47 protein-coding genes are annotated in these 46756 nt (G+C 72.9%); 27 read left to right on the top strand and 20 right to left on the bottom strand.

From position 1 onward, the window contains the following. The first annotated feature begins 137 nt into the window (after positions 1–137). The 4 genes from ACLU3S_RS14600 (at position 138) to ACLU3S_RS14585 (ending at position 3210) form a co-directional block, all read left to right on the top strand. Positions 138–974, top strand: coding sequence for a fructosamine kinase family protein (locus ACLU3S_RS14600; RefSeq protein WP_413952252.1), 837 nt, complete (start codon positions 138–140; stop codon positions 972–974). 119 nt (positions 975–1093) lie between these two features. Then, the gene (gene tgmA, locus ACLU3S_RS14595) at positions 1094–1285 is read left to right on the top strand and encodes a putative ATP-grasp-modified RiPP (protein ID WP_020938095.1); all 192 of its coding nucleotides are present in this window, start codon (positions 1094–1096) and stop codon (positions 1283–1285) included. Between the two features lie 17 nt (positions 1286–1302). Then, positions 1303–2286: an ATP-grasp ribosomal peptide maturase gene (gene tgmB / locus ACLU3S_RS14590; protein WP_413952246.1), complete on the top strand. Its 984-nt coding sequence runs from the start codon at positions 1303–1305 to the stop codon at positions 2284–2286. Between the two features lie 36 nt (positions 2287–2322). After that, a complete protein-coding gene (locus ACLU3S_RS14585) occupies positions 2323–3210 on the top strand; it encodes a Gfo/Idh/MocA family protein (RefSeq protein WP_413952245.1) in 888 nt (295 codons plus the stop codon). A 224-nt stretch (positions 3211–3434) separates the two neighbouring features. Here the strand turns inward: ACLU3S_RS14585 and ACLU3S_RS14580 are convergent, their stop codons facing one another. Next, on the bottom strand, positions 3435–4343 hold the full coding sequence (locus ACLU3S_RS14580; RefSeq protein ID WP_413952244.1) for a GNAT family N-acetyltransferase: 909 nt from the start codon (positions 4341–4343) through the stop codon (positions 3435–3437). 251 nt (positions 4344–4594) lie between these two features. Between ACLU3S_RS14580 and ACLU3S_RS14575 the strand changes: the two genes are divergently transcribed. After that, positions 4595–5716, top strand: a complete 1122-nt coding sequence (locus ACLU3S_RS14575) for a PP2C family protein-serine/threonine phosphatase (protein WP_413952243.1) — start codon at positions 4595–4597, stop codon at positions 5714–5716. Between the two features lie 8 nt (positions 5717–5724). Here ACLU3S_RS14575 and ACLU3S_RS14570 read toward each other — a convergent pair whose 3' ends face one another. Next, complete coding sequence (locus ACLU3S_RS14570) at positions 5725–6165, bottom strand: Lrp/AsnC family transcriptional regulator (RefSeq protein ID WP_413952242.1); 441 nt, start codon at positions 6163–6165, stop codon at positions 5725–5727. A 37-nt stretch (positions 6166–6202) separates the two neighbouring features. After that, positions 6203–7552: a transaminase gene (locus ACLU3S_RS14565; RefSeq protein ID WP_413952241.1), complete on the bottom strand. Its 1350-nt coding sequence runs from the start codon at positions 7550–7552 to the stop codon at positions 6203–6205. Positions 7553–7848: 296 nt separating this feature from the next. Here ACLU3S_RS14565 and ACLU3S_RS14560 point away from each other — a divergent pair, with 296 nt between their 5' ends. Continuing rightward, the gene (locus ACLU3S_RS14560) at positions 7849–8316 is read left to right on the top strand and encodes a hypothetical protein (protein WP_413952240.1); all 468 of its coding nucleotides are present in this window, start codon (positions 7849–7851) and stop codon (positions 8314–8316) included. A gap of 4 nt (positions 8317–8320) precedes the next feature. Here the strand turns inward: ACLU3S_RS14560 and ACLU3S_RS14555 are convergent, their stop codons facing one another. Next, complete coding sequence (locus ACLU3S_RS14555; protein ID WP_413952239.1) at positions 8321–8611, bottom strand: hypothetical protein; 291 nt, start codon at positions 8609–8611, stop codon at positions 8321–8323. Between the two features lie 633 nt (positions 8612–9244). Here ACLU3S_RS14555 and ACLU3S_RS14550 point away from each other — a divergent pair. Together ACLU3S_RS14550 and ACLU3S_RS14545 are read left to right on the top strand one after the other, a co-directional pair. Next, positions 9245–9556 (top strand): hypothetical protein, encoded by a 312-nt coding sequence (locus ACLU3S_RS14550; RefSeq protein ID WP_413952238.1) that lies wholly within the window; start codon positions 9245–9247, stop codon positions 9554–9556. Between the two features lie 115 nt (positions 9557–9671). Beyond that, positions 9672–10904, top strand: a complete 1233-nt coding sequence (locus tag ACLU3S_RS14545; RefSeq protein WP_413952237.1) for a cytochrome P450 family protein — start codon at positions 9672–9674, stop codon at positions 10902–10904. 128 nt (positions 10905–11032) lie between these two features. On the opposite strand, the gene ACLU3S_RS14540 is transcribed toward ACLU3S_RS14545, so the two are convergent. Then, entirely contained in the window at positions 11033–12574 is a 1542-nt protein-coding gene (locus tag ACLU3S_RS14540; RefSeq protein WP_413952236.1) for a helix-turn-helix domain-containing protein, read from the bottom strand. Positions 12575–12890: 316 nt separating this feature from the next. Here ACLU3S_RS14540 and ACLU3S_RS14535 point away from each other — a divergent pair, with 316 nt between their 5' ends. The 3 genes from ACLU3S_RS14535 (at position 12891) to ACLU3S_RS14525 (ending at position 15736) form a co-directional block, all read left to right on the top strand. Then, positions 12891–13511, top strand: coding sequence for an L-threonylcarbamoyladenylate synthase (locus ACLU3S_RS14535; protein WP_413952235.1), 621 nt, complete (start codon positions 12891–12893; stop codon positions 13509–13511). 121 nt (positions 13512–13632) lie between these two features. Next, positions 13633–14388, top strand: coding sequence for a dienelactone hydrolase family protein (locus tag ACLU3S_RS14530; RefSeq protein WP_413952234.1), 756 nt, complete (start codon positions 13633–13635; stop codon positions 14386–14388). Positions 14389–14536: 148 nt separating this feature from the next. Then, positions 14537–15736, top strand: coding sequence for a glycoside hydrolase family 64 protein (locus ACLU3S_RS14525; RefSeq protein WP_413952233.1), 1200 nt, complete (start codon positions 14537–14539; stop codon positions 15734–15736). Between the two features lie 59 nt (positions 15737–15795). Here ACLU3S_RS14525 and ACLU3S_RS14520 read toward each other — a convergent pair whose 3' ends face one another. Then, on the bottom strand, positions 15796–18117 hold the full coding sequence (locus tag ACLU3S_RS14520; RefSeq protein WP_413952251.1) for a M4 family metallopeptidase: 2322 nt from the start codon (positions 18115–18117) through the stop codon (positions 15796–15798). A gap of 317 nt (positions 18118–18434) precedes the next feature. After that, entirely contained in the window at positions 18435–19157 is a 723-nt protein-coding gene (locus ACLU3S_RS14515; RefSeq protein ID WP_413952232.1) for an alpha/beta hydrolase family protein, read from the bottom strand. Between the two features lie 185 nt (positions 19158–19342). Between ACLU3S_RS14515 and ACLU3S_RS14510 the strand changes: the two genes are divergently transcribed. Continuing rightward, complete coding sequence (locus ACLU3S_RS14510) at positions 19343–20626, top strand: phosphatase PAP2 family protein (RefSeq protein WP_413952250.1); 1284 nt, start codon at positions 19343–19345, stop codon at positions 20624–20626. Between the two features lie 247 nt (positions 20627–20873). On the opposite strand, the gene trpS is transcribed toward ACLU3S_RS14510, so the two are convergent. Further along, positions 20874–21986, bottom strand: coding sequence for a tryptophan--tRNA ligase (trpS, locus tag ACLU3S_RS14505; RefSeq protein ID WP_413952231.1), 1113 nt, complete (start codon positions 21984–21986; stop codon positions 20874–20876). A 261-nt stretch (positions 21987–22247) separates the two neighbouring features. On the opposite strand from trpS, the gene ACLU3S_RS14500 reads away from it, so the two are divergent. Together ACLU3S_RS14500 and ACLU3S_RS14495 are read left to right on the top strand one after the other, a co-directional pair. Further along, entirely contained in the window at positions 22248–23750 is a 1503-nt protein-coding gene (locus ACLU3S_RS14500; RefSeq protein WP_413952230.1) for a metallophosphoesterase family protein, read from the top strand. A gap of 67 nt (positions 23751–23817) precedes the next feature. Beyond that, entirely contained in the window at positions 23818–24846 is a 1029-nt protein-coding gene (locus ACLU3S_RS14495) for an LLM class flavin-dependent oxidoreductase (RefSeq protein WP_413952229.1), read from the top strand. Between the two features lies 1 nt (position 24847). On the opposite strand, the gene ACLU3S_RS14490 is transcribed toward ACLU3S_RS14495, so the two are convergent. Then, entirely contained in the window at positions 24848–25819 is a 972-nt protein-coding gene (locus ACLU3S_RS14490; protein ID WP_413952228.1) for a TauD/TfdA dioxygenase family protein, read from the bottom strand. 147 nt (positions 25820–25966) lie between these two features. Between ACLU3S_RS14490 and ACLU3S_RS14485 the strand changes: the two genes are divergently transcribed. Next, positions 25967–26797, top strand: coding sequence for an aldo/keto reductase (locus ACLU3S_RS14485; protein ID WP_413952227.1), 831 nt, complete (start codon positions 25967–25969; stop codon positions 26795–26797). Between the two features lie 337 nt (positions 26798–27134). Here the strand turns inward: ACLU3S_RS14485 and ACLU3S_RS14480 are convergent, their stop codons facing one another. Continuing rightward, positions 27135–27602 (bottom strand): peroxiredoxin, encoded by a 468-nt coding sequence (locus ACLU3S_RS14480; protein WP_413952226.1) that lies wholly within the window; start codon positions 27600–27602, stop codon positions 27135–27137. Beyond that, positions 27599–27979, bottom strand: coding sequence for a hypothetical protein (locus tag ACLU3S_RS14475; protein ID WP_413952249.1), 381 nt, complete (start codon positions 27977–27979; stop codon positions 27599–27601). The genes ACLU3S_RS14480 and ACLU3S_RS14475 overlap by 4 nt, the downstream gene beginning before the upstream one ends. Before the next feature lie 436 nt (positions 27980–28415). On the opposite strand from ACLU3S_RS14475, the gene ACLU3S_RS14470 reads away from it, so the two are divergent. Both ACLU3S_RS14470 and ACLU3S_RS14465 read left to right on the top strand, forming a co-directional pair. Next, on the top strand, positions 28416–28928 hold the full coding sequence (locus tag ACLU3S_RS14470) for an SH3 domain-containing protein (RefSeq protein WP_413952225.1): 513 nt from the start codon (positions 28416–28418) through the stop codon (positions 28926–28928). A gap of 191 nt (positions 28929–29119) precedes the next feature. Continuing rightward, a complete protein-coding gene (locus ACLU3S_RS14465) occupies positions 29120–29899 on the top strand; it encodes a DUF2690 domain-containing protein (protein WP_413952224.1) in 780 nt (259 codons plus the stop codon). Here ACLU3S_RS14465 and ACLU3S_RS14460 read toward each other — a convergent pair. Then, positions 29807–30355, bottom strand: a complete 549-nt coding sequence (locus ACLU3S_RS14460) for an FCD domain-containing protein (protein WP_413952223.1) — start codon at positions 30353–30355, stop codon at positions 29807–29809. The genes ACLU3S_RS14465 and ACLU3S_RS14460 overlap by 93 nt on opposite strands. Here ACLU3S_RS14460 and ACLU3S_RS14455 point away from each other — a divergent pair. Next, positions 30278–31042, top strand: coding sequence for an IclR family transcriptional regulator (locus ACLU3S_RS14455; RefSeq protein WP_413952222.1), 765 nt, complete (start codon positions 30278–30280; stop codon positions 31040–31042). The genes ACLU3S_RS14460 and ACLU3S_RS14455 overlap by 78 nt on opposite strands. A gap of 98 nt (positions 31043–31140) precedes the next feature. Next, positions 31141–32322, top strand: a complete 1182-nt coding sequence (locus ACLU3S_RS14450; RefSeq protein ID WP_413952221.1) for a PP2C family protein-serine/threonine phosphatase — start codon at positions 31141–31143, stop codon at positions 32320–32322. A gap of 41 nt (positions 32323–32363) precedes the next feature. Here ACLU3S_RS14450 and ACLU3S_RS14445 read toward each other — a convergent pair whose 3' ends face one another. Beyond that, complete coding sequence (locus tag ACLU3S_RS14445; RefSeq protein ID WP_413952220.1) at positions 32364–32789, bottom strand: ATP-binding protein; 426 nt, start codon at positions 32787–32789, stop codon at positions 32364–32366. Positions 32790–32962: 173 nt separating this feature from the next. On the opposite strand from ACLU3S_RS14445, the gene ACLU3S_RS14440 reads away from it, so the two are divergent. From ACLU3S_RS14440 to hemC, 4 genes are all read left to right on the top strand, one after another. Further along, positions 32963–33730 carry an IclR family transcriptional regulator gene (locus ACLU3S_RS14440; protein WP_413952219.1) on the top strand — a complete coding sequence of 256 codons (768 nt, stop codon included), beginning with the start codon at positions 32963–32965 and terminating at the stop codon, positions 33728–33730. A 44-nt stretch (positions 33731–33774) separates the two neighbouring features. Further along, the gene (glpK, locus tag ACLU3S_RS14435; protein WP_413952218.1) at positions 33775–35289 is read left to right on the top strand and encodes a glycerol kinase GlpK; all 1515 of its coding nucleotides are present in this window, start codon (positions 33775–33777) and stop codon (positions 35287–35289) included. 229 nt (positions 35290–35518) lie between these two features. Beyond that, complete coding sequence (locus ACLU3S_RS14430) at positions 35519–36499, top strand: ATP-dependent DNA ligase (protein ID WP_413952248.1); 981 nt, start codon at positions 35519–35521, stop codon at positions 36497–36499. 18 nt (positions 36500–36517) lie between these two features. Further along, the gene (gene hemC / locus ACLU3S_RS14425; protein ID WP_413952217.1) at positions 36518–37459 is read left to right on the top strand and encodes a hydroxymethylbilane synthase; all 942 of its coding nucleotides are present in this window, start codon (positions 36518–36520) and stop codon (positions 37457–37459) included. A 20-nt stretch (positions 37460–37479) separates the two neighbouring features. On the opposite strand, the gene ACLU3S_RS14420 is transcribed toward hemC, so the two are convergent. From ACLU3S_RS14420 to ACLU3S_RS14405, 4 genes are all read right to left on the bottom strand, one after another. After that, positions 37480–38004, bottom strand: a complete 525-nt coding sequence (locus tag ACLU3S_RS14420; RefSeq protein ID WP_413952216.1) for a hypothetical protein — start codon at positions 38002–38004, stop codon at positions 37480–37482. A 201-nt stretch (positions 38005–38205) separates the two neighbouring features. Next, positions 38206–39051, bottom strand: a complete 846-nt coding sequence (locus ACLU3S_RS14415) for an ABC transporter permease (RefSeq protein ID WP_413952215.1) — start codon at positions 39049–39051, stop codon at positions 38206–38208. Next, positions 39011–39865: an ABC transporter ATP-binding protein gene (locus ACLU3S_RS14410; RefSeq protein ID WP_413952247.1), complete on the bottom strand. Its 855-nt coding sequence runs from the start codon at positions 39863–39865 to the stop codon at positions 39011–39013. Before ACLU3S_RS14410 ends, ACLU3S_RS14415 begins: the two co-directional genes overlap by 41 nt. 26 nt (positions 39866–39891) lie before the next feature. Continuing rightward, positions 39892–40419 (bottom strand): MarR family winged helix-turn-helix transcriptional regulator, encoded by a 528-nt coding sequence (locus ACLU3S_RS14405; RefSeq protein ID WP_413952214.1) that lies wholly within the window; start codon positions 40417–40419, stop codon positions 39892–39894. Between the two features lie 266 nt (positions 40420–40685). Between ACLU3S_RS14405 and ACLU3S_RS14400 the strand changes: the two genes are divergently transcribed. Then, positions 40686–41483, top strand: coding sequence for an RNA polymerase sigma factor SigF (locus ACLU3S_RS14400; RefSeq protein WP_413952213.1), 798 nt, complete (start codon positions 40686–40688; stop codon positions 41481–41483). Between the two features lie 19 nt (positions 41484–41502). On the opposite strand, the gene ACLU3S_RS14395 is transcribed toward ACLU3S_RS14400, so the two are convergent. Continuing rightward, the gene (locus ACLU3S_RS14395; protein WP_413952212.1) at positions 41503–41817 is read right to left on the bottom strand and encodes an ANTAR domain-containing protein; all 315 of its coding nucleotides are present in this window, start codon (positions 41815–41817) and stop codon (positions 41503–41505) included. Between the two features lie 129 nt (positions 41818–41946). Between ACLU3S_RS14395 and ACLU3S_RS14390 the strand changes: the two genes are divergently transcribed. Continuing rightward, a complete protein-coding gene (locus ACLU3S_RS14390; RefSeq protein ID WP_413952211.1) occupies positions 41947–42774 on the top strand; it encodes a VOC family protein in 828 nt (275 codons plus the stop codon). A 99-nt stretch (positions 42775–42873) separates the two neighbouring features. Here the strand turns inward: ACLU3S_RS14390 and glgX are convergent, their stop codons facing one another. Both glgX and ACLU3S_RS14380 read right to left on the bottom strand, forming a co-directional pair. After that, positions 42874–45018, bottom strand: a complete 2145-nt coding sequence (gene glgX, locus ACLU3S_RS14385) for a glycogen debranching protein GlgX (protein WP_413952210.1) — start codon at positions 45016–45018, stop codon at positions 42874–42876. Further along, positions 45015–45527 carry a pep a2 gene (locus tag ACLU3S_RS14380; RefSeq protein WP_413952209.1) on the bottom strand — a complete coding sequence of 171 codons (513 nt, stop codon included), beginning with the start codon at positions 45525–45527 and terminating at the stop codon, positions 45015–45017. Before ACLU3S_RS14380 ends, glgX begins: the two co-directional genes overlap by 4 nt. Before the next feature lie 303 nt (positions 45528–45830). Here ACLU3S_RS14380 and ACLU3S_RS14375 point away from each other — a divergent pair, with 303 nt between their 5' ends. Continuing rightward, a complete protein-coding gene (locus ACLU3S_RS14375; protein WP_413952208.1) occupies positions 45831–46130 on the top strand; it encodes a DUF5133 domain-containing protein in 300 nt (99 codons plus the stop codon). 110 nt (positions 46131–46240) lie between these two features. Continuing rightward, positions 46241–46756, top strand: a 516-nt coding sequence (locus tag ACLU3S_RS14370) for a maltotransferase domain-containing protein (RefSeq protein WP_413952207.1), incomplete at its 3' end; no start/stop codon positions are given.

The raw sequence follows: 46756 nt of genomic DNA, 5'->3' as shown, positions 1-46756 counted from the left end.
CGAGTCACCGAGTCACCGAGTCACCGAGTCACCGGCAGCTCGGCCGTGGGCGTCGGCGGCTGAAGTGGTCTCCGCCCGGCCGGTGTTGCGGACCGTACCCTGGGCCCGTGGTCAACCGAGACGAGGATCCAGGACAGGTGGCGGCCCGGCTCACCGGGCGCCCGGTGAGCGGAGGGCACCGGGCGCCGGGGTCGCCCGCCGAGGTGACGCTGGACGGCGGAACACCGGTGATGGTCAAGCGCGGCGACGCCCCCGGGGCGGTACGCGCCGAGGTCGCGGGGCTGCGCTGGCTCGCGGCGGCGGGCGCCGTGCGGGTGCCGGCGGTGCTCGGGCACGACGAGCGCTGGATGGTGACCGAGCGGGTGGCGACCGGGCGTCCCATCCCCGAGGCGGCGCTGCGTTTCGGCCGCGCGCTCGCGGCCCTGCACGCGGCCGGTGCGCCCGCCTTCGGGGCGCCGCCGCCGGGCGGCCCCGAGGACGCGTACATCGGCCTCGCCCCGATGCGCAACGCCCCGGGCGCCGACTGGCCCGCCTGGTACGCCGAGCAGCGCGTCCTGCCGTACCTGCGCGGCGCGGTCGACGGCGGCACGCTCCGGCCCGGCGAGGCGGACGTGTTCGAGCGAGTGTGCGCGCGGCTGCCGGAGCTCGCGGGGCCCGCCGAGCCGCCCGCCCGGCTGCACGGCGACCTGTGGAACGGCAATGTGCTGTGGGGCGCGGACGGCGAGGTCCGGCTCATCGACCCGGCCGCGCACGGCGGGCACCGGGAGACCGACCTGGCGATGCTGCAGTTGTTCGGCTGTCCGCACCTCGACCGCATTCTCGCCGGGTACCAGGAGTCGGCGCCGCTCGCCGACGGCTGGCAGTCACGGGTCGGGGTGCACCAGCTCTTCCCCTTGCTGGTGCACGCGGTGCTGTTCGGACGCGGGTACGCGGAACAGGCGTTGACGGTGGCGCGGACGGCGCTCGCGCACTGAGTGGGGCGCCGGTCCACGCGGGCGGAACGCCTCACTCCGGACGATGGTTACACAGTGTAAGGAAACCAATCACCCGTTCGATTCGTATAAGGACGTGAAAGCCGAAGCAGGGAGAGACCATGCAACCGTTCACGCTCAACTACGCGCGCCCGGCTGTGCAGTTGGACGTCACCACTCCGTACGCGTACGACTCCGGACTGCAGTTGAACGTCCTCCCGGACGGGCGGATCGCCGCCACCGACCACGCGACGCTGAGGGCCCTCGGAACCACGACGTCGACGGCCGGTTCCAAGACGCACTTCGACGACTGAACCGCGGGCTCTGGAAGATGACCGTGCTCATCCTGACCAGTGAGGAAGACGTGACGGCGGACATGGTGGTCCTGCGGCTGGGCGAGGCGGGGGTGCCCGTGGTCCGGCTGGACCCCGCCGATCTGACCCATGGGGTGGCGCTGTCGGGCGAGTACGTGCAGGGCGTGTGCCGAGGGCATCTGTCCGTCGGCGGGCGCCTGGTGAGCATGAACGGCGTGCGGTCCGTCTGGGTGCGCAGACCCGGTGCCGCGGCCGCCCGCGCCGCCCAGCCGTCCGCCTGGCTGACCGAGGAGTCGTCGCAGGCGCTGTACGGCATGCTGCGCTGCACCGACGCGCGCTGGATGAACCACCCGGACGCCGCCCGCCGCGCCCGCCACAAGCCCTGGCAGCTGCATCTGGCGCAGCGCAGCGGTCTCGCGGTGCCCGCCACGCTGATCACGACGTTCCCGCAGGCCGCACGGGAGTTCGCGGAGCGGTTCCCCGACCTGGTGGTCAAGCCGGTGTCGGGCGCGCATCCGCAGGAGCCGCCGCGGGCGGTGCCGACCAGCCGGGTGGCGCCCGACACCGACTTCGCGGCGGTCGCCTTCGGCCCGACGCTGCTGCAGCGGCGGGTCGCCAAGCGGGCCGACATCCGGCTCACCGCCGTCGGCGACACGCTCCTGGCGGCCCGCAAGCCCGTCGATCCCGGCGCCCATCCCGACGACGTGGACGTCCGGTTCGCTCCCTCGCTCTCGCCCTGGCTGCCCGCGGACGTGCCCCCGCGGGTCGCCGAGAGCGTGCTGCGCTATCTGCGGGACGCGGAACTCGCCTACGGCGCCTTCGACTTCGCGGAGGACGCCGACGGGATCTGGTGGTTCCTGGAGTGCAACCAGTCCGGCCAGTTCGGGTTCGTCGAGATGGACACCGGCCAGCCGATCGCCGCCACCATCGCCACGTGGCTGGCGGGCGAGGAAGGCCGGGGCCGCACGTGTGCGGACGGCGCCTGCAGTGCAGGCTGTTGAGAACGCGGGGAACGGTTCGGAGAAAGGAAACGCGACATGCGCATCGGACTGCTGGGAACGGGGCCGTGGGCCCAGGCGGCGTACGCGCCCGCCCTCGCCGGGCACCCCGGGCTCGAGTTCGCCGGAGTGTGGGGCCGCCGGCCCGAGGCGGCCACCGCACTGGCGCAGCAGTACGACGTCGCCGCGTACGCCGACGTGGACGCGCTACTGGCCGACGTGGACGCGGTGGCGGTCGCCCTGCCGCCCTCCGTGCAGGCCGAGTTGGCGGTGCGCGCGGCGGAGGCCGGCCGCCACCTGCTGCTGGACAAGCCGCTCGCGGTGTCGGTCGCGGACGGGCGGGCCGTCGTGGCGGCCGTGGAGCGGGCCGGGGTGGCGTCGGTGGTCTTCTTCACCGCGCGCTTCCAGAAGGAGCCGGACGCCTGGATCGAGGAACAGGCGTCCGTGGCGGGCTGGTTCACGGCGCGGGCGCAGTGGCTGGGGGCGGTGTTCACGACCGAGAGCCCGTTCGCGTCATCGCCGTGGCGGCGGGAGAAGGGCGCCCTGTGGGACGTGGGCCCGCACGCGCTGTCGGTGCTGCTGCCGGTCCTCGGTGACGTACGGCAGGTCGTGGCGGCGGCGCACGGCCCCGCGGACACCGTCCACCTGGTCCTCGACCACGCCACCGGCGCGTCGAGCACGCTCACGCTCAGCCTGACGGCGCCGCCCGCGGCGGCCGGGGCCGATGTGGAACTGCGGGGCGAGGCCGGCGTGACGGTCCTGCCGGGCAGCTCCGAGGGAGCGGTGCCCGCCCTGTCCCGCGCCGCCGACGCCCTCCTGGCAGCCGCCCGCACCGGCCGCCCCCACCCCTGCGACGCGGCCTTCGGCCTCCGCGTCACCGAGATCCTGTCCGCCGCTCAGGCCCGTCTGACGGGCGCCGGGGACTAGACGGAGGCCACGGCTCCCGAGGGGCGGACGGGAACCGCTCGCAACCGGGCTGCCGCGCAGCCGGGGGTGCAGGCAGGGGGCCCGTCGGAAACGGGCCCCCGCTCGGTGGGGAGGCGGGGGAACGGGGCCGATCGGGGACCGGGCTGTGCCCGCTCGGCCGGGGGTACGCGCGCGGGGCCCGCCGGAAACGGGCCCCGGCCGCCGGTCACCTCTGCGTCAGCGTGTCACCCGGCACTGGCGACGCGCTCGGCCCAGTAGTTGACGCGTTCCCGCACCACCGGGTAGCCGGCCCGGGAGAAGTGCGCGGCCATGGGGAAGTTGCCCTGGTCGGTGGCCCCGGCGACGAACTCGGCGCCCTGTCCGGCCAGGAAGAGGGTGCACTCGACGAGCAGATCGTAGGCGTACCCGTGCCCCCGGTGTTCCGGCACGACGCCGATGAAGCCGACGCACGGCCCGGAGGGATTGCGCCCGGGGATGTGGATGCCGACCGGCTCGCCCTCGCGGGTGCGGGCGATCTGCCACCAGGAGCGCGGTGACGGGAGCCAGTGGAAGAAATCGAGTTCCTCCTGTGCGGCCCGGTCGACGCCGCCCTGCGCCATGGCCCGGCGGGCGTGCGCGTCGAGGGTGGCGGAGTGGATGCGGCGCAGGAGGCCGAAGAAGACGGCGTCGTCCGGTTCTCCGGTGAAGACGAGCCGTCCGGGCCGCTCGGGCACGCCGCGGTCCGGAGTCCAGCGGTAGAGGTAGCGCTCGACCAGGGGCGTGTAGCCGGCCCTGCCCGCCGCGTCGGCGCGGGTGTCGGCGGCGGCGCTCAGGGCCGGATCGTCACGCCAGCCGGACGGCAGGTCGAGCTCCAGCTCATCGGTGTGCCAGGGCGCGGTCCGCAGCAGCTCGGCTCCGGCCTCCGCCTCGCCCTCGGCGACGTCGAACCAATTGATCACGAGCGGCTCGCGGTCCTCGGGCCGCCCCCACCAGGCGGCGCGGGCCACGGTCCGGCCGTCGCGTACGGCGATGCGCTGCCACTCGGGGCGGAAGCGGACGAGCCGGAGCCGCTCGGCGAGTCCCAGCGGGTCGGACATGGTGTCGAAAAGGTGCGCACTGCTGTCGTCGAGCGTGCGGATGACCAGCGCGGTCATGGGTTCCTCCGGGATGCGTGCTGCGTGCAGCGGGATGGGCGCTCCCGGTCAGGCGTGGCACACCCTGGTGACGGGGAGGGGGGAGCGCGGGGTGACAGTGGCCATGACGCTCGCCTCCTCTCCAACCGTCTCGGGCGTGCGGCCTCACGCTAGACGGGTCACGGGCACGGCGTCGACCGGTTTTCCGGTCCTGCCGATGTGCCCGTCGGCCACGGTGGGCCCTTGTCCCGGCCGCGGCGTAGCGTGGGCGTGTGGGATGGGTGCGCGGCTGGTCGTCGCGTGGGATTCAGGAGGACCGCGGCTGGTTGCGGGGCGCCCCGCCGCCGTGGTGGGTGCGGCTGCTGCCGGTGCTGCTGCTCGTCACGGTGACCGTGGCCGGTCTGGTCACACCGCACGCGAGCGATCTCGGATTCCTGCTGGGCGCCATTCCGCCGCTGTCCGTGCTGTCGTACGGGCCGATGTGGACGGCCGTGCTGGGCGGTCTGGTGGTCGTGGCGCTGAACCTGCCCGACACCCATCTGAACCGCCCCGGCAACACCGACCTGCTGACCATTGTGTTCGTCGCCCTGCTGAGCGTGTTCGTGTCGTTCGTACGCAGCCGGCGCGACGCACAGTTGCAGGTGGAGCGCACGATCGGGGAGGCGGTACAGCGTGCGGTGATGCCGCCGCTGCCGGAGCGGGTCGGGCGCATCGGGTGCGCGGGCTTCTACCGGGCGGCCGAGAACGGCACCCTGGTGGGCGGGGACTTCTTCGACGTGCGGCAGGGGCCGTACGGCGTGCGGGTGGTGATGGGCGACGTGCGGGGGCACGGCCTGTCGGCGGTCGCGACGGTGGTGTCGCTGCTGGGCGCGTTCCGGGAGGCGGTGCTGGACCAGCAGGACCTGCAGTCCGTGGCGGGCCGGATGGACCGCCGGCTGACAGCGGACTGCGCGGGCGTAGGGGACGGGGAGCTGTTCGCGACCGCCGTGCTGCTGGAGTTCGCCGACGACACGCGGTCGGTGCGTGTGGTGGCCCGCGGTCATCCGGCACCGGTGCTGCTGCACCGGGGAGCCGCGCGGGAGATCACCGTCACGCCGGGCACGCCGCTGGGGCTCGGGCTGGTCGGCGCGGAGTCGCCGAAGGAGGTCACGGTGCCGCTGGAGCCGGGCGACCGGCTGCTCCTCGCCTCGGACGGCGTCTGGGAGGCCCGGAACACCGCGGGCGCCTTCTATCCGCTGCCGGACCGGCTCCCCGCTCTCGCGGACACCGGCCACGACGAGCTGCCCGCCGCGGTCTGGGCGGACCTGGCCCGGCTGGGCTACGAGGTGCGCGACGACGCCACCATGCTGGTCCTGGCACCCGACCCCGCCGCTCGCCGCACCCGTGTGCCCTGAGCGTTCCGTCAGCCCACGTCCCACAGGAAGCGGTGGGTGTGGATGGCGAAGTAGGGGAAGGACTGGATCTCGCGGACGCCCTCGACGGGGCGCACCACGTCGTTGACGAAGTCCAGCAGCTCCTTGGGCCCCGGGGCGACCACCTCGGCGAACAGGTCGAACCCGCCCGAGGTGAGCACCGAGTAGACCACCTCGGGCCGCTCGGCGAGGGCATCGGCGACGGCGCGCGGATCGCCGTCGACGCCGATGCCGAGCAGGGCCATGGCCTGCCCGCCCATCGCCATCGGGTCGGTGACCCCGACCACCTGGACGGCCCTGGAGTCCAGCAGGCGCTGCAGGCGCTGGCGGGCCGCCGAGGCGGACAGGCCCACCCTCGGGCCGAGGTCGGCGTAGGCGATGCGGCCGTCGGTCTGCAGCTCGCGCAGGATGGCCCGGTCGATCTCGTCCACGGGTGTCCTTTCGTGGGTCGGGCGCCGGCCCCGCTGCTCAGCCGGCCAGCTCGCCGAGGGCGGCGGCGAACACCTCGGTGTGGGTGTCGACGTCCTGCTCGGTGGTGTCGGGGCACATCAGCGCCATGTTGTGGAACGGGGTCAGCAGGATGCCCCGGTTGGCGAGGTACAGGTGCAGGAAGTCCTCCAGCTCCGCGTCGGAGGCCGCCGCGGACTCGGTGCCGGTGCGCGGCGCCGGGGAGCTGAAACGGTACTCGGTGCGCGCGCCGAGCCGGCTGACGGACCAGGGCAGCGCGTGGGCCTCGATCACGGCGCGCACGCCCGCCTCGAAGCGCTCGGCGAGCTTCGCCATCCGCGCGAACGCCTCGTCGGTGAGCACGTGCTCCAGCGTGGCGCGGGTCGCCGCGACCGACAGGGCGTTGCCGGCCAGGGTGCCGCCGACGCCGCCCATGTCGACGAGGTCGAGGTCGGCCCGGGCCAGGAGCCGGTCGGCGAGGTCGGCGGACAGGCCGTAGGCGCCCGCCGGGATGCCGCCGCCGATCGCCTTGCCGATGGTGAGCAGGTCGGGCTCGAGGTCCCACTCGGCCGTGCAGCCGCCGGGGCCCGCGGAGAAGGTGTGGGTCTCGTCGTTGATGAGCAGAGTGCCGTAGCGCCTGGTCAGCTCGCGTACGCCCGCCAGGTAGCCGGGCTCGGGCAGGACGATGCCGATGTTGGTGAGGGCGGGCTCCATGAGGACGGCGGCGACGTCGCCGTGGGCCAGTTCGCGCTCCAGCCCGGCCAGGTCGTTGAACTCGGCGACCCTGCTGGTGAGCGTGACGTCGCAGGGCGCGCCGACGTTGCCGGGGCGGGCCGTACCGGTGCCGTCCCGGCCGACGACGATCAGCGATTCGTCCACGCTGCCGTGGTAGCAGTAGCTGTTGACCAGGATCTTCGGTCGGCCGGTGACGGCGCGGGCGAGCCGGATGGCCCAGCGGTTGGCGTCCGTCGCGGTCAGCGAGAAGCTCCAGCGCGCCAGACCGAAGCGGCGGGTCAGCTCGGCGCCGACCCACTCGGCGTCCTCCGTGGGCAGCATGGCGGTGGCCCCGCCCAGTCCGGCGAACCGCCGGTGCACCGCGTCGGTGACCGCCGCGGGTGAGTGGCCGGCCATGGCGCCGGTGTCGCCGAGGCAGAAGTCGATGTACTCGTGCCCGTCCACGTCCGTGACCCGGGCGCCGCGCGCCCCGGCGAGATAGCGCGGAAAGGCGCCGGCCGTCTTGTTCATCCAGGTCATCGGCACCCGGCCGAAGAGGTGCTCGGCCCCCGCGTAGGCCGCGCGCGAGCGCGGGTTGCGGCGTTCGGCCTCGGCGCTCTCCCGGGCCAGGAGGGCGTGCAGTCGCGTGCGGTCCATGGAAAACCTCGCTGGATGCGGTGACGGATGCGGTGAGCGTACGACCGGAACATGAGTACTTTCAAGACTTGCCGATCGAATCGAGTGTCCGAACAATCGAATCGCGCGTCGAGCCGATGCGCGCGCACCGCCGGGGTGACGCATCCTCCCTCGCTCGCCTGACGAACCGGCACGCGAAGTTCGAACGTGCCACCTCAAACGCCAGGCCGCGCCACCCCTTCCGCCACGTAGAAATATCTACGAGCATGCCTGTGCCGGGTTGCTGTGCAGGCAAGCGAGGACGTCCGGAGCAGTGCATGACGAACACGATGTGGATGCGGGGCGTGGAGTGGCTGGCGGCAGCGGCGGCCGATCCTCGCGCGTGCAAGTGGAGGTGGGACCACGGCGAGGGGATCGCACTGCTGGAGGCGGGGCGCTTCTGGGACGTGCTGAGCGTCCCCGAGCGGCTGGGGCTGCTCACACTGGACCTGTTGTGGCGGCCGGGGCTGCCGGTGCCGGGGCCGACCCTGGTGGACACCGCGGCGGGGCGGGTCGGCTTCTTCCTGCCGCCGGATCCGTCCGGGGGCTGGGTGGGCACCGGGCTGCGCTACGCCACCAAGGGCTCCTGGGTCGCCGTACCGCCGCCGTACCGGCCCGCCCGCTCCCTGGAGTGGCTCGTGCCGCCCGACGGCACCGGCACGCTGCACACGCCCGGCACCCTGGAGGAGTCACTGCGCCACGCCAACGGCAGGCTGGCCGTCCTCACGCCGCCGCGCGGGCAGTAGCGGATCAGCGGCGCTCGGCTCCGGGCCGGACCGCGCGGCCGGCCGCTCCCCGCGGCACGTCCGGTTCGGCGGGCACGGTGCGGCCCTGCGCGCGCCACTCGGCGACGAGCCGCGCGTAGATCGGCTCCCGGGTCGCCGGCACACGGGCGCCGTCCACACGAACACGCGCCGCCTCGCGCCGCTCCTGCCGACGCCTGAGCACCAGCGGCGGGTTCCGGTTGACCGGGCCGGGGTTCGCCTGATCCGGACGGTCGGCCGCCTGGTCCGTGCGCTCTCCTCGCGGCCTCTGATCCATCCGGTTCATCCCGTCCTCCGCTTCATCCGCCCCTCCGATGCATGCCGTCCTCGGATACGCCCCGTCCTCCGGTTCAACCCGCCCTCCGGCCGTCCGGCCCCTCCCGCCCCGGTTCACCCCGTCCTGCGACCCTCCGGCCCATCCGCTCCCCCGGGTTCATCCGGTCCCCGCTGCATCCGGCCCTCCGGCCCATCCGGTGGATCCGATCCAAGCCGTCGATCCGGCCCACCCGGCTGATCCGATCCAAGCCGTCGATCCGGCCCACCCGGCTGATCCGATCCAAGCCGTCGATCCGGCCCAAGCGGTTCATGCCGGGGCAACGCCCAGGGCGCGCCGGCGGTACGCCCGAGTCGTTCCGCTCACCGGGTCGGGTGAGGCCATCGCTCGAACGGGGCCTTCCGCCCGTCGGACAAGCATCCCGGGTCACCGTCCCGGAGGCGGACGTACGCACCCTGGCCGCGACCCCGGCCCTGACCCTGGGCCCGGCAGCTCGACGCGTCCGTGCGGCGGGCGATGCGCGAGGCGAACGTGCCCGGCGTGACCGTGGGGCATCTGGCCCCCCGGGCAAGGGAGTTGCGTACGCCCCTTCGGGGTGGCCGACAGGAGCACCGGCCGCCCGACGACATCGGACCTGTGGACGCGCATCGGCGGCGAGCCGGTCAGCGGCTCGGGTCGTGCATCGAGCAGCACATCCTCTTCCCGGGCGCCGGCCACGGGGTCGGCGTCTTCGACGTGCAGGGGTGGATCGGCCGCAACGGCTGCGTGTCCGGTGACGAGTCCCTGACCGAGTGCCTTCCGGCCACACGGACGAGCCTGGTGGTGCTGCCCGACACCGACGCCGGCCATGCCGGACAGGAGCCCTCCACCCTGCTCGCCCGGGCGATCACGCAGATCGTCTCCCCGCGCCACGTGTTCGACCTGCCCGTGCGGCCGGCGGCCGGCTGACCGGCGCAAGTCGGCCAGTTTCCCGGGCGAGCGGGATTTCACCCTGCGCGCCCGGCCGACGACACGGTGTACTTGGCGGTGACCCTCACCGGAGGCCGACCGTCTGGAGACCGTCGTGACCGTCACCGACCGCATCGCCCTCGACCCCTTCGGCACGGACATCGTGGCGGAGAGCGCCCGGCTGCGCGCCCTCGGCCCCGTCGTACCGGTCGAGTTGCCCGGCTCCATCCCCGCCTGGGCGCCCACCGGTTACGAGATCCTCAAGCAGCTGATCCTCGATCCCCGCGTCAGCAAGGACGCGCGCCTGCACTGGCGGCTCTGGCCCGAGCTGGCCGAGCGCCCGTCCTGGAGCTGGATGGCGAACTGGGCGGGCGTGGTCAACATGCTCTCCACCTACGGCGCCGACCACGCCCGCCTGCGCAAACTGGTGGCGCCGAGCTTCACGCACCGGCGCACCGAGGCGATGCGGCCGCGCGTGGCGGCCCTCACCCGCGAGCTGCTGGACGCGCTGGAGGCCGAGGGGGCCGACGGCCGCGTGGTCGACCTGCGCGCGGGGCTCGCGCACCCGCTGCCGATGCGCATGATCTGCGAACTGCTCGGCGTGCCCGAGGAGTTGCGGCCGGACGCCGCGCGGCTCATCGCCGACATCATGAACACCTCCGACACGAGCCACGCGTACGCCTCGTCCGTGCACGAGCGGATCGGCTCGGTGCTGGGCGCGCTGATCGCGCGCCGGCGGACGCACCCGGGCGACGACATCACCACGGAGCTGATCCGGGTCCGGGACGACGACGGCGACCGGCTCTCGGACGAGGAGCTGCTCCACACCCTGCTGCTGGTGGTGAGCGCCGGGTTGGAGACCACCGTGAACCTCATCGGCAACGCGGCCGTCGCGCTGCTGACCCGGCCGGCCCAGCTGGCGGCGGTGCGCTCGGGGGCGTTCGGCTGGGACGCGGTGGTCGACGAGACGCTGCGCGTGCATCCGTCCATCGCCGCGCTGCCGCTGCGGTTCGCGGTGGAGGACCTGAAGGTGGCGCACGTGACGATCCCCGCCGGGGACGCGATCATCACGACCTACGCGGCGGCCGGCCTGGACCCCGCGCACTTCGGGCCCGACGCGGCCGTCTTCGACGCCGCGCGCCGGGCCGAGGACCATCTGGCGTTCGGGGTCGGGGTGCACCGCTGCATCGGGGCCCCGCTGGCCCGGCTGGAGGCGCTGACGGCGCTGCCCGCGCTGTTCTCGCGCTTTCCAGGGCTGCGGCTGACGGCCGGCGCCGACGAGCTGCGGCAGGTGCCGTCGTGCATCGCGCACGGCTGGCAGGAGATCCCGGTCCGGCTGGCGCCCTGATCGCAGCGGGGGGCGGACCGCGGGGCCGACCGGTCCCCCGTTCCGGTCGGGCCCCGCCGAGTGCTGAACCTACGTGCGGCGGCCCGCCGGCGCCAGCGCACCCGTGCCCGGCAGCTCGTGCGGGGCACTCACCGGTGCACAGCCGAGTCCGGTTGGTCCTGGTTCGCCGGGCCGAGCGCGGGCACCGCGAGTTCGCCGATGACCAGGTGGGCGAGGACGACCTCGTACAGGTCGGTGCCGCCGGTCAGCAGCCGGCGTTCCAGGACGGGTTCGGCGGCCCGGACGTGTTCGCGCACGGTCTGGGCGTGCACGCCCCGCGCCTCGGCCGCGTGTTCGGCGTTCGCGCCGGCGGCCAGCCAGGCACGCAGGGTGCCGCGCAGGTCCCGGCCGTCCCCGTCGAGGCGGCCGAGCAGAGCCTCGGCCCAGGAGCGCAGCGCGCGCGTGCCGAGCAGGTCCGCGAACCGCACCGGGGCCGACGGATCGGGCGCCGTGCCGGTGGCGTCGTACGAGCCGTGCGCCGCCTCGGTGTTCAGCGCGACGTGTACCGCGGCGCGCACGGTCAGTGCGGAGAGGTCGGCGCCGAGCAGCGCGGCGACCCGGTCCATGCGGGCGCGGACCGTGTTGCGGCTGACGCCGAGCACCTTGGCCGCGCTCACCGCGGTGAACTCCAGGCCCAGCCGGGTGGTGGCGAGCAGTTCGGCACGCACGTGGTACGGCAGCGCGTCGAGCGGGCGCAGCACGGCGGTGGACCACGCGCGCAGGGCGGCGGGGTCCATGAGGCGGGCCGGGCGCGGGCGTTCGGCGTAGACGGCGGCACGGTCCGGCCGGAAGCGGGCGACGGCGAGCGCGGTGACCGCTTGTCCGTAGGCGGCGGCGGTCAGGGCCAGGCGCTGGCGGCGACTGCCGCCGAGGAAGGTGCCGGGCCGGTCGGCCACCAGGGAGCGTAGCCGCCCCTCCACCTCGGGCGACGGGCCGACGACGATGACGTGTTCGTCCACCGCGGGGCAGCGCACCACGAGCGCCGTGCCGTCGGTGGCCGACAGGCACGCGTCGGCGATCCGGTCGCGTTCGGTGGCCGCGCCCTCGATGACATAGACGTGCGCGCTGTCCTCCTCCAGCAGGCCCGGCCACAGCCCGGCGGCGACGCGGCGCGCCGAGACGGTGTCCTCCACCATGAGCAGTTGCAGGATCGCCAGCCGCAGATCGGCCGTGGCGCGCCGCAGCCGGCGGCCGGCGTCGGCCAGCTCACGTTCCCTCAGGAGCAGTTCGAGCACGGAGGCGGTGTGGCCGAGGATCTCCGTGGTGTGCCGGTCGAAGGGGGCCGGGCGGGCCGCCGCCAGCACGGCCCGCGCGGCCGGGTCCGGTCCCGGCTGCCGTATCCCCACCAGGCGTACGTGCCGGGCACCGTCCTGCAGCGCCGCCGCGGCGACCCGGCCGGCGGCGACGTCGGCGACCACCTCGGCGTCGAGCGGCAGCGGTTCCCCGGCGAGGAGGGTGCCGCGGGCATCCCGCAGGCACACCGACGCACGCGTGCTGCGGGCGAGCCAGGCCACGAGCCGGCCGAGGTCGCGGCCGGCGGGCCGCAGCTGGTCGAGCAGATCCCGGGCCCAGGCGTCGTCGGCGCCGTTCGGCGGCCGGGACGCCGGAGCCTCGTCCGGGCAGCCGGCCATGTTCCCCACTCCTTGCCGTCAAGTTGTCGTCAAGTCGACTTGACATTCGCACCGGGACATTACCCGACCGCCCGCGCGCCCGACCTCCGCGCCGGGACACGGCTCCGCCGGCGGTCCGGGGGGGGGACGGGCCGCCGGCTCGGACGCCGCGTCCGGGGCGGGGGAAGGCCCTGGACGGCTCGACCGGTCGCCTGCCCCGCGGTCCGGGGAGTGCGCCCGCGGGTGACGAGGCACTCCGGGCGGATGCCCCCGGCGCCTGGACGACAGGCCTCCGTATCGGCTCGTGCCCCACCCGGCGACGGCATAAGCTCGGTGAATGGCGAAGTACTTCGACGTGCATCCCGAGAACCCGCAGGCGCGCAGTATCGCGCAGATCGCCGACGCCGTGCGCTCGGGAGCGCTCATCGCATACCCGACCGACTCCTGCTACGCGCTGGGCTGCCGCCTGGGCAGCCGCGACGGGATGGACCGGATCCGCTCCATCCGCCACCTGGACGACCGGCATCACTTCACGCTGATGTGCCGGGACTTCGCGCAGCTCGGCCAGTTCGTACGGGTGGACAACGACGTGTTCCGGGCGGTGAAGGCGTCGACGCCCGGCAGCTACACCTTCATCCTCCCGGCCACCCGTGAGGTGCCGCGCAAGCTGCTGCACCCGAAGAAGAAGACCGTGGGGGTGCGCATCCCGGACCATGTGGTCGCCCAGGCGCTGCTGGCGGAGCTGGGCGAGCCGCTGCTGTCCAGCACGCTGCTGCTGCCGGACGAGGAGGAGCCGATGACCCAGGGCTGGGAGATCAAGGACCGGCTGGACCACGCGGTGGACGCGGTGGTCGACTCCGGCGACTGCGGCACCGAGCCGACGACGGTGGTGGACTTCTCCGGCGGCGAGGCGGAGATCGTCCGGCGGGGCGCCGGGGACACCTCGCGGTTCGAGTGAGGGCGGCGCGGGGCCGGCCGCGGAGGGCATGGATCTTGCGTGGCAGCATGGAACGTACGGCGCACCCGCAGCACACAGGGGCATCCGCCGCACGTCACCCGCTCTCAGGAGGCTGCCCGGCATGACCGACGTACAGGGAACATCCGTCGACATCGCGACCGGCGACGGCACCGCCGACGCGTACCTCGCCCGTCCCGCGGACGGCGAGCCGCACCCGGGCGTCCTGTTCTACCAGGACGCCTACGGGCTGCGCCCGCAGCTGCGGGCGATGGCCGACCGGCTGGCGAGCGCCGGGTACACGGTCCTGGTGCCGAACGTCTTCTACCGGCACGGCCGCACGCCGATCGGCGAGGTGCCGGAGTTCATCGACCCCGCGGCCGACCCGACCATCTGGCGGCGGATCGGCCCGGTGATGGCGTCGCTCACCTCCGAACGGGCCGAGCGGGACGCGGACGCCTATCTGCGATACCTGGCGGACAGCCCGTTCGTGGCCGACGGGCCCGTCGCGCTGACCGGTTACTGCATGGGCGCCCGGCTGGCCCTGCGTACCGCGGCCACCCACCCCGACCGGGTGGCGGCAGCGGCCGGTTTCCACGGCGGGCGGCTGGTCACCGACGACCCGGACAGCCCGCACCGCCGCGTCGAGGGCATCACGGCGGAGCTGTACTTCGGCTTCGCCGACCAGGACGCCTCCATGCCCGAGGAGCAGATCCGGCAGCTGGAGGACGCGCTGGCCGCGGCCGGTGTGCGGTACACGTCCGAGGTCTACCGGGGGGCGCGGCACGGCTACACGCAGGCCGACACCCCCGCGTACGACCGCCAGGCCGACGACCGCCACTGGGCGGCGCTGCTCGACCTGCTGAAGCGGACCTTCTGACAGCGGCCCACGGCGCCCGCCGTGCGGTGGGCGCCGGGTGGTCCGGTCCAGATGATTGACATGGACGCGACTGCGCCGCACTCTGAGAGCGCTCTCAAACTGGTACGGACCAAGTCCGTACGACCCCGACCCCACACGGAGGTGGAGAGTGCTGCACAGACTCACACGCCCCGCGCTGCCCCTCGCGGCCGCGGCCGCCCTGGTCGGCGGGCTCCTCGCACTCGGCGCCCAGGACCGTGCCGGAGCCGCCGTGCCGGACACCCTCGCGCTGACGATCACCAACGACTCCGGCCGTTCCGACCCCGTCTACCTCTACGACCTCGGCACCCAGCTGTCCTCCGGGCAGCAGGGCTGGGCCGACGCGAACGGCACCTTCCACGCCTGGCCGACGGGCGGCAATCCGCCGACTCCCGCGCCGGACGCGGCGATTCCCGGCCCGGCCGCCGGGCAGTCGCTCACGATCCGGATCCCGAAGTTCTCGGGCCGGATCTACTTCTCCTACGGCCAGAAGCTGGTCTTCAAGCTCACCACCGGCGGACTGGTGCAGCCGGCCGTGCAGAACCCGTCCGACCCCAACCGGAACATCCTCTTCAACTGGTCCGAGTACACGCTGAACGACTCCGGGCTGTGGCTCAACAGCACGCAGGTGGACATGTTCTCGGCGCCGTACGCGGTCGGGGTGCAGCGCTCCGACGGCAGCGTGAGCAGCACCGGGCACCTGAAGCCCGGCGGCTGGAGCGGCTTCTTCGGCGCCCTGCGCGCACAGCAGGGCGGCTGGGCCGGCCTGGTGCAGACCCGCTCCGACGGCACCTTCCTGCGGGCGCTGTCCCCGCTGTACGGCGTGGAGACCGGCGCGCTGCCGGCCGGCGTGATGGACGACTACGTCAACCGGGTCTGGCAGAAGTACTCGACGCAGACGCTGACCGTGACCCCGTTCGCCGACCGGCCGGACACCAAGTACTACGGCCGGGTCTCGGGCAACGTCATGAACTTCACCGACTCCTCCGGCACGGTCGTCACCAGCTTCCAGAAGCCCGACGCGGACAGTGTCTTCGGCTGCCACAAGCTGCTGGACGCGCCCAACGACCAGGTGCGCGGGCCCATCTCCCGCACGCTGTGCGCCGGCTTCAACCGCTCGACGCTGCTGGTCGACGCGAATCAGCCGGACACCAGGACGGCGGACTTCTACCAGGACTCGGTGACCAACCAGTACGCGCGCGCTGTCCACGCGCAGATGGCCGACGGCAAAGCCTATGCCTTCGCCTTCGACGACGTCGGCGACCAGGAGTCGCTCGTCCAGGACGGCAACCCCCGCCAGGCGTATCTGACGCTGGATCCACTCGGCTGACAGCGGACGGTCCCGTACCCCCGGCCTCAGCCGGGGGTACGGGACCGCGGTCGTGCGGGTCAGCTGGTCGTCAGGGCGGTGTCGTCCACGACGAAGCTGGTCTGGAGCGAGTAGTCCTCCACGCCGTTGAACTTCAGGGTGACCGTCTGGCCCGCCAGCGAGGACAGGTCGAAGGTCTTCTGGCTGTAGCCCGAGGCCTTGTCGAGGTTCGAGTACGTCGCCAGCGTCTTCGAGCCGGCGGTCACCGTCAGCTTGTCGTACGCCGTGCTGGTGGTGCCCTCCGAGCTGTCGATGTGCAGGTAGAAGGTCAGCGTCGCCCTGCAGCCCGCCGGGATCGTCACCGACTGGGACAGCGTGTCGGTGTGCGAGGTGCCGTAGCCGTCCAGCCAGGCCTTGTACGAGCCGCTGTGCGCCGCCTCACCGCTGTCGGTGGTGATGACGCCGCTGCTCGCGCTCCAGCCGGTGGCGCCGGACTCGAAGCCGGGGTTCTTCAGCAGCTGCGTCGAGGTGCAGCCGCCCCCGCCACCGGAGTTGACCGTCCAGCTGAAGCTCGCGGTGCCGGACGCGCCGGTGGAGTCGGTCACCGTGACGGTGGTGTTGTACGTACCCGCCGTGGTCGGCGTGCCGCTGATCAGGCCGCTGGAGCTGTTGATGGACAGGCCCGCCGGCAGGCCGGAGGCGCTGTACGTCAGGGCGCCGGCGTTGGTGCTGCTCGCCTGCACCTGGAGGCTGACGGCGGTGCCGACGGTGGAGGTCTGGCTGCCCGGGTTGGTCACCGTGACCCCGTTGCCCGGCGGGGTGACATGGCTGCCGACGTTGATCCCGGCGAAGGCGTTGGCGACCCCGGCGTACTGGGCGGAGTTGGCGCCGTACAGGGCGGTGGCCGCGTTCAGCGCGGCGGTGCGGGCGCCGGCGTAGTTGGTGCTCGACGTCATGTACGACGTGAGCGCCTTGTACCAGATCTGGAGCGCGGCGGCCCGGCCGATGCCGGTGACGGCCACGCCGTCGGAGGTCGGGCTGTTGTAGGTCACGCCGTTGATGACCTTGGTGCCGCTGCCCTCGGACAGCAGGTAGAACATGTGGTTCGCCGGACCCGAGGAGTAGTGGACGTCGAGGTTGCCGACGCCGGAGTACCAGGAGTCGGCGGAGCCGCCGTCCTTGCTGGGCTTGTCCATGTAGCGCAGCGGGGTGCCGTCGCCGTTGATGTTGATCTTCTCACCGATGAGGTAGTCACCGGGGTCGGAGGAGTTGTTGGCGTAGAACTCCACGCCGGTGCCGAAGATGTCGCTGGTGGCCTCGTTCAGGCCGCCGGACTCGCCGGTGTAGTTGAGGCCCGCGGTGTTGGAGGTGACGCCGTGGCTCATCTCGTGCCCGGCCACGTCCAGCGCGGTCAGCGGGTCGTTGTTCCCCGAGCCGTCGCCGTAGGTCATGCAGAAGCAGCTGTCGTCCCAGAACGCGTTCACGTACGAGTTGCCGTAGTGGACGCGGGAGTAGGCGCCGACGCCGTCGTTGCGGATGCCGTTGCGGCCGAAGGTGTTCTTGTAGAAGTCCCAGGTCTCCTGCGCGCCGTAGTGGGCGTCCGCGCCCGCGGTGGCCGCGTTGGAGTTGGTGCCGTCGCCCCAGGTGTCGTTCGACTGCGAGAACAGCGTCCCGGTGCCCGAGGAGCCGTGGTTGAGGTTGTACGTCTTGTGACCGCCGCGCGCCCCGTCGGTCAGCGTGTACGTCGAACCCGACTGGGTCGTGGTGAGCGTCACCTGGCCGCTGTACCGGGTGTTGCCGATGCCGGTCCTGACCGCCTGGTACCGGTACAGCTCCTTGCCGGTGGTGGCGTCGGTGATGACGTGCAGCTGGCTCGGCGTGCCGTCGTCCTGCAAGCCGCCGACCACCGTCTCCCAGGCGAGCTTCGGGGTGCCGTTGCCGGCCCAGATCACCTTGCGGGCGCTGTCGGTGGTGGCCTTCTCGGCGTCGAGCGCCCGGGCGGCCTTCAGGGCCTTGGTCTCGGCGGCGGACTTGGTGAAGGTCGCGGTGGTGGAGGCGACCTTGATCCGGTTCTTGTTGTTGTAGGTGGTACTCACGGTCCCGGCGGCCAGCGAGGCGGGCGGGGTGTGCACGATGAGGTCGCCGCCGAGCACGGGCAGGCCGGCGAAGGTGCGCTCGTAGCGCGTGTGCACCGTGCCGTCGTTGTCCTTGACGACGTCCTTGACGACCAGTTTCTCCTGGGCGCCGAGGCCGAGGGTGCGTGCGGTGGCGGCGGCGTTCTCCCGGGCGCTCTGCATCAGCGCGTCGTGCTGGGCCGGGCTGAGCCTGGCCTCCAGGGCGCCGGTGCGCAGCGGGCTGGGGTGGGCGGCGGCCGGCGCGGCGGCCGCCGGGACCGCCTGCATGCCGAGGGCCAGGAAGGCCGCGGTGGAGACCAGGGCGGCTCCGACCGTGGCCCGCTTGCGGGACGGACGTCCCTGGGGAAGACGTCCTTGAGTCAGTGATCTGTGGGGTCTCACTCGTACTCCTCCTGCTGCGGCCGCCGGGTCGCGGCCGGTGACAGACCGGACAGACGGGTCTGCTGCCCGGGCGAGCTGAGCTGTGCGGGACCGTGATCCGCGAAGACAACGTGGGGGATCAGCGTGCGGGGGGAGAATGACAGGATTGACCCGTCCATGTCACTCAAAGGCGCCTCAATCGAGGGTTTTCCCTATGACGTGGCTCACCTCGGTGCGACGCCCAGATGCCGCTGGAGAGACCGCACTTGATGCAGCAGGTTCTCCGTGCGGGCCGAGCCGACCGGCTGGTGGCCCTCGCCCGGCAGGAGCAGCACGTCGTGCGGGCGGCCCGCGGCGAGCAGCGCCTCGGACAGCCGGAGGGTGTGCGCGGGCAGCACCTTGGGGTCGGCGAGGCCGTGGACGAGCAGCAGTGGCCGGGTGAGCCGGGGCACCTCCCGCAGCAGGGAGCAGGCGTCGTACCGCTCGGGGTGGCGGTCCCGGTGGCCGAGGAACCGCTCGCGCCAGTGGCCCGGGTAGCGCCGCTGGTCGGTCACGCCGGCGCCGGCGCCGGCGCCGGCGGCATGGAAGACGTCCGGGCGGCGCAGCACGGCCGGCGCGGCGAGCGAGCCGCCGAACGACCAGCGGCGGATGCCGACCCGGCCGGTGTCGAGAACGGGATGGGCGCGCGCGGCCTCCCGGAGCGCGGCCTGATCGTCCAGGACCGGCCCGAACAGGTCGCCGTGCACCGCGCGTTCCCAGTCGGGCCCGCGTCCCGGGGTGTCCCGGCCGTCCGCCACCAGCACCGCGAACCCCTGCTCGGCGAACCACTGCGACACCAGCGTCCTCCAGTCGTGCGCGGCGGTGACCCGCCGACTGCCCGCGCCGCCGTAAGGGTCGAGCAGGACCGGGAGCCGGCCGTCGCTGCGACACGGCTCCCACTTGAACATTCCGCTAACATGTTCGAACTCGCGATGATCACCGATCGCTAGCGGCAAAATGCTCTTTTCATCAGCAAGTGAACCAATCAACCAACGTCTGACAAGCCGGCCCACAATTGATATCTATAGCGTCGCGGGTGTTTTCGCGAATACGACTCAGAACCTTCTTCTCCGCGGGGTGTCGACCACGGGCAATACTGTGGACCGCGGCGGGTACGGCGACTCTCGCATTCCTCGCCGCACTGGAAATCACCGCACGTCACTGCGGTTTGCCCGGTCCGATCACCCAGCAGGCACAAGAGGTGATAGTTCCGCCCAAGTCAGGCTTCCTGCTGTACGCCAGTCTTGCCTTGACGATGGTGGTGCTCCCCCGGCGGCAACGTCTCCTCGCCGCGGGTGCCGCGATCGGCATCGACGTCGTCTTCATTCTCGTGCGGTGGGCAGCCCACATCAGGGTGACCCAGGGCCACCCCTTCGGCAACGGCGCGTTGTGGGTGATCCTGGGCTGCGCCGTCCTTGCCGTGACCCGGCGCACCGGCCAGGAACGCGTGTTGCTCTTGAAAGGGGTCGGGCTCGCCCTGTTGCTGGTGGCCGGCCGCAAGACCGGTGACACCTGGCTGCTCATCACGTCGAAGACCCGATCGATGGTGCTCGACCAGTACGTGGCGACCGCCGATCACGCGCTGGGCAATCCCTCGTGGTTGGTGGGCCGGATAGTCAGGTCCACCGGCCCGATCGGCGCCGGCGCTCTCAACATCGTCTACGGTCAGCTTGCGGTCGCCGCGGTCGTCGTGGCCTTTTACCAACTGCGCAACGTGGCGGCCGAACGCCGCTTCCCGGACCACCATCTGGTGCGCACATTCCTGGCCATCGGCCTCCTCGGTCCCATCATCTACATGCTGTTCCCGGTGGTCGGACCGGTCTTCGCCTTCGGTGCCGACGGCGGGAGTTGGGCGATCGCACACCTGTGGCCGGACACCCCCACGCCGGTCAACACACCGCACCCGATGCCCTTCGACGGAATCACTCCGCGCAACTGCATGCCCAGTCTGCACACCGCGTGGGCCACCACGATTTTCATCCATACCCGCCGGAGCCCACGGGCGCTGCGCATCGCCGGCACGTTCTGGCTGGTCGCCACGCTCGGCGCAACGCTCGGATTCGGCTTCCACTACGGCGCGGACATCGTTGCCGGCGTGGTATTCGCCTACACGATCGAGGCGGGGCTGCGCTCGCTCGCACATGGCTGGGACCGGTCCGCAATCCAACTGGTCGCTCACGGCACAGCGGTCTTCGCCGCACTGCTGCTGTCATATCGCTATCTGCCGGTGCAGATGGCCACCCGTCCATGGCTGTTCGGACCGCTCCTCATTCTGGCGATGGCCTCCGTGGTGCACGGCTATCTGCGGACAACCAGACGGTGGGAACCGAAAGCCGCACCGGCACGCCGGCCGGAACCACAGCCCGGGCTGGTCTGACCTCGCCCTCTGGAGTCCGTCTCCCGCGCCGCCCGGCTCGGCCGCCAAGCTGATGAGCCCGCTTCTGCCCGCCCTCCACCGCTCCCTGAACCGACCGACCGACGGCACCGGGCAAGCAGCATCCCTCCCTCAGTCGCATCGACGGCTCGTCGGATCACCCTTGCGGGGCTTCTCGGCGACGCCCGGGTGCGGGACGGTCAAGAGCCCCTGTCAGCCGTACACCGCCGCGGGCCGTCGTGACGTGCCGTCAGTAGAGGCTGTTCATGGCCCGGCGCACCTCCTCGAGCGTGGCGTCGGCGAGGGCGTTCGCGCGGGCGTTGCCCTCCCGCAACACCCGGCGCAGCTGACCGCGGTCCTGGGCGTAGTGCGCGCGGCGGGCGCGCAGGGGAGCGAAGTACTCGTTGACCGCTTCGGTGACGTGCCGCTTCAGCGCGCCGGCCCCTCCGGAGCCGATCTCCTCGGCGACCTGCTCGGGTGCGCGGTCCTGGCAGAGGGCGGCCAGCAGGACGAGGGAGGACACCTCCGGGCGGCCGGCCGGGTCGTAGGTGATGTGCCGCTCGGAGTCGGTCCTGGCGCGCCGGATCAGCCGGGCGGTCTCGTCCGCGTCCGCGGCCAGCGCGATCGCGTTGCCGCGGCTCTTGCTCATCTTGGTGCCGTCGGTGCCGAGCAGGAGCGGTGCGGGCGACAGCAGGGCCTCGGGCTCGGGCAGGACGGCGGTTCCCCTGCCGTAGCGGTCGTTGAAGCGGCGGGCGACGGTCCGGGTGATCTCCAGGTGCGGGAGCTGGTCCTGGCCCACAGGGACGAGGTTGGCCTTGCAGAACAGGATGTCGGCGGCCTGGTGCACGGGATAGGTGAACATCAGGCCGCTGACGGAGGGCTGCCGCGAGTGGGCGATCTCGTCCTTCACGGTGGGATTGCGGTTCAGCTCGGCGACGGACACGAGGCTGAGGAACGGCAGCAGCAGCTGGTTCAGGGCGGGAACTGCGCTGTGCGTGAAGATCGTGGCCCGCCCCGGATCGAGGCCGATCGCGAGGTAGTCCAGCACCAGCTCCTCGACGTGCCCGGACAGGTCGTCGGCGACGTCCCGGTCGGTGAGCACCTGGTAGTCCGCGACGAGCACGAACGTCTCCACCCCGAGGTGCTGCAGCCGGACCCGGTTGTGCAGCGTGCCGAAGTAGTGCCCGAGGTGCAGCCGGCCGGTGGGACGGTCCCCGGTCAGCACCCGGAATCGTCCCGGGTCCTCGTGGATCAGCCTCTCCAGCTCCGCGCTGCGGGCCCGTGCAGCCGAGGTCCCGAGTCCGTCGGCCGGGGCGGCCGAGGCCCGGATGGTGCCTGACACGGCGTGCGGCATGGCATTCATGAGTTCTCCTGGTGGGTGAGTGCCGCCGTCGGGACGGCAGCCGCACCCCGGGCCAGGGAACGCACACGGGCCGTCCGTCCGAACGGCCCGGTCGTGTCCGAGGGTGGCCGCTCCTTACGAGGAGCGCCACCAGTCGAGACACGAGAGACGATGCATGCCCCGATCATAGCGTCTCCCGGTGCGAAAACCCCGGTCACGCACGGGGATTGAGCCCGGCCCCGGCCTCCCGGCCCCGGCCGGTACGTTGTTACGGTGCACCGCGTGTCTGACTCCTCACGCGATACCGCACAGGGCGCCGGCTGGGGCTCGGCCGAACCGGGCGCCTACAAGCAGCTGATGCCGGACCACGTCGAGAAGCTGTCGTGGCTGAACCCCAGGACGCTGTGGGCCGCCCGCAACGGCGTGCTGGCGTCCTGGTTCGGGGACCCGACCGGCCGTACCCGCAGCCGGTGGGTGGCCCGGCGGGAGGCGGCTGGGGCGTCGGCCGACAAGGTGATCCGGCGGGACGTCCCGGACCGGTTCTCCTTCATGGTCGTCGGGGACACGGGCGAGGGCGACGACGCCCAGTACGCCGTCGTGCCGGGCTTTCTGAAGGTGGGTCGGGACACCGAGTTCGCGGTGATCGCGAGCGACGTCATCTACCCGGTGGGCAGCATCGACGACTACGGCGAGAAGTTCTTCCGGCCGTACCGGGACTACCCGGCGCCGATCTACGCGGTACCGGGCAACCACGACTGGTACGAGGACCTCGGCGCGTTCATGCGCGTGTTCTGCGCCGACACCCCGCCGCCGGCGCCGGAGCCCCGGCCCCGCCCGCTCACCCGCGCCTGGTGGCGCGCGCTGCTGTGGCACAGGCCGCGGCCGGCCGACGAGCAGCGGTTCGCCGCCGCGTGGCGGCTGCGCGCGGCGCCGGGACAGCGGGCCGAGCAGCCGGGGCCGTACTGGGCGATCGACGCGGGCCCGGTGCGGATCGTCGGCATCGACACCGGCCTGCTGGGCACGATCGACGCCGAACAGGGCGCCTGGCTGCGCGAGGTGTCCCGCGGTCCCCGACCGAAGATCCTGATCACCGGCTCGCCGCTGTACGTCGACGGCGAGCACCACCCGTGCCCCATCGAGGGCGGCGGCACGGTGGACGACATCGTCCGGGACCCGGAGCACCACTACGTGGCCGCGATCGGCGGCGACATCCACAACTACCAGCGGTACCCGGTGAACGTGGACGGTCGCACCATCCAGTACGTCGTCTCGGGCGGCGGAGGGGCGTTCATGCACGCGACCCACACCATCCCGAGGGTGTCGGTCGGGGGCGTCACCGAGCGCGAGTTCCGCTGCTATCCGCTGCGCGGCGACTCGCTGGCGTTCTACAGCCACCTGTACGGCCGCCGGCTGCGGCTGCGGCGGTTCTTCACGCTGAGCGAGGCCGAGGCGTCGGCCGTGGTCGCCGACTACCTGGGCATCGAGCCGGGCCGCGCGCCGGGACCGGACGGCCGGGTCACCCGGCGCACCCGCCTGGTGGCGGCGCTCCTCGGGGCCGGCGGCCGCCCCGACCGCACCTCCCGGGTCCGGCTGCCGGTGCGGAAGATGTACACCCAGCTGTTCTCGCCGTCCTCCGCGACCTACAGCCCGCCCTTCTTCAAGTCGTTCCTGCGCCTGGACGTGTCCGCCGAGGAGGTGCGGCTGCGCTGTTTCGCGGCGACGGGCAACCGCGCGCAGGAGATCGACCCGCCGGTCGAGGACGAGGTCACCATCCCGCTGACCTGATCACACGGTTGTCACACTCGCCTGCCAGAATCGGGGCGGAGCCGACGTACGACCGCTGGAGGAACCCGTGCCGCCCGACCCTCGCCCGCTGCGCAAGCTGGGCTTCCTCACGATCGGCCTGTTCGACCCGGCGGATCCGGCCCGGGGCCACGCGTCCACGCTGGAGATCATCGAGCTGGGCGAGCGGCTCGGCTTCGACAGCGCCTGGGTCCGCCACCGGCACCTCCAGTACGGCATCTCGTCGCCGGTCGCCGTGCTCGCCGCCGCCTCGCAGCGCACCCGCCGCATCGAGTTGGGCACCGCCGTGACACCGCTCGGCTGGGAGAATCCGCTGCGGCTGGCCGAGGACCTGGCGACCGTCGACATCCTGTCCGGCGGCCGGCTGAACCCGGGGGTGAGCGTCGGGCCGCCGATGCACTTCGAGCAGGTCCGGCACGCCCTGTACCCGGACACCGCGGACGCCGAGGACTTCGGTTACGAGCGGGTGCGGCGGCTGCTGGACCTCGTGCGGGGCAAGCCCGCCACCGACTTCAGCGGCACCGAGGGCTTCGAGACGTTCTCGGACGTCGTCCAGCCGCACTCCCCCGGGCTCGGCCGCCGGATGTGGTACGGCGGCGGCAGCCTCCGTTCGGCGCGCTGGGCCGGTGAGCACGGCATGAACCTCCTGACCAGCAGCGTGGTCAAGGCCGAGGATCCGCAGGGGCCGCCGGACTTCGCCGAGATCCAGCGAGCGCACATCCGCGAGTTCCGGGACCACCACCCCGACGGCGCGGCGGCCCGCGTCTCGCAGGGCCTGGTGGTGATACCGACCGACTCCGCCACCGCGGAGCAGCGCGCCAGGTACAGGGAGTACGCGGCGGCGCGGCTGCCCCGCACGGCCGCCCCGCAGGGCCCGGCGCGGCTGCTGTTCGCGCCGGACCTGGTCGGCACCTCGGACGAGATCGCCGAACGGCTGCACGCGCACGCCGCGTTCCGCGAGGTCGACGAGGTGGCCTTCGCGCTGCCCTTCACCTTCGGGCACGAGGACTACGTGCAGATCCTGACCGACATGGCGACGAGACTGGGGCCGGCGCTGGGATGGCGGCCCGCCGGCTGACTCACCACCGGCCCGCTTCCGTGCCGGTGACCGGTTCGGACGGCCTGCCGTCCACCCCGACCGGGACGTCGCCCCGGAGCATCACCCGGTGCATGATCCGGGGAGCGTCGAGGTGGGCGTGATCGCCGGGGGCCAGGTGGATGGTGGCCCGGTTGTCCCAGAAGGCGACGCTTCCGGGTTCCCAGCGGAAGCGGACCGTGTACTCGGGGCGCACCGCCTGCTCCAGCAGCATCTGCAGCAGGGCCGCGCTCTCGGGGCGGGAGACACCGGCGATCTGCTCCACGTAGTAGCCGTTGACGAACAGCACCCGCTCCCCCGTCTCCGGGTGCACCCGCACCAGCGGGTGCACGGAGGCCACCTGATGGTCCAGGAGGTGGTGCAGGTACGCGTCGTCACCCGGCCGGGGCTGGTAGCCGACGCCGAGCCGGTGCTCGGCGCGCAGCCCGTCCACGAAGGCGCGGACCGGCGCCGACAGCCCGGCGTAGGCGGCGGCCAGATTGGCCCAGGTGGTGTCGCCGCCGTAGGGCGGGACGCGCTCGGCGCGCAGGACGGTCGCGGCCGGCGGGTCGATCCGGGCGCCGTGGTCGCAGTGCCAGCCCCGCAGCAGGGTGTGCCGGCGGCGCTGCAGCCACTCCTCGTGCTCCATGCCGAACCGGCCGCCCAGCTCCAGCCGGTCCGCCGTGGTCTCCACCTCGGGGAAGTCCGCCGGTGAGGCGCTGCCCCGCCGGCCGAGGACGACCGGCTCCCCGAAGCGGCGCGCGAAGGCGACGTGCCCGGCGTGGTCGAGGCGCTGGTCCCGGAAGAACACCACCTTCCAGCGCAGCACCGCCTGCCGGATCAGCGCGACCACGGCCTGGTCGAGCGGTCCGGCGAGGTCGACACCGGTGATCTCCGCCCCGACGTGCCCGGCGACCGGTCTCACCTCGACGCCCTCGACCCGCTCCGGCTCGTCCACGGCCCTGTCCGTCGTCATGCGCGCTCCCGTGCTCGTCGGTGCCGGCTCCCTGAAGATCGTGACACCCGGGGGCCGCGGACCGCGAGCCTCCGTGTGCCCGTCGGCTTGATCACCGCGGCCCGTGTCCGTGAGGCTGGAGGGACAACACGCTCGAGGAGGTTCCCCGTGAACGGCGTTCCGGCGCACACGCTCAACGACGGCGCCACGCTCCCCGCCATCGGCCTCGGCACCTGGCCGCTGGACGACACGGCGGCCGAGCAGGCGGTGCGCGGCGCGCTCGGCCTGGGCTACCGGCTGGTGGACACCGCGGCGAACTACCGCAACGAGACCGGCGTCGGCCGGGGCATCGCCGGCAGCGGGGTGCCCCGCGAGGAGGTGGTGGTGACGACCAAACTCCCGGGCCGCCACCACGGGTACGAGGAGACCCTGGCCTCCTTCGAGGAGTCACGGCGGCGGCTGGGCCTGGAGTACGTGGACCTGTATCTGATCCACTGGCCCAATCCCCGGGTCGGCAGGTACGTCGACGCCTGGAGGGCGATGATCAGGCTGCGCGAGGACGGCCTGGTCCGCTCCATCGGCGTCTCCAACTTCACCCCGGAGCACATCGCCCGGCTGGAGAAGGAGACGGGAGTGGTTCCGTCGGTGAACCAGATCGAGCTGCACCCGCTCTTCCCGCAGGAGGAGCTGCGCGCCTTCCACGCGGACCGGGGCATCGTCACCGAGAGCTGGAGCCCGCTGGGCCGCGGCAGCCGTCTGCTGGACGACCCCGCTGCCGCCCGGATCGCGGCGGCGCACGGCGTGACGCCCGCTCAGGTGCTGCTGCGCTGGCACATCCAGCTCGGTGCGCTGCCCGTGCCGAAGTCGGCCGACCGCGAGCGGCAGCGCGCCAACCTGGACGTGTTCGGCTTCGAGCTGGACTCGGACGAGATGGCGGCGATCGCCGGGCACGCCCCGCGCCGGCTCGGCGGGAACCCGGAGACGCACGAGGAGTTCTGAGCGGCCGCGCCTCGGCGGCCCGGTCGTGGGTACCCGGAGCCCGCGGGGCGGACACGGAAGGAGGCGCGCGTGGCAGCGGAGGACCGGCGCGCTGAGTCACGTCATCTGCGCGGCGGACGTCGTGTTCCGGGTGGGCCCGGTGATCCGGGGCGCGGCCGGTTGCGGCCACGCGGGCAGGTCGCACTCTCGGCGACGTCCCGCCGATCCACGGCGTGCCGCAGGTGCTGCCGCACGCCTCCCGTTCCCGGAGGACGCCCCGCATCCGGGCTGCCCGTTCCAGCGATCGGCCGCCGGGCGCCCCGGACGGTCCGGGGCGCCGGGCGCGGGCGGGCCGCGCTCAGCCGCGGTGGGCGCGCAGGGCGTCGAGGGCCCGGTCGGCGTGGGTGTTCATGCGCAGTTCGCTGCGGACGATCTCCAGCACGGTGCGGTCCTGGCCGATGACGAAGGTGACGCGCTTGGTGGGGGCGAGGGAGAAGCCGCGTTTGACCCCGAACCGCTCACGGACCGTGCCGTCGGCGTCCGACAGCAGCGGCATGCCCAGCGCGTGCCGGCCGGCGAACTCCTGCTGCCGGTCGACGCCGTCGCCGCTGATGCCGACGGGCCGGGCGCCGACGGCGGCGAACTCGGCGGCGAGGTCGCGGAAGTGGCAGGCCTCGGCGGTGCAGCCCGGCGTGAGGGCGGCGGGGTAGAAGAAGAGGACCACCGGCCCGTCGGCCAGCAGTCCGGTGAGCCGGCGGACGGTTCCGGTCTCGTCGCGCAGGGCGAAGTCCTCGACCCTGTCCCCGATCTCGATCCGCTCGCTCACGACCGTCCCTCCTCGCTCCGGGCGACACCGCGGGCCCACAGCACCAGGGGCAGTTGGAGCGGCAGCCGCGCGAGGGCGGCCGTCTTCAGCGGCGCGGACCGCTGCCTGCAGTCCACGGCCGTCTGCACGTTCGCCGGGAACACCCCGACGAAGAACGCGGCGGCCGCCTTCGCGGCCACCGCGCGGGTGCGCGGGGCGGCGATCCCGGCCGCCAGGGCCAGTTCGACGGCTCCGCTGCCGTACGTCCAGGCGCGGGGCGAGCCGGGCAGCGCGCGGGGCACGGTCGCGTCGAACCGGCGCGGCGCGGCGAAGTGGGCGGCCCCGGCCGCGGCCAGCAGGCCGGCGAGCAGCAGGGGTGAGCGTTCGGACCGGGGCACGGTTCCTCCTCTGGTGACCTGCCGCCGGATATTACTGGACGGTAGACGGCCGTGCGGCCGGTTCGCACGGCTTGTCGCCGTCACCGCCCGGCCCGTCTCCCGGCCGGTGCCGTCCTCGGCGGAACGGGCGAGGGGGTCGTCGGTCATGCGGTGCGTTGCGTAGGTCACGTCATGGACGCGAGAGGGCCGCTGCGTCCGCTCGCGGCCGCGCTCGCCCCTCGCGGCTCGGCAGCGGACGTCCACGGGGACGGGCCGGACCGCGGAACACCCCACCCCCTGCGGGCCGGACGGGCCGGGCGACGGCCCCTGCGCCCGTCCCCGGGGACGCGCCGGGCGTCCCGCGGGACGCGGGAACGGCATTCCGACGGCCCGTCACGGCAAGCCTGCCTGTCGTGATCACGGCTCGTGGTCACGAGATCGACAGCCGGAGGCTTCCATGATCCGACGGACCCTCAAGAGCGGGCTGCTGGCCACGGTCGCGCTGCTCGCGTTCATGCCCGCGGCGGCCGGCGTCGCCGCCGCGAGCACCACCGCCCCGCGCTCGGTGCCCGCCGTCGCCGCCCAGCACCTCGTGCACCGCACGCACCACGTCCGGCACCACGTCCACTACCGTCTGCACGCCCGCCACGGGCACCGTCTGTTCCGCTTCACCCCGCAGGGGTCGGTGTACCGCTACGGCGCGCAGGGCATGGGCTACCGCACCGGCGTGCGCAGCACACCCCTCACCGGCCGGGTCGCCACCCGCCACGCCCGGCTGAACGTCCGCTCCGGCCCGGGCACCGGCTACCGGGTGGTCGGGAACCGGCGTACGCACCGGCTCGTCTCCCTGTCCTGCAAGGTCTACGGGTCGAACGTGCGCGGCAACCACATCTGGTACCGGCTCCGGCACCACCGGGGCTATGTCGCCGCCCACTACGTACGGACCGGCCGGGCCGTCCCCTGGTGCTGACCCGCACCCGCCGTACGCGCTGACGTCGAAGGCCTGTCCGGGAGCCCGTGTCCCGAACAGGCCTTCGACATGGGCGCATTGTTCACCCTCCCCATCACACGTCACGTGTTGCAGCGGCCGTCCAGCAGGGAAGCCATTCCGGCAACAGGGGCGAAACCGCCCATAGTGGAATGGGAGTCGAGGAACGTACGATGCGGCACCCCCAAGGATCGACCACGCCGGACGAGCCACTGGTGCTGAGACTGCGTGAACTGAAGGACCGCACCGGGCTGAGCCTGGCGGCGCTGGCCGCGCGCACCCCCTACAGCAAGTCCGCCTGGCACCGCTATCTGTCCGGCGGCAAGCGCCCGCCCCGGCCCGCTGTGGAGGCCCTGTGCCGGCTCGCCGGCGCCGACCCCGGCGTCGTACTGGCCCTGTGGGACACGGCCGAGGCCGCCGCTCCCCCGGGGCCGAGGCAGGAGCCCGCCCCCGCCAGGCGCCGGTGGCGGCTTCCCGCGTGGCTCCCCGTCTCGGCTCTCGCGCTGTTCGGCGCGGCGACGGCGGTGGCCGCCGCCGTCGCCCTGTCCGGGCGCCCGGGAAGCGCGCCGGCCGCCGGGACGCCGGCCGCGGTGCCGCGCTGTCACGGCGCCTCCTGCCAGGGCGAGTTGCCCGACGCGTCCGCGTGCGCCCGGGACGCACAGACCAGGAGCACGGTCGCCGACGCGTCCTACGCCGTCCGGCTGCGCTACTCGCCGTCCTGCGGCACCGCCTGGTCCGAGGTGAAGGTGCGCTCCCCGAGGGCGCGGGAGGTGTCGGTGCGAGCGGGCGGGAACGTCCTCACCGCGAGCTATCCGGCGGACGACACCGCCGGAGTCAGCAGCCCGATGGTCTCGGTGTCCTCACCCCGGGGCGTGGAGGCGTGCGCCGAGGTCGACGGGAAGCTGGCGTGCACGGGCCTGGACGCGGACGGACCGCCCGACGCGCAGGACTGACGCCGCGCCCACCGGCTCGGGCGCATCACGCGTTCCAGGGGCCGCACACGGCGTGTGCGGCCCCTGGAACGCGTGATGTCTGCCCACGGGCGGAGTGCCGTGGGTGAGCTGGAACCGGTGGCGGACCAGCCGGGCGTTCAGCCGCTCCAGCAGCCCGACCGCGGTCCGCTGGCCGGAGATCTCCTGGATCCGGTCGTGGAGCCGGTGGTCGAGGTCGGAGTACGTCACCGGTTCGCCGTCGGCGACGGCCTTCTCCATCGCCGCGCCGAGGTCGGACAGCTCGCTCAGCTGCTCGTCACTGGCCGCGACGGCAGCCTTCGCCGCGCAGAGCCCCTCCAGGGTCTTGCCCGGGTCGGCCGCCCGGCGCAGTCTGGACCTATGGGCGGTGAGAACGGGCCCACGCTCATCACGTCCGTGCAGCGGGCCTTCCGCTTGCTGGAGGCGGTGAGCGCGCACGAGAACGGCGCGCCGGCGAAACAGCTGGCACGCGAGACGGGCCTGCCGCTGGCCACCGCCTACCACCTGCTGCGGACCCTCGTGCACGACGGATACGTGCGGAAGCTCGACGACGGCGGCTTCGTCCTGGGCGACAAGCTGAACTCGCTGCACACCGCCGGCGCGGGCCGCGCCCAGGCGCTGCTCAGCCGGGTGCGCCCGACGCTGGCCGCCCTGCGGGACGAGCTGTCCAGCCCCGCCTACCTCACGTTCTACGAGGACGGTGAGATCAGGGTGGCCGAGATCGTGGACGGCCCCCGCGCTCCTCGCGTCGACCTCTGGGTGGGCTTCGAGGACGCGGGGCATGCCACCGCGCTGGGCAAGTCCGTGCTGCGCGAGCTGGACGAGGGCGCCCGCCGCGACTATCTGTCCAGGCACCAGCTCGCCGAGCTCACACCGCGGACGATCACCAGCCTTCCGGAGCTGCTCCGCAGGATCGCCGCACCCCCGTTGGCGCCGGCCGTCACGGACCTGGAGGAGTACGCGCTCGGCACCGTGTGCGTGGCCGTACCCGTGCGCTGCGGAAGCACGCTCGGCTCCCTCGGCGTCTCCCTGCCGGCGGAGCGGCAGGCCCGGCTCCAGGAGATCCGCGCACGCCTGCTTCCGGTCGCGACACGGGTGACCAGGAGCCTCTCGCTCACTATCTGAAAATCCGCTCCTTGTGGCGGCCGTCACCCGGCCCGTTTCATTGCGTGAACGGACATTCAGGCGAATATCCCCCCACAAGCGAGGATTGCGGACGACATATGAGCCAGGCCGGACACCATGGCGGCGCCCACACGCTCACGCGGCTGTTCACCGAGCACATGGACGACATCTGGCGATCGGTTCGCCGGTGTCTCGCCGGGCCGCTGAGCGCGGGGATGTGCCTGCTGCCGGTTCTGGTGGTCGTCGTCGTCGCGCTCCTGGACGTTGCCGTCGGCGCGGGGATGCCGTGGTTGCCGCTGCTGGCGGCCGGGCCCGCGCTCGCGGCGTCCACCAACGGGCCGCGCGGCGTGCTCTGCGTCGGTGTCCTCGCCGTGTCGATGGGTGTGGCCCTGGCCGTCAGGCACGCGGCCCCCGCGCGGGAGCCGGCGGCCGTGGTGTCCGCCCTGCTGGCGGTCACCGCGGCCAGCGGACTGGCCAGCGCGCTGCGCGGCCGGCGCGAGCGGGTCCTCGCTGCCGTCCGCTCGGTCGCCGAGGCCGCCCAGCACGCCCTGCTCCAACCCGTCCCGGACACCGTCGGCCCGTTCCGGGTGGCCGTCCGGTACAGCGCCGCGGCGGCGGAGGCGCGCATCGGCGGCGACCTGTACGCGCTGGTGTCCACGCCCTACGGCATCAGGCTGATCGTCGGCGACGTGCGCGGCAAGGGGCTGCCCGCCGTGGGGACGGCCGCACTCGTGCTCGGGGTGTTCCGCGAGGCCGCCTGCGACGAGCCCGATCTGCTCTCCGTCGTCGCGCGGATCGAGCGGAGTCTGGCGCGCAACCTCGGCCCCGACGACTTCGTCACCGCCGTGGTCGCCGGATACACCCGGACGGGACACCTGGAGATCGTCAACTGCGGGCACGCGCCGCCGCTGCTGATATCCGCCTCCGGCGCGGTCCGGGCCGTGGATCCCGACCATCCCGCTCCGCCGCTCGGGCTGCGCGCCCTCTCGGGCCAGGCGCCCCACCTGCAGCGCCTGCCGTTCGCGGTCGGAGACCAGTTGCTCCTCTACACCGACGGGGTCACCGAGGCCCGGGATCACACGCGCGCGTTCTATCCGCTGGCCGAAGGAGTGGCCCGGCACGTGTGCAACGATCCGGCGCGCACGGTCTGCGCGCTCCACGACGAACTGCTGGAGCATGTGGGCGGCCGGCTGCACGACGACGCCGCGCTGCTCCTGCTCCGCAAGCAGACCGAGGACGCGCCGGAGCCCGTGCCGTCATACTGCGAGGCGGCGCTCTAGGGTGTGTGTGCTGTTCGGGCAGGTTGGTGATCGGCCGGCTGCTAGGGCGCGACGAGATCGGCCCACCGGGAGACCTGGCCGAGGTGGGCGCGCATGCCGTGGCGGGTCGCCAGGGCCCGGACGATCGCCTCACCCCTGCCGTGCTCGTCGGGGTCGACGCCGCCGAGGGAGCGAGGCGCCGGAACCTTGGGCCCGGTGTCGGTGACCTCGATGCGGAGGGTGCCGCCGCTCTCGTCGCCGAGCCAGGACAGCCGCAGCACGGCCGGAGGCCGGGCGTGCACGATCGCGTTGGTGACGAGCTCCGACACCACGAGCAGTGCGTCCTCGACGAGGTGGGGACACACACGCCAGTCGGCGAGGACCCCCGCCGCACGGCGGCGAACGGCCGAGACGGCGCCGGCGACCGGCGGCACCGGGCACACCTGTTCGTAGGCCGCCTCGAGCAGCGTCTTCAGCTGTGCCGCCATGATGACTCCCGCAGTGGTACGGCCGGACCGGCCTCGTCGGTCGGCGCGTTCCGGACTCCCCATGACGGTATGGAGACAAAACGGGCCGGTCAATGAATGGCGGTCGGCATTACCGAACGCCCGCCGCCCTCGCCCCACGCGCACGGCGTCCGTGCCGGTAATACGCTCGGTTCATGACGGGCCCGGTCCAGTCGATCGAACGGGCGGCGGCGATTCTGCGTCTGCTGGCCGGCGGGCCCCGCCGACTCGGTCTGGGCGAGGTGGCGGCCTCGCTCGGGCTGGCGAAGGGCACCGCGCACGGCATTCTGCGCACGCTCCAGCACGTGGACTTCGTCGAGCAGGACGCGACGACCGGAAAGTACCAGCTCGGCGCCGCCCTGCTGCATCTCGGCACCAGCTACCTCGACGTCAACGAGCTGCGCTCGCGCTCCCTCAACTGGGCCGACGCCCTCGCCGCCCGCAGCGGGGAGTCGGTACGCCTGGGCACCCCCCTGGAGGGCAGCGTCCTCATCGTCCACCACGTGTTCCGGCCGGACGACTCCTTCCAGACCCTGGACGTCGGCTCGCTCCTGCCCCTGCACGCCTCCTCGCTCGGAAAGGTGCTCCTGGCGTACGGCACGGCCTGCGTCGAGCCCGGATGGGAGAAAGGGCTGGAGGCGTACACCCGGCACACCCTGGTCGATCCCGAGCGGCTCGCCCGGGCGCTCGCGGAGGTCAGGGAACGCGGATGGGCCGCCGAGACACAGGAGATGAGCATGGGCGAGGCCGGGATCGCCGCGCCGATCCGCGGGCACGGCGGTCTCGTCGTCGGCGCCATCGGGCTGTCCGGGCCGATCGAGCGCATCTGCGACAGCCAGGGCGGGCCCCGTCCGAGTCTGGTCACGCTGATCCGGGAGGCCGCGCGGGCGATCTCCAGAGACCTGGGGGCCGCCCGCTGGTAGGCCTGGGCAGCCGCCCCTCGATCCGTCGGAAGGCAGACCCGATCATGGCTGAACGGTACGTAATGTCCATCGATCAGGGCACCAACTCGACCCGATGCATCCTGTTCGACCACCGTGGGCGGCTGGTCTCGGTCGCGCAGAAGGAGCACCAGCAGCACTTCCCCAGGCCCGGCTGGGTGGAGCACGACGCCCTGGAGATATGGCAGAACCTGCGGCACATCGTGCCCGAGGCGCTCACCGAAGCCGGACTCGACAGGGGGCAGGTCACCGCCATCGGCCTCGCCAACCAGCGCGAGACGACCGTGCTCTGGGACCGGCGGACCGGCGCCCCCATCGGGCGGGCGATCGTCTGGCAGGACACCCGCACGGCGCCGCTCGTCGAGGACCTCAGGCAGGACCCCGGGGAGGAGTTCTTCCTCGACCGGTGCGGGCTGCCGCCCTCCACCTACTTCTCCGCGCTGCGGATCCGATGGCTGTTCGACCACGTCAAGAGGGTCGAGCAGCGGGCCAAGGACGGCGAGGTCCTGTTCGGGACGATGGAGAGCTGGCTGATCTGGAATCTCACGGGAGGCGCCGACAGCGGGCTGCACGTCACCGACGCCACCAACGCCAGCCGCACCATGCTGATGAACATCCGCACCCTGGACTGGGACGACGAGCTGCTGGCCTTCTTCGGGGTGCCCCGCGCGATGCTGCCGGAGATCCGGTCCTCCGCGGAGACGTACGGCGAGGCCGGCGCGCTGCTCCCCGGCGTCTCGATCACGGCCGCCCTCGGCGACCAGCAGGCCGCCCTCTTCGGCCAGACCTGCTTCTCCCCGGGCGAGGCCAAGTGCACCTACGGCACGGGCAGCTTCCTGCTGCTCAACACCGGCAGCGAGCTGGTGCGCTCGCGGCACGGGCTGCTCACCACCGTCGCGTACAGGATCAGGGACCAGCAGCCCGCCTACGCCCTGGAAGGGTCCATCGCCGTCACCGGGGCGCTCGTCCAGTGGTTCCGGGACCGCGTGGGGCTGATCCACAGCGCCGCGGAGATCGAGACCCTCGCCCGCACGGTCGAGGACAACGGCGGCTGCTACATCGTGCCCGCGTTCTCCGGCCTGTTCGCACCCCGCTGGCGCAGCGACGCGCGCGGGGTCATCGTCGGCCTCACCTCGTACATCACCAAAGGGCATCTGGCGCGTGCCGTCCTGGAGGCGACCGGATGGCAGACCCGGGAGGTCGTCGACGCGATGAACGCCGACTCCTCGGTCTCCCTGCGCCAGCTCAAGGTGGACGGCGGCATGACCGCGGACAACCTGCTCATGCAGTTCGTCGCCGACGTGCTCGACGTCCCCGTGGTGCGGCCCATGGTCGCCGAGACGGTCTCCCTGGGGGCCGCCTACGCGGCCGGGCTCGCCGCCGGCTACTGGCCCGATCTGGAAGTGCTGCGCCGCAACTGGCACCGGGCCGCGCAGTGGCTGCCCGACATGGATCCCGAGCTGCGGGAGTCGGAGTACGACAACTGGCAGCGGGCCGTGGAACGGTCGCTGGGCTGGGTCCGGCCGCCGCGGTCCCCCTGAGCCGGCCCGCCCGGGCAGGAGCCGTACGGATGCGCCGCACTCCCCGGGCCGGACACGCCCGCCGCCGGGCCCGCCCGGGCGGCTTGCCGAACGTCACCGGAGGCGGTGGGCTCGAAACCGGGGCCCGGCGGGACGGGCGCCGCAGCGGGACGGGGCCCGTTCAGGGGAACCCGCGGCGCAGGGCGCGTGAGGGCGCCGGGAGCGGTCGAGACCTTCAGCCGTGACCGCCGTGACCCTGCCGCTCATCGCGCCCATGCTCGCCACCCCGGGCACCCTGCCACCCGCCGCCCAGGACGAGCGATGGGCGTACGAGACGAAGCAGGACGGCCAGCGGGTGATGGTCTACCTCCCCGGCGACGGCAGCGTGCTGCTGCGCGCCCGCTCGGGCGAGGACATCACCGCGGCCTATCCCGAACTGCGGCCCCTGGGCGCGGCGCTGGGCACCGCGCCCGCCGTGCTGGACGGCGAGGTGCTGGCCCTCGACGCGCGGGGCCGGGCCGACTTCCAGCTGCTGCAGTCCCGGATGGGCCTCGCCCACGCGCCCGCGCGCGCCGCGCGCCGCGCCGCTCAGGTCCCGGTGCACCTGGTGCTGTTCGACGTGCCGTACCTGGCGGAGCCGCTGCTGCGGCTGCCGTACGTGCGCCGGCGGGCCCGGCTGGTGGATCTGGGCCTCGCCGGACCGCACTGGTCGACGCCGGCCGCGGTGACCGGGCACGGGGCCGAGGCGCTCGCGGCCACCCGGGAGCACGGGCTGGAGGGCCTGGTGTGCAAGCGGCTGGACTCGGTGTACGAGCCCGGGGTGCGCTCCCGCGCGTGGATCAAGATCCGCAACATGCGGGCCGAGGACGTCGTGGTCGGCGGCTGGCTGCCCGGCAGGGGCCGGCTCACCGGGCTGCCCGGCGCGGTGCTGGTCGGCCAGCGCGACACGCGCGGCCGGCTGCGGTACGTCGGCGGGGTGGGCACCGGCTGGAGCGAGGCGGAGCGGACGGAGCTGGCGGCGCGGCTGCGGGACGCGGCGAGCGACCGGTGCCCCTTCGACCCGGTGCCCCGCATCGCGGAGGCCCGGTGGGTGCTGCCCCGGCTGGTGGGAGAGGTCGGCTACAGCACCCGCACCCGGGCGGGGATGCTGCGTCAGCCGTCCTGGCTGCGGCTGCGGCCGGACCTGACGCCCGAGGAGTCGGCCGCGGACCTGCCCGAGGGCCTCGGCTGAGCCGGCAAGGTCTATCGTGTGCGCATGCCGGTTCCCGAACTGATCCGTATCGTCTCCCGCGACTCGCCCATGGCGCTGGCTCAGGTCGAGCGGGTCCGCGCCGAGTTGGCCGCGCTCCACCCGGGTGTGCGCACCGAGGTCGTCCCGGTGAAGACCACCGGCGACAAGTGGCTCGGCGACCTGTCCAAGGTCGAGGGCAAGGGGGCGTTCACCAAGGAGGTGGACGCCGCCCTGCTGGCCGGGGAGGCGGACCTCGCGGTGCACTGCGTGAAGGACGTGCCCGCCGACCGGCCGCTGCCCGCCGGGACGGTGTTCGCCGCGTTCCTGAAGCGGGACGACATCCGCGACGCGCTGGTGCACCCGGGCGGACTCACGCTGGACGAGCTGCCCGCCGGCACCCGGATCGGCACCTCCGCGGTGCGCCGGGTCGCCCAGCTGGCCGCCACGCACCCGCATCTGGAGTGCGTGCCGTTCCGCGGCAACGCCAACCGCCGGCTGGAGAAGCTGGCCGCCGGGGAGGCGGACGCGCTGCTGCTTGCGGTGTCCGGTCTGGAGCGCATCGGCCGCACCGACGCGATCAGCGAGGTGCTGTCCACGGAGGCGATGATGCCGCCTATCGGCGCGGGCATCCTCGCCCTGCAGTGCCGCGAGGACGACACGGACGTGATCGACGCGGTCAGCGGGCTCGGCGACCCGGACACGTTCCGCGAGGCGACGGCGGAGCGGATGTTCCTGCATGTGCTCCAGGGCCACTGCAACAGCCCGATCGCCGGGTTCGCGCGGGTGGACCGCAGCGGGGAACTCTCCCTGCGCGCCTGTGTCTTCACGCCCGACGGCAAGACCCGGCTGAACGCCCACGAGTGGGCGGGCCGGCTCGACCCGGCCACGCTCGGCACCTCGGTCGCGGTGGCGCTGCTGCGGCAGGGCGCGCGCGAGATCATCGACGGCATCCCGCACTGACCCGCCGGGCCGGCCCGGCGTCAGGCGGGGCCGGGCTCCGTCTGGTCCTTCAGGAAGACGCTGACCTGGTGGGCCAGGCCGCCCTGCCCGGTGCCCGCGGGGGCGGCCGCGGCGGTCGCCTCCAGGACGCCGATGCCGCCGGCCCACAGCCGGCGGTCGGTCCACTCCTCGTCCACCCGCAGCTGCACCTGCACGTCGACGTGGCTGAGTGCCGCCTCCGGAGCGGCCGCGTAGATCACGGCGGTGGCCCGGCGCAGCGGATAGACGTCGAAGCCCTCGATGAACTGGGAGCTGCGCCAGTCGATGAACGCCCCCTCGCCGTCCGGGCCGACGCGGACGTCGATCTGCCCGTCCTCGAGCTGGACGCCGTAGTGGCAGGCGCCGCGGTTCTCGACCGTCACCCGGACACTGAAGTACGTCAGGCCGGCGGCGGCGTCGTCGCGACCGCGCGGCGGCTCGGCCACCTCAAGGCGGTGGACGCGGACCCGCAGACCGGCATGCTCGTCGTACTCCTGCCAGTCCCCGACCACGTTCGGCTCGTACACAGTGCCCCTCTCGGCCCCTCTCGACCATCCGAGAGCTGCTGTCTATCTGTGCGCTCAGCGCACTGTCAAATGAGCGGAATGCACTGTGGCCAGCGGGTTCGCCCGCTTTGATCGCTGATCAAGCGCTGCCCAGGAAGAATCCGCCCGCATGGCCTTCCGGCGGGCTCCCCGGGCGTGCCGCACATCACGTCACCCGCAAGATCACCGGGCCAGGCGGCCGAGCAGCGAGGAGGCCGCGGTGATACCGAGTGCGGCCGCCACCGCCAGCACCCCGAAGTCGGCCCCGAGGTGCGCGGGTGTACCGAGCAGCAGGCCGCGCAGGGCGTCGACCTGATAGCTCAGCGGGTTGACCTTGCTGACGGCCTGCAGCCAGCCCGGCATCACCGAGACGGGATACAGGGCGTTGGAGCCGAAGAACAGCGGCATGGTGATCGCCTGCCCGAAGCCCATCAGCCTGTCCCGGCTGAGGACGATGCCGGCGATGGTCATCGAGAGGCAGGAGAAGAAGACGGAGGCGAGGACCACGGCGCCGGCGACGCCGAGCAGCCTCAGCGGGTTCCAGGTGAGGGCCACGCCGAGCACGGCGGCGATGACGATCACGACGATCGCCTGCACCAGCGACTTCACCCCGGCGGCGAACGCCTTGCCCGTGATCAGCGCCGAGCGCGGGGTCGGCGTGACGAGGAGCTTGTTGAGGATGCCCGCGTCCCGCTCCCAGATGATCTGGATGCCGTAGAAGATCGCGATGAACATCGCCGACTGGGCGATGATGCCGGGCGCCAGGTAGTCGATGTACGGGACGCCGCCGGTCGGTATCGCCCGTATCCGGGTGAAGGTCTGGCCGAAGATCAGCAGCCACAGCACGGGCTGCACCGCGCGCGTGTACAGCTCGGTGCGGTCGTGGCGCAGCTTCTGCAGCTCCACGGTGCACATGGCGGCGACCCTGGCGGGCAGCAGCCGCCAGCCCGCGCGCGGCCGGGGCGGGGTCAGCAGCAGCCGCGTGCTCTCAGCCGACACGGTGCGCGGTGCGGCGGGTGCTTCGGACATCGCGGAAACCTCCTCCGGAGGGGTCGTCGAGGCCGCTGCCGGCGACGTCTCGGAAGACGTCCTCCAGCGTGGGCAGGCGGTCCGTGCCCTGGCGTTCGGCCAGGCCCCGCCGCAGCTCGGCCGGGGTGCCGAGGGCGCGGATGCGGCCGCGGTGCATCAGGCCGACCCGGTCGCAGTACTGGTCGGCCTCGTCCATGTAGTGGGTGGTGACCAGCACGGTCATGCCGGTCGCGGCGCGCACGGCGTTGATGTGCTCCCAGACGCCGGTGCGGGCGATCGGGTCCAGGCCGATGGTGGGCTCGTCCAGGATCAGCAGCCGCGGGGCGCTGACCAGGGCCTGGGCGAGTTCGAGGCGGCGCACCATGCCGCCCGAGTAGGTCTTGGCGAGCCGGTCGGCGGCGTCCGCGAGGTCGACGGCGGCGAGTGCCTGGGTCACGCGTTCGGCACGCTCGCGGCGCGGTACGTCGAAGACGCGGGCGAACAGGGCGACGTTCTCCCGGCCGGTCAGGCCGCTGTCGGCCGACAGCTGCTGCGGGACGTAGCCGAGCAGGCGCCGGACCGCCATGCGCTCCTTGGCGGCGTCGTGACCGAAGACGTGGACCGTGCCGGCCGGGACCGGCAGGAGCGTGGTGATGCAGCGGATCGCGGTCGTCTTGCCCGCGCCGTTGGGCCCGAGCAGCCCGAACACCTCGCCCTCGCGCACGCCCAGGTCGAGGCCGTCCACGGCGCGGGTCTCGCCGAAGGTGTGGGCGAGGCGGCTGCAGGTGACGGCCTCGGCGCGGTCGCCGGGAGCGCCGGCGGTGTCGCCCGTCATGATTCCTCGGCACTCCTCGGCCTCCGTCATGGTTCCTCCACGCCCTCGTCGCGGTGTGTTCCGCCGTCCTCGGCCTCCTCGTGCAGGTGGACGGCGAGCCTGCGCAGGGCCGGCAGGGCTGCGCGCAGGGCCTCCCGGTCGGCCTCGTCGAGCCGGGAGACGTGCCGGCCGACCAGCTCGGTCCGGCGCCGGTGCCAGTCGTCCAGCCGCTGCTCGGCGGCTCCGGTCAGCAGCAGGCGCGCCGCGCGCCGGTCGGCCGGATCGGTCTGTCTGACCAGGTATCCCTCCCGCGCGAGCTGGTTCACCAGCGTCGAGACGGAGTTGCTCGCCAGGTGCAGTTCCCTGGCCGCCTCCGAGATGCCGATGCCGGGCCGGGACTCGACCAGCCGCAGCAGCTCCACCTCGGCGCCGCGCATCCGCGGGCCGGTGAGCCCGCCGCGCAGTCGTCGCCGGATGAGCCGCTGGATACGCACGAGCGCGTCGGCCAGTTCCTCCGGGAAGGTCCCGGGCCGCGTTCTCGTCGTTCCCGTACCTCGTACCGCCTGTTCTGCCACGCCTGAAGATTACCTCTGTTACAGAGATATGAGTCGTCGAGCACGCTCAAGAAGCGGTCAAGGACGCCTCGAACCTCGCATCCAACATTGCACTATTTGTACTAGATTGTTTGGGGATGTCCACAAGCGGGCATGGGACCGGCAGTGCTTCGGACAGGAGGCACGTCCGTGGGAGCCGGCACCGCCGGAAGCCCCGGTGTTCCCTGGTCCGAGCGCACCTCCCACGGTGTCTGTCCATCCAGCACCTGCTGAGAGAGGTGCGCGCAATGCGTGTCACTGGCAGCACCAAACCCCATCCCCACGACGACGCACCCGACACGGCCAAGTCCTTCGAGCGGCTCGCGGAGCTGTCCGACGGTCCCGAGCGCCGGGCGCTGCGGGACGAGCTCGTCCAGGTGTGGCTGCCCATGGCGGAGCGGATCGCCGTGCGCTTCCGCGGCCGCGGAGAGGCCCTCGAGGACCTCTACCAGGTCGCCGCCCTGGGCCTGGTCAAGGCCGTCGACCACTACGACCCCTCCCGGGGCCGCGCCTTCGAGGCCTACGCCGTGCCCACCATCACCGGCGAGATCAAGCGCCACTTCCGCGACCACATGTGGACCCTGCACGTCCCCCGCCGTGTCCAGGACCTGCGCAACCGGGTCCGCAGCGCCGTGAAGGAGCTGGCCCAGACCACCTCGGGCCGGCCGCCCACCGTCGCGGAGGTCGCCGCGTACACGCGTCTGACCGAGGACGAGGTGCGCACCGGTATGGAGGCGCTGGAGTGCTTCTCCGCGCTGTCCCTGGACGCCGAGGTGGCCGGAACGGACGGCTACGCGCTCGGCGACTCCCTGGGCGGGCCGGACCCCGGGTACGACCTGGTCGTGGACCGGGCCGCGGTCAAGCCCTGTCTGGAGGCACTGCCCGAGCGGGAGCGCACCATTCTCTACCTGCGGTTCTTCCGTGGAATGACGCAGAGCCGCATCGCCGACCAGCTCGGCATCTCGCAGATGCACGTCTCGCGGCTGCTCAGCGCCTGCTTCGACCGGCTGCGCGAGGAGCTGCTCGCGGAGGTGCAGGCCCGCTGAGCCGCTCGGCCCGCCGGGCTCACCCCTCCTCGGCCCCCGGCACCTGCGCGGGCCCGTACCGGTCCAGGGCGTCCTCCAGTGCGGCGCGGACCTCGGCCGGGATGTCGCCCCGGCGCCCCCAGATCAGGATCAGTTCCGCGATGTTGCGCAGCTTGATGTTGGTGTGCTGGGACACCTCCCGGAGCACCTGCCAGCCCTCGTCCGGGGTCACCCGGCCGAGCGCCACCATCATCCCGATCGCCTGGTCGACGACCGCGTGGGAGGTGACGGCCTCCTTGAGCTGGTCCACCTGTGCCTGCAACTCGGCGATGCGGTCCGCCTCGCTGTCTGCCATCCCTCCATCGTGCGCACGGGGCCGCCCGGGTGCCACCGGGGGTGCTCGACAGGCATGCAGCCCCCTTCCGGTTGGACACTGGAGGCAGGCCGGTGGCCGCAGGGACCCCGAGAGCAGGACGCGACTGTCATGAACCAAGACAACGCCGTCAATGGTGGAGCGAACGCCGGACGCGCACCGCGCAAGCGGGACGTCCTCTGCACGAACTCTGTTTTCGGTGCCCCGTGCTGGGTGAGCCTGACCTCCCGCGACCTCGAGGCGACGCAGGACTTCTACGCGGCGGTACTGGGCTGGCGCTGGCGCGGGGCAAAGCTCGGCGAGCACTTCCGTATCGCACTGGCGGACGGCGTCCCGGTGGCCGGGATCGCCGCCGTCGCCTCGATGTGGCAGATGGCGGTGGCCTGGACGCCGTACTTCGCGGTGCCGGACGCCGACGTCGCGGTGGCCCGGGCCCGCGAGCGCGGCGGCACGGCGGCCGTCGGGCCGCTTTCGTTCCCGCCCGGCCGGGCGGCGCTGCTCGCCGACCGGGACGGCGCCACGTTCGGGATCTGGCAGGGCGAACTCGTCGCCAACTGGGAGGCCTGGCGCCGGGCCTCGCCGACGTTCATCCGGCTGCACACCCGCGACGCCTTGGACTCGGCGATGTTCTACGGCGAAATCCTCGACTGGGCGTCCGGGCTGCCCGGCTGCTGCGAGGTCGAGTACGTGGGCGGCGAGGTCGTGCTGCGCAGCCAGGGCGACATCGTGGCCCGCATCGACTCCGGCGCGGTCGAGGCCGCCCCGGACCCCTCCGTGCGGCCGCACTGGCAGGTGCACTTCACCGTCTCCGACGTGGCCGGCTGTGCCAGGGCGGCGGAGAAGCACGGCGGCAGCGTGCTGAGCGAGGAGGAGGACGAAGCGATCCTGCGCGACGCGGACGGCGCCCAGTTCACGGTGACGTCCCGCACGGCCCGCTGAGCCGGCCGGCGCGTCGGGCACGGCGGCAGCGTGCCGAGCGGCGGGCGGCGCGCGGTCGACTCACGGTGATGGCACGCGCCGCCCGCGGAGACCGCGTATCTAGCCCGCCGTCCGGGACGGCCTGGTCAGCAGGACCAGGCTCCTGGCCTCCACCCGGAGCCTGGTGCCGGCCTTGCGTTCCCGTTCGTCCGGGATGCCGTCGGGATCGGCCGTGTCGACCAGGGTGGTCCAGCGCTCGCCGAAGGAGTCGTCGGGCAGGCGGAAGTCGACCGGCTCCCAGAAGCCGTTCAGCAGCAGCAGGAAGGAGTCGTCCACCAGGCGCCGCCCGTAGGGGTCGCGTTCGGCGATCGCGTCGCCGTTGAGGAACACCCCCACGGAGTGCGCGTCGGCGCGCTGCCAGTCCCGGTCGGCCATCTCGCGGGCGTCGGGCCTGAACCACATCAGGTCGGGCAGCGGCTGCCGGGCGTTGGTCGCGGTCTCGCCGTGGAAGAAGCGGCGCCGGCGCAGCACCGGGTGCGCGGCCCGCAGCGCGATCACGTGCCGGGTGAACTCGGTGAGGCTCACCTGCTCGTCGGTCAGGTCCCAGTCGACCCAGGAGATCTCGTTGTCCTGGCAGTAGGCGTTGTTGTTGCCGCGCTGCGTGCGGCCCAGCTCGTCGCCGTGGCAGAGCATCGGGATGCCCTGCGACAGCAGCAGTGTGGCCAGCAGGTTGCGCTGCTGGCGGGCGCGCAGTTCGAGCACGGTCGGCTCTGTGGTGTCGCCCTCCGCACCGCAGTTCCAGGACCGGTTGTGGCTCTCCCCGTCCCGGTTGTCCTCGCCGTTGGCCTCGTTGTGCTTGTCGTTGTACGACACGAGGTCGCGCAGCGTGAAACCGTCGTGCGCGGTGACGAAGTTGACGCTGGCGCGCGGCCGGCGCCTGCTGTGCTGGTACAGGTCGGAGGAGCCGGTCAGCCGGGAGGCGAACTCGCCGAGCGAGCCCGGCTCGGCCCGCCAGAAGTCCCGTACCGCGTCCCGGTACTTGCCGTTCCACTCCGACCACAGCGGCGGGAAGTTGCCGACCTGGTAGCCGCCCTCCCCCACGTCCCAGGGCTCGGCGATGAGCTTGACGCGGCTGATCACCGGGTCCTGCTGGATCAGGTCGAAGAACGCCGAGAGCCGGTCCACCTCGTGGAACTGCCGGGCCAGCGTGGCGGCGAGGTCGAAGCGGAAGCCGTCCACATGCATCTCGGTCACCCAGTACCGCAGCGAGTCCATGATCAGTTGCAGCACGTAGGGGTGACGCATCAGCAGGCTGTTGCCGGTGCCGGTGGTGTCGTAGTAGTGCGCCCAGTCGCCGTCGACCAACCGGTAGTAGGAGGCGTTGTCGATGCCCCGGAAGGACAGGGTGGGGCCCATCTCGTTGCCCTCGGCGGTGTGGTTGTAGACCACGTCGAGGATGACCTCCAGGCCGGCCGCGTGCAGCGCCTTGACCATGGCCTTGAACTCGTTGACCTGCTGGCCCCGGGTGCCGAAGGCGGCGTAGGCGTTGTGCGGGGCGAAGAAGCCGATGGTGTTGTAGCCCCAGTAGTTCGACAGCCCGCGGTCCTGCAGCACGCCGTCGTGGACGAACTGGTGCACCGGCATCAGCTCCACCGCGGTCACCCCGAGCGAGGTCAGGTGCTCGATCACGGCGGGGTGTGCCAGACCGGCGTAGGTGCCGCGCAGCCGCTGCGGGACGTCCGGGTGGGTCATGGTCAGGCCGCGCACATGGGCCTCGTAGATCACCGAGTCCGAGTACGGCGTCCGCGGCGGCCGGTCGTCTCCCCAGTCGAAGTACGGGTCGGTGACCACGCCGAGCATCGAGTGCCCGGAGCTGTCGGCCGGGGCGGGGCCGTCGGGCGCGCGCTCGTACAGGGAGGCGTGGTTGTCGATCTGGCCGTCCACGGCACGGGCGTACGGGTCGAGGAGCAGCTTCGCCGGGTTGCACCGGTGGCCGAGCGCCGGCTGCCACGGGCCGTGCACCCGGTAGCCGTAGCGCTGGCCGGGGGCGATGCCGGGCAGATAGCCGTGCCACACGAATCCGTCGACCTCGTGCAGCCGGATCGGCGTCTCGGTGCCGGCGTCGTCGACGAGGATCAGCTCCACGCGCTCCGCGACCTCGCTGAACAGGGCGAAGTTGGTGCCCTGTCCGTCGAACGCGGCGCCCAACGGGTAGGGCTGCCCGCTCCAGACGGGCAGCCCTTGGCGCGACCTGCGGGCGGTCACCGGCTGCCCTCCAGGGTGTGGTCACCGGCGGGCGCGGGCGCGGCGAGCACGGCCATCCGCTCCTCGCGCGGCACCTTCAGACCCGTGCGCAGCGTGGGCGCGGGCGCGATGGGCACCAGCGGCACGCGCTGGCCGGCGCGGGCGCGCTGCGAGAACCAGATGATCTTGCTGCCGGTGTCGGAGGCGCAGCAGCCCCAGCCGTCGCTCATGGCGGCGATGTCGGCGAGGCAGGACCGCAGATCCTGGTCCGGGCGCAGGTCGGGGTCGTCGTCCCCGAAGGCGGTGATGAGGTGCTGGCCGTTCCACCACATCTCGATGGAGGTGTGCTTGTTCGTCGCGTGCTCGTCGATCGCCCGCAGCAGCAGTTCGGTGCCGCGGCAGACGGGGGCCGCGAGGTTCTCGAGGTCCCAGTAGCGGAGGTGGGCGGCCAGGATGCGGCTGACCTGTCCCACCCGTTCCGGGCTGACTTCCACGTCGAGGTGGTAGTAGCAGGGCACTGCGGTCTTCATCGCGCTTGCTCCTCACCGGCGAAGCTCTCGCTCCCCTCGCCCCTGTCCGGGAGGGATCCCGGACACACAGCGTGAGCGCTGATCGCTTCTGAGTCACCTCCACGGTGCGGGCACTACGCCATTCGTGCAACACGAGCACCTGGCACCCGCAATCGTTGAAGATCCAACAAGACGCTTTGTGGTCGCACGTGCACCATGAGTGAAAGCCTCGATCGCCGTAACGGTGCCGCGCCCACCCCTGCGCGGCCACCACCCGACCGTCGGGAACGCGCCCAGTCGAGAGCGTGGAAGGTGAAGAGGGCCATGCTGCTACCCGCCAAGGCCGAAGTGGCCCGGCAGTTGCGGCGTTACCGGGCGTGGGAGCGCGTGATGCTCGCCTCGCCCTGCGACCGCACGGTCAGGGCCACCTTCGAGGACTCGGGTTACACGCTGTGCGTCCTGATGGGCAAACGCTGCGCCCGCGAGGCGGCGGACGCGGCGGAGCGCTATCTGCGCACCAACCTGGTCACCTACCTGCGCGAGCAGGACGGGCGGCCGCAGCCGCGCCGGGCGGCCAGAAGGGCCCCGCCGCCGGAGCGGCGTTCCACGGCGCCGAGCCCCTGACCTGGCACCGTACAAGGCGTTCCCCCGCGGGACCGGCGCACGCCGGCCCGTCTCTCGGATCGCGAAGCCGGGCCGGGTGCCCGGCTTCGCGCACGGCGGAGGTGAGATTCATGCGCAGGACCCCGGCCATCGGCCGCGTACCGGTACGTGACGTCCGGCCGGCCGTGGACTGCGGCAGGCGCCCGGCGAAGGCGGTGACCGGCGAGACCTTCCGGGTCACGGCCACCGTGTTCCGCGAGGGCCACGACGCCGTCGGTGCCAATGTCGTCCTGCGCGATCCCACGGGCCGCCGCGGCCCGTGGACACCGATGCGGGAGCTGTCCCCCGGCAGCGACCTGTGGGGAGCGGACGTCACGCCGGACACGACGGGCCGCTGGACCTTCCGGGTCGAGGCCTGGAGCCATCCGCTGGCGACCTGGCGGCACACCGCCTCGGTCAAGGTGCCGGCCGGGATCGACACCGGGCTGGTGCTGGAGGAGGGCGCCGAGCTGTACGAGCGCGCCGCCGGCGGAGTGCCCAGGGGCCCGGAGCGCGACCTGGTCCTCGCCGCCGCCCGCGCCCTCGGCGACGACTCCCTGTCGGTGCACGATCGGCTCAAGGCGGCGCTGTCGCCGCAGGTGGACGCG

It is taken from the genome of Streptomyces sp. AF1A, assembly GCF_047340315.1.
GTDB lineage: Bacteria > Actinomycetota > Actinomycetes > Streptomycetales > Streptomycetaceae > Streptomyces.
The sequence above is the reverse complement of the archived record's forward strand: the minus strand, read 5'-3'. Positions and strand labels throughout refer to the sequence as shown.

Bases quoted from the DNA above. Each gene is read 5' to 3' on its own strand.
- tgmA (WP_020938095.1), top strand. From the start codon at position 1,094: ATGCAACCGTTCACGCTCAACTACGCGCGCCCGGCTGTGCAGTTGGAC.
- ACLU3S_RS14560 (WP_413952240.1), top strand. From the start codon at position 7,849: ATGACGAACACGATGTGGATGCGGGGCGTGGAGTGGCTGGCGGCAGCG.
- ACLU3S_RS14415 (WP_413952215.1), bottom strand. From the start codon at position 39,051: ATGTCCGAAGCACCCGCCGCACCGCGCACCGTGTCGGCTGAGAGCACG.
- tgmB (WP_413952246.1), top strand. From the start codon at position 1,303: ATGACCGTGCTCATCCTGACCAGTGAGGAAGACGTGACGGCGGACATG.
- ACLU3S_RS14580 (WP_413952244.1), bottom strand. From the start codon at position 4,343: ATGACCGCGCTGGTCATCCGCACGCTCGACGACAGCAGTGCGCACCTT.
- ACLU3S_RS14470 (WP_413952225.1), top strand. From the start codon at position 28,416: ATGATCCGACGGACCCTCAAGAGCGGGCTGCTGGCCACGGTCGCGCTG.
- trpS (WP_413952231.1), bottom strand. From the start codon at position 21,986: ATGAATGCCATGCCGCACGCCGTGTCAGGCACCATCCGGGCCTCGGCC.
- ACLU3S_RS14395 (WP_413952212.1), bottom strand. From the start codon at position 41,817: ATGGCAGACAGCGAGGCGGACCGCATCGCCGAGTTGCAGGCACAGGTG.
- ACLU3S_RS14400 (WP_413952213.1), top strand. From the start codon at position 40,686: ATGCGTGTCACTGGCAGCACCAAACCCCATCCCCACGACGACGCACCC.
- ACLU3S_RS14565 (WP_413952241.1), bottom strand. From the start codon at position 7,552: ATGGACCGCACGCGACTGCACGCCCTCCTGGCCCGGGAGAGCGCCGAG.
- ACLU3S_RS14540 (WP_413952236.1), bottom strand. From the start codon at position 12,574: ATGGCCGGCTGCCCGGACGAGGCTCCGGCGTCCCGGCCGCCGAACGGC.
- ACLU3S_RS14380 (WP_413952209.1), bottom strand. From the start codon at position 45,527: ATGAAGACCGCAGTGCCCTGCTACTACCACCTCGACGTGGAAGTCAGC.
- ACLU3S_RS14535 (WP_413952235.1), top strand. From the start codon at position 12,891: ATGGCGAAGTACTTCGACGTGCATCCCGAGAACCCGCAGGCGCGCAGT.
- ACLU3S_RS14515 (WP_413952232.1), bottom strand. From the start codon at position 19,157: ATGTTCAAGTGGGAGCCGTGTCGCAGCGACGGCCGGCTCCCGGTCCTG.
- ACLU3S_RS14585 (WP_413952245.1), top strand. From the start codon at position 2,323: ATGCGCATCGGACTGCTGGGAACGGGGCCGTGGGCCCAGGCGGCGTAC.
- ACLU3S_RS14440 (WP_413952219.1), top strand. From the start codon at position 32,963: ATGACGGGCCCGGTCCAGTCGATCGAACGGGCGGCGGCGATTCTGCGT.
- ACLU3S_RS14490 (WP_413952228.1), bottom strand. From the start codon at position 25,819: ATGACGACGGACAGGGCCGTGGACGAGCCGGAGCGGGTCGAGGGCGTC.
- ACLU3S_RS14375 (WP_413952208.1), top strand. From the start codon at position 45,831: ATGCTGCTACCCGCCAAGGCCGAAGTGGCCCGGCAGTTGCGGCGTTAC.
- ACLU3S_RS14410 (WP_413952247.1), bottom strand. From the start codon at position 39,865: ATGACGGGCGACACCGCCGGCGCTCCCGGCGACCGCGCCGAGGCCGTC.
- ACLU3S_RS14445 (WP_413952220.1), bottom strand. From the start codon at position 32,789: ATGGCGGCACAGCTGAAGACGCTGCTCGAGGCGGCCTACGAACAGGTG.
- ACLU3S_RS14390 (WP_413952211.1), top strand. From the start codon at position 41,947: ATGAACCAAGACAACGCCGTCAATGGTGGAGCGAACGCCGGACGCGCA.
- glpK (WP_413952218.1), top strand. From the start codon at position 33,775: ATGGCTGAACGGTACGTAATGTCCATCGATCAGGGCACCAACTCGACC.
- ACLU3S_RS14520 (WP_413952251.1), bottom strand. From the start codon at position 18,117: ATGCAGGCGGTCCCGGCGGCCGCCGCGCCGGCCGCCGCCCACCCCAGC.
- ACLU3S_RS14530 (WP_413952234.1), top strand. From the start codon at position 13,633: ATGACCGACGTACAGGGAACATCCGTCGACATCGCGACCGGCGACGGC.
- ACLU3S_RS14450 (WP_413952221.1), top strand. From the start codon at position 31,141: ATGAGCCAGGCCGGACACCATGGCGGCGCCCACACGCTCACGCGGCTG.
- ACLU3S_RS14465 (WP_413952224.1), top strand. From the start codon at position 29,120: ATGCGGCACCCCCAAGGATCGACCACGCCGGACGAGCCACTGGTGCTG.
- ACLU3S_RS14555 (WP_413952239.1), bottom strand. From the start codon at position 8,611: ATGGATCAGAGGCCGCGAGGAGAGCGCACGGACCAGGCGGCCGACCGT.
- ACLU3S_RS14455 (WP_413952222.1), top strand. From the start codon at position 30,278: ATGGGCGGTGAGAACGGGCCCACGCTCATCACGTCCGTGCAGCGGGCC.